The organism is Klebsiella aerogenes (assembly GCA_029027985.1).
Lineage (GTDB): Bacteria > Pseudomonadota > Gammaproteobacteria > Enterobacterales > Enterobacteriaceae > Klebsiella > Klebsiella aerogenes_A.
The window spans coordinates 230,685-287,256 of the sequence record CP119076.1 but is presented as its reverse complement, the minus strand read 5'-3'; the positions used below and the strand labels follow the sequence as shown (position 1 = coordinate 287,256).

55 protein-coding genes and 1 riboswitch (2 of these 56 only partly in view) are annotated in these 56,572 nt (G+C 57.6%); of the genes, 34 read left to right on the top strand and 21 right to left on the bottom strand.

All coding sequences use genetic code 11. From position 1 onward, the window contains the following. Positions 1 to 157: the start of a DUF2500 domain-containing protein gene (locus PYR66_01320; GenBank protein WEF28405.1), read on the bottom strand. It extends 203 nt beyond the left edge of the window; only the first 157 of its 360 coding nucleotides appear in the window; the start codon lies at positions 155 to 157; its stop codon lies beyond the left edge, outside the window. Positions 158 to 298: 141 nt separating this feature from the next. Here PYR66_01320 and PYR66_01315 point away from each other — a divergent pair, with 141 nt between their 5' ends. Together PYR66_01315 and zntA are read left to right on the top strand one after the other, a co-directional pair. Next, entirely contained in the window at positions 299 to 925 is a 627-nt protein-coding gene (locus PYR66_01315) for a lysoplasmalogenase (GenBank protein WEF28404.1), read from the top strand. Positions 926 to 1,003: 78 nt separating this feature from the next. Next, entirely contained in the window at positions 1,004 to 3,211 is a 2,208-nt protein-coding gene (gene zntA / locus PYR66_01310; protein WEF28403.1) for a Zn(II)/Cd(II)/Pb(II) translocating P-type ATPase ZntA, read from the top strand. Between the two features lie 511 nt (positions 3,212 to 3,722). Here zntA and tusA read toward each other — a convergent pair. After that, complete coding sequence (tusA, locus tag PYR66_01305) at positions 3,723 to 3,968, bottom strand: sulfurtransferase TusA (protein ID WEF28402.1); 246 nt, start codon at positions 3,966 to 3,968, stop codon at positions 3,723 to 3,725. Positions 3,969 to 4,174: 206 nt separating this feature from the next. On the opposite strand from tusA, the gene PYR66_01300 reads away from it, so the two are divergent. From PYR66_01300 to acpT, 19 genes are all read left to right on the top strand, one after another. Next, positions 4,175 to 4,840, top strand: a complete 666-nt coding sequence (locus tag PYR66_01300; GenBank protein ID WEF28401.1) for a 7-cyano-7-deazaguanine/7-aminomethyl-7-deazaguanine transporter — start codon at positions 4,175 to 4,177, stop codon at positions 4,838 to 4,840. 73 nt (positions 4,841 to 4,913) lie between these two features. Further along, on the top strand, positions 4,914 to 5,471 hold the full coding sequence (locus tag PYR66_01295; protein ID WEF28400.1) for a DcrB family lipoprotein: 558 nt from the start codon (positions 4,914 to 4,916) through the stop codon (positions 5,469 to 5,471). Positions 5,472 to 5,840: 369 nt separating this feature from the next. Then, complete coding sequence (locus PYR66_01290) at positions 5,841 to 6,563, top strand: beta-ketoacyl synthase chain length factor (GenBank protein WEF28399.1); 723 nt, start codon at positions 5,841 to 5,843, stop codon at positions 6,561 to 6,563. Continuing rightward, entirely contained in the window at positions 6,560 to 7,375 is an 816-nt protein-coding gene (locus tag PYR66_01285; protein ID WEF28398.1) for a lysophospholipid acyltransferase family protein, read from the top strand. The genes PYR66_01290 and PYR66_01285 overlap by 4 nt, the downstream gene beginning before the upstream one ends. Continuing rightward, complete coding sequence (locus PYR66_01280) at positions 7,356 to 7,613, top strand: phosphopantetheine-binding protein (GenBank protein WEF30335.1); 258 nt, start codon at positions 7,356 to 7,358, stop codon at positions 7,611 to 7,613. Before PYR66_01285 ends, PYR66_01280 begins: the two co-directional genes overlap by 20 nt. An 11-nt stretch (positions 7,614 to 7,624) precedes the next feature. Then, positions 7,625 to 7,876, top strand: a complete 252-nt coding sequence (locus PYR66_01275; GenBank protein WEF28397.1) for an acyl carrier protein — start codon at positions 7,625 to 7,627, stop codon at positions 7,874 to 7,876. 6 nt (positions 7,877 to 7,882) lie between these two features. Continuing rightward, positions 7,883 to 8,464 carry a hypothetical protein gene (locus PYR66_01270; GenBank protein ID WEF28396.1) on the top strand — a complete coding sequence of 194 codons (582 nt, stop codon included), beginning with the start codon at positions 7,883 to 7,885 and terminating at the stop codon, positions 8,462 to 8,464. Next, on the top strand, positions 8,461 to 9,810 hold the full coding sequence (locus PYR66_01265; protein WEF28395.1) for an AMP-binding protein: 1,350 nt from the start codon (positions 8,461 to 8,463) through the stop codon (positions 9,808 to 9,810). The genes PYR66_01270 and PYR66_01265 overlap by 4 nt, the downstream gene beginning before the upstream one ends. Further along, complete coding sequence (locus PYR66_01260) at positions 9,797 to 10,150, top strand: hydroxymyristoyl-ACP dehydratase (GenBank protein WEF28394.1); 354 nt, start codon at positions 9,797 to 9,799, stop codon at positions 10,148 to 10,150. The genes PYR66_01265 and PYR66_01260 overlap by 14 nt, the downstream gene beginning before the upstream one ends. After that, entirely contained in the window at positions 10,141 to 11,832 is a 1,692-nt protein-coding gene (locus tag PYR66_01255) for a glycosyltransferase (protein WEF28393.1), read from the top strand. The genes PYR66_01260 and PYR66_01255 overlap by 10 nt, the downstream gene beginning before the upstream one ends. A 3-nt stretch (positions 11,833 to 11,835) precedes the next feature. Beyond that, positions 11,836 to 12,258, top strand: a complete 423-nt coding sequence (locus PYR66_01250; protein ID WEF28392.1) for a thioesterase family protein — start codon at positions 11,836 to 11,838, stop codon at positions 12,256 to 12,258. Then, a complete protein-coding gene (locus PYR66_01245; GenBank protein WEF28391.1) occupies positions 12,255 to 12,860 on the top strand; it encodes an outer membrane lipoprotein carrier protein LolA in 606 nt (201 codons plus the stop codon). The genes PYR66_01250 and PYR66_01245 overlap by 4 nt, the downstream gene beginning before the upstream one ends. Then, positions 12,829 to 15,147, top strand: coding sequence for an MMPL family transporter (locus PYR66_01240; GenBank protein ID WEF28390.1), 2,319 nt, complete (start codon positions 12,829 to 12,831; stop codon positions 15,145 to 15,147). Before PYR66_01245 ends, PYR66_01240 begins: the two co-directional genes overlap by 32 nt. After that, on the top strand, positions 15,144 to 15,794 hold the full coding sequence (locus tag PYR66_01235) for a DUF3261 domain-containing protein (protein WEF28389.1): 651 nt from the start codon (positions 15,144 to 15,146) through the stop codon (positions 15,792 to 15,794). Before PYR66_01240 ends, PYR66_01235 begins: the two co-directional genes overlap by 4 nt. Position 15,795: 1 nt before the next feature. Further along, entirely contained in the window at positions 15,796 to 16,962 is a 1,167-nt protein-coding gene (locus PYR66_01230; protein WEF28388.1) for a beta-ketoacyl-[acyl-carrier-protein] synthase family protein, read from the top strand. Then, a complete protein-coding gene (locus PYR66_01225) occupies positions 16,962 to 17,438 on the top strand; it encodes a 3-hydroxy-fatty acyl-ACP dehydratase (GenBank protein WEF28387.1) in 477 nt (158 codons plus the stop codon). The genes PYR66_01230 and PYR66_01225 overlap by 1 nt, the downstream gene beginning before the upstream one ends. Continuing rightward, the gene (locus PYR66_01220; GenBank protein ID WEF28386.1) at positions 17,435 to 18,166 is read left to right on the top strand and encodes a 3-ketoacyl-ACP reductase FabG2; all 732 of its coding nucleotides are present in this window, start codon (positions 17,435 to 17,437) and stop codon (positions 18,164 to 18,166) included. Before PYR66_01225 ends, PYR66_01220 begins: the two co-directional genes overlap by 4 nt. Beyond that, a complete protein-coding gene (locus tag PYR66_01215; GenBank protein WEF28385.1) occupies positions 18,163 to 19,392 on the top strand; it encodes a beta-ketoacyl-ACP synthase in 1,230 nt (409 codons plus the stop codon). Before PYR66_01220 ends, PYR66_01215 begins: the two co-directional genes overlap by 4 nt. Before the next feature lies 1 nt (position 19,393). Beyond that, positions 19,394 to 19,981, top strand: coding sequence for a 4'-phosphopantetheinyl transferase AcpT (gene acpT / locus PYR66_01210; protein ID WEF28384.1), 588 nt, complete (start codon positions 19,394 to 19,396; stop codon positions 19,979 to 19,981). On the opposite strand, the gene arnF is transcribed toward acpT, so the two are convergent. From arnF to PYR66_01165, 9 genes are all read right to left on the bottom strand, one after another. Next, complete coding sequence (gene arnF / locus PYR66_01205; GenBank protein WEF28383.1) at positions 19,965 to 20,348, bottom strand: 4-amino-4-deoxy-L-arabinose-phosphoundecaprenol flippase subunit ArnF; 384 nt, start codon at positions 20,346 to 20,348, stop codon at positions 19,965 to 19,967. The two genes, acpT and arnF, sit on opposite strands and share 17 nt — an antisense overlap. Further along, complete coding sequence (gene arnE / locus PYR66_01200; GenBank protein ID WEF28382.1) at positions 20,348 to 20,686, bottom strand: 4-amino-4-deoxy-L-arabinose-phosphoundecaprenol flippase subunit ArnE; 339 nt, start codon at positions 20,684 to 20,686, stop codon at positions 20,348 to 20,350. The genes arnF and arnE overlap by 1 nt, the downstream gene beginning before the upstream one ends. Continuing rightward, on the bottom strand, positions 20,683 to 22,338 hold the full coding sequence (gene arnT, locus PYR66_01195; GenBank protein ID WEF28381.1) for a lipid IV(A) 4-amino-4-deoxy-L-arabinosyltransferase: 1,656 nt from the start codon (positions 22,336 to 22,338) through the stop codon (positions 20,683 to 20,685). Before arnT ends, arnE begins: the two co-directional genes overlap by 4 nt. Beyond that, on the bottom strand, positions 22,335 to 23,237 hold the full coding sequence (gene arnD, locus PYR66_01190) for a 4-deoxy-4-formamido-L-arabinose-phosphoundecaprenol deformylase (GenBank protein WEF28380.1): 903 nt from the start codon (positions 23,235 to 23,237) through the stop codon (positions 22,335 to 22,337). Before arnD ends, arnT begins: the two co-directional genes overlap by 4 nt. Further along, on the bottom strand, positions 23,234 to 25,219 hold the full coding sequence (gene arnA, locus PYR66_01185) for a bifunctional UDP-4-amino-4-deoxy-L-arabinose formyltransferase/UDP-glucuronic acid oxidase ArnA (protein WEF28379.1): 1,986 nt from the start codon (positions 25,217 to 25,219) through the stop codon (positions 23,234 to 23,236). The genes arnD and arnA overlap by 4 nt, the downstream gene beginning before the upstream one ends. Next, positions 25,216 to 26,199: an undecaprenyl-phosphate 4-deoxy-4-formamido-L-arabinose transferase gene (arnC, locus tag PYR66_01180; GenBank protein WEF28378.1), complete on the bottom strand. Its 984-nt coding sequence runs from the start codon at positions 26,197 to 26,199 to the stop codon at positions 25,216 to 25,218. Before arnC ends, arnA begins: the two co-directional genes overlap by 4 nt. 1 nt (position 26,200) lies before the next feature. Beyond that, positions 26,201 to 27,340, bottom strand: a complete 1,140-nt coding sequence (gene arnB / locus PYR66_01175; GenBank protein ID WEF28377.1) for a UDP-4-amino-4-deoxy-L-arabinose aminotransferase — start codon at positions 27,338 to 27,340, stop codon at positions 26,201 to 26,203. Positions 27,341 to 27,842: 502 nt separating this feature from the next. After that, positions 27,843 to 28,202 (bottom strand): type II toxin-antitoxin system HicB family antitoxin, encoded by a 360-nt coding sequence (locus PYR66_01170; GenBank protein ID WEF28376.1) that lies wholly within the window; start codon positions 28,200 to 28,202, stop codon positions 27,843 to 27,845. Next, positions 28,199 to 28,474: a type II toxin-antitoxin system HicA family toxin gene (locus PYR66_01165; GenBank protein ID WEF28375.1), complete on the bottom strand. Its 276-nt coding sequence runs from the start codon at positions 28,472 to 28,474 to the stop codon at positions 28,199 to 28,201. The genes PYR66_01170 and PYR66_01165 overlap by 4 nt, the downstream gene beginning before the upstream one ends. Before the next feature lie 158 nt (positions 28,475 to 28,632). Next, positions 28,633 to 28,816, top strand: a riboswitch (M-box (ykoK) riboswitch). A 56-nt stretch (positions 28,817 to 28,872) separates the two neighbouring features. Here PYR66_01165 and PYR66_01160 point away from each other — a divergent pair. Further along, entirely contained in the window at positions 28,873 to 29,886 is a 1,014-nt protein-coding gene (locus PYR66_01160; protein ID WEF28374.1) for a magnesium transporter, read from the top strand. 39 nt (positions 29,887 to 29,925) lie between these two features. On the opposite strand, the gene PYR66_01155 is transcribed toward PYR66_01160, so the two are convergent. Next, positions 29,926 to 31,119 (bottom strand): NAD(P)/FAD-dependent oxidoreductase, encoded by a 1,194-nt coding sequence (locus PYR66_01155; protein ID WEF28373.1) that lies wholly within the window; start codon positions 31,117 to 31,119, stop codon positions 29,926 to 29,928. Positions 31,120 to 31,349: 230 nt separating this feature from the next. Here PYR66_01155 and pitA point away from each other — a divergent pair, with 230 nt between their 5' ends. Continuing rightward, positions 31,350 to 32,846 carry an inorganic phosphate transporter PitA gene (pitA, locus tag PYR66_01150; protein ID WEF28372.1) on the top strand — a complete coding sequence of 499 codons (1,497 nt, stop codon included), beginning with the start codon at positions 31,350 to 31,352 and terminating at the stop codon, positions 32,844 to 32,846. Between the two features lie 65 nt (positions 32,847 to 32,911). On the opposite strand, the gene uspB is transcribed toward pitA, so the two are convergent. Then, positions 32,912 to 33,247, bottom strand: coding sequence for a universal stress protein UspB (gene uspB / locus PYR66_01145; GenBank protein ID WEF28371.1), 336 nt, complete (start codon positions 33,245 to 33,247; stop codon positions 32,912 to 32,914). A 407-nt stretch (positions 33,248 to 33,654) separates the two neighbouring features. Here uspB and uspA point away from each other — a divergent pair, with 407 nt between their 5' ends. After that, entirely contained in the window at positions 33,655 to 34,092 is a 438-nt protein-coding gene (uspA, locus tag PYR66_01140) for a universal stress protein UspA (protein ID WEF28370.1), read from the top strand. Positions 34,093 to 34,372: 280 nt separating this feature from the next. Beyond that, complete coding sequence (gene dtpB / locus PYR66_01135; GenBank protein ID WEF30550.1) at positions 34,373 to 35,821, top strand: dipeptide/tripeptide permease DtpB; 1,449 nt, start codon at positions 34,373 to 34,375, stop codon at positions 35,819 to 35,821. 104 nt (positions 35,822 to 35,925) lie between these two features. Here the strand turns inward: dtpB and rsmJ are convergent, their stop codons facing one another. The 4 genes from rsmJ to PYR66_01115 all read right to left on the bottom strand — a co-directional run bounded on the left by rsmJ (position 35,926) and on the right by PYR66_01115 (position 40,376). Beyond that, positions 35,926 to 36,678: a 16S rRNA (guanine(1516)-N(2))-methyltransferase RsmJ gene (gene rsmJ, locus PYR66_01130; protein ID WEF28369.1), complete on the bottom strand. Its 753-nt coding sequence runs from the start codon at positions 36,676 to 36,678 to the stop codon at positions 35,926 to 35,928. Between the two features lie 7 nt (positions 36,679 to 36,685). Beyond that, positions 36,686 to 38,728, bottom strand: coding sequence for an oligopeptidase A (gene prlC, locus PYR66_01125; GenBank protein ID WEF28368.1), 2,043 nt, complete (start codon positions 38,726 to 38,728; stop codon positions 36,686 to 36,688). A 181-nt stretch (positions 38,729 to 38,909) separates the two neighbouring features. Next, complete coding sequence (locus PYR66_01120; protein WEF28367.1) at positions 38,910 to 40,181, bottom strand: phosphatase PAP2 family protein; 1,272 nt, start codon at positions 40,179 to 40,181, stop codon at positions 38,910 to 38,912. 66 nt (positions 40,182 to 40,247) lie between these two features. Further along, complete coding sequence (locus PYR66_01115; GenBank protein WEF28366.1) at positions 40,248 to 40,376, bottom strand: hypothetical protein; 129 nt, start codon at positions 40,374 to 40,376, stop codon at positions 40,248 to 40,250. Between PYR66_01115 and PYR66_01110 the strand changes: the two genes are divergently transcribed. Both PYR66_01110 and gorA read left to right on the top strand, forming a co-directional pair. Next, the gene (locus PYR66_01110) at positions 40,375 to 41,217 is read left to right on the top strand and encodes a 23S rRNA (adenine(2030)-N(6))-methyltransferase RlmJ (GenBank protein WEF28365.1); all 843 of its coding nucleotides are present in this window, start codon (positions 40,375 to 40,377) and stop codon (positions 41,215 to 41,217) included. The genes PYR66_01115 and PYR66_01110 overlap by 2 nt on opposite strands. A gap of 72 nt (positions 41,218 to 41,289) precedes the next feature. Beyond that, positions 41,290 to 42,642, top strand: a complete 1,353-nt coding sequence (gorA, locus tag PYR66_01105; GenBank protein ID WEF28364.1) for a glutathione-disulfide reductase — start codon at positions 41,290 to 41,292, stop codon at positions 42,640 to 42,642. 32 nt (positions 42,643 to 42,674) lie between these two features. Here gorA and PYR66_01100 read toward each other — a convergent pair whose 3' ends face one another. After that, positions 42,675 to 43,769, bottom strand: coding sequence for a serine hydrolase (locus PYR66_01100; protein ID WEF30549.1), 1,095 nt, complete (start codon positions 43,767 to 43,769; stop codon positions 42,675 to 42,677). Positions 43,770 to 44,122: 353 nt separating this feature from the next. Between PYR66_01100 and PYR66_01095 the strand changes: the two genes are divergently transcribed. From PYR66_01095 to PYR66_01085, 3 genes are all read left to right on the top strand, one after another. Next, a complete protein-coding gene (locus tag PYR66_01095; GenBank protein ID WEF28363.1) occupies positions 44,123 to 45,271 on the top strand; it encodes an iron-containing alcohol dehydrogenase in 1,149 nt (382 codons plus the stop codon). 275 nt (positions 45,272 to 45,546) lie between these two features. Further along, a complete protein-coding gene (locus PYR66_01090) occupies positions 45,547 to 47,205 on the top strand; it encodes an alpha,alpha-trehalase (GenBank protein WEF28362.1) in 1,659 nt (552 codons plus the stop codon). 35 nt (positions 47,206 to 47,240) lie between these two features. Then, entirely contained in the window at positions 47,241 to 47,768 is a 528-nt protein-coding gene (locus PYR66_01085; protein WEF28361.1) for a GNAT family protein, read from the top strand. A 198-nt stretch (positions 47,769 to 47,966) separates the two neighbouring features. Here the strand turns inward: PYR66_01085 and PYR66_01080 are convergent, their stop codons facing one another. Further along, positions 47,967 to 48,725, bottom strand: coding sequence for an SDR family oxidoreductase (locus tag PYR66_01080; protein ID WEF28360.1), 759 nt, complete (start codon positions 48,723 to 48,725; stop codon positions 47,967 to 47,969). A 118-nt stretch (positions 48,726 to 48,843) separates the two neighbouring features. On the opposite strand from PYR66_01080, the gene PYR66_01075 reads away from it, so the two are divergent. The 4 genes from PYR66_01075 to PYR66_01060 all read left to right on the top strand — a co-directional run bounded on the left by PYR66_01075 (position 48,844) and on the right by PYR66_01060 (position 53,576). After that, the gene (locus PYR66_01075; protein WEF28359.1) at positions 48,844 to 49,743 is read left to right on the top strand and encodes a LysR family transcriptional regulator; all 900 of its coding nucleotides are present in this window, start codon (positions 48,844 to 48,846) and stop codon (positions 49,741 to 49,743) included. A 106-nt stretch (positions 49,744 to 49,849) separates the two neighbouring features. Beyond that, positions 49,850 to 50,881 (top strand): inner membrane protein YhjD, encoded by a 1,032-nt coding sequence (yhjD, locus tag PYR66_01070; protein ID WEF28358.1) that lies wholly within the window; start codon positions 49,850 to 49,852, stop codon positions 50,879 to 50,881. A gap of 271 nt (positions 50,882 to 51,152) precedes the next feature. Then, on the top strand, positions 51,153 to 52,475 hold the full coding sequence (locus tag PYR66_01065) for an MFS transporter (GenBank protein ID WEF28357.1): 1,323 nt from the start codon (positions 51,153 to 51,155) through the stop codon (positions 52,473 to 52,475). 171 nt (positions 52,476 to 52,646) lie between these two features. Beyond that, a complete protein-coding gene (locus tag PYR66_01060; GenBank protein WEF28356.1) occupies positions 52,647 to 53,576 on the top strand; it encodes a sugar kinase in 930 nt (309 codons plus the stop codon). Positions 53,577 to 53,723: 147 nt separating this feature from the next. On the opposite strand, the gene PYR66_01055 is transcribed toward PYR66_01060, so the two are convergent. Further along, positions 53,724 to 55,223 (bottom strand): pitrilysin family protein, encoded by a 1,500-nt coding sequence (locus tag PYR66_01055; protein ID WEF28355.1) that lies wholly within the window; start codon positions 55,221 to 55,223, stop codon positions 53,724 to 53,726. Between the two features lie 220 nt (positions 55,224 to 55,443). Further along, positions 55,444 to 56,572 carry the 3' portion of a dicarboxylate/amino acid:cation symporter gene (locus tag PYR66_01050; protein ID WEF28354.1) on the bottom strand. 158 nt of this gene lie beyond the right edge of the window, so only the last 1,129 of its 1,287 coding nucleotides appear in the window; its start codon lies beyond the right edge, outside the window — the gene reads right to left on this strand; the stop codon is at positions 55,444 to 55,446.

Here is a 56,572-nt window from a genome sequence, read left to right as displayed (position 1 = left end):
TCACCTTTTCCCGCTTATTACTTACCACCACCCGCTTTTGCATCAACGGCGCGGCGGCGTTATCCATTTTCTCACGGCGCTGCTGCACGTAGCGAAACGACGCAGCCACCACAATCACCGCGACAACCAGCACAAAAAACAGCGGAACTTTACTCATTAGCGTACCCATAAGAATGATCAGGAATAAGGATAACGCGCCTCGATTAACGTTGTCATCTTCTATGGCAAACCACTACACTGAGATCCAATACCGTAAGCGCAAGCGCTTACCTAATGACAACAGATACAGGGACTTACTATGCTTTGGTCGTTTATTGCTGTCTGTTTCTCCGCATGGCTCTACGTCGATGCGTCCTACCGTGGGCCAGCCTGGCAGCGCTGGGTCTTTAAACCCGTCACCCTGCTTCTGTTGCTGCTATTAGCCTGGCAGGCGCCGATGTTCAACGCCATTAGCTACCTGGTGTTGGCTGGCCTGTGCGCCTCGCTGCTCGGCGATGCACTGACTCTACTGCCGCGCCAGCGGGTTATGTACGCTGTCGGGGCCTTTTTCCTCTCTCATCTGCTCTATACCATCTGGTTCGCCAGTCAGATGACGCTGTCGTTCTTCTGGCCTCTGCCGCTGGTATTGTTGGTACTCGGCGCGCTGCTGCTGGCGATTATCTGGACGCGCCTTGAAGAGATGCGCATGCCGGTATTGACCTTTATTGGCATGACGCTGGTCATGGTATGGCTGGCGGGCGAACTGTGGTTCGTGCGGCCGACTGACACCGCGCTTTCCGGCTTCCTCGGCGCCGCCTCGCTGCTGCTGGGCAACGGCGTTTGGCTGATCAGTCACTATCGTCGTCGTTTCCGCGCCGATAACGCGATTTCCGCCGCCTTCTATTTTGCCGGACACTTCCTGATCGTTCGCGCTCTGTATCTGTAATTTATCGCTTGACTCTGGAGTCGACTCCAGAGTGTATCCTTCGGGCAATGAGAAAATTATCATTACCCGGAGGGTGCCATGTCGACACCAGAATCTCAGGACAAAAAAGTCCCTCAATTCTCGTCATTCAAATTATCACCGGCAACAGAACCTGCTGAAAGCTGCTGCACCGACCACGCCTGCGCCGGGGAAACCGCCGCCGCTGACCAGCCGCTCAGCGGCGCCCGCTACAGCTGGCAGGTGGATGGCATGGACTGCGCAGCCTGCGCCCGTAAAGTAGAAACCGCGGTTCGCCAAATCGACGGCGTCAGCCAGGTTCAGGTGCTATTTGCCACCGAAAAATTGCTGGTCAACGCCGAAAGCGATATCCGTTCGCAGGTTGAAAACGCCGTGCGCGCCGCCGGTTATACGCTGCGCGATGCCAACGCGCCGCAAGAAGAAAAACCGCAGGGATCCTGGCTGCGAGAAAACCTGGCGTTAATCAGCCTGGTGGTGATGATGGCGCTAAGCTGGGGGCTGGAGCAGTTCAACCACCCGTTCGGCAAACTGGCTTTTGTCGCCACCACCCTGGTCGGCCTGTGGCCAGTTGCCCGTCAGTCGCTGCGGTTGATTAAAAGCGGCAGCTGGTTCGCAATTGAAACACTGATGAGCGTCGCCGCTATTGGCGCACTGTTTATCGGCGCCACCGCCGAAGCCGCGATGGTACTGCTATTGTTCCTGATCGGCGAACGGCTTGAAGGCTGGGCCGCCAGCCGCGCGCGTCAGGGTGTGAGCGCATTGATGGCGTTGAAACCCGATACCGCCATTCGCCTGCGCAATGGCGAGCGTGAAACCGTCGCCCAGCGCGATCTGCGTCCCGGCGATGTGATTGAAGTCGCCGCCGGTGGGCGTCTGCCAGCCGACGGCGAACTGTTATCGCCATTCGCCAGCTTTGACGAAAGCGCGCTAACCGGCGAATCCGTGCCGGTGGAACGTAATGCCGGCGAGCGCGTGGCGGCAGGCGCCACCAGCGTCGATCGCCTGGTGCAGCTTACCGTGATCTCCGAACCGGGCGATAGCGCCATTGACCGTATCCTCAAGCTGATTGAAGAAGCCGAAGAGCGCCGGGCGCCGATTGAACGCTTCATCGATCGCTTCAGCCGGATCTACACCCCGGCGATTATGGTGGTGGCCCTACTGGTCGCCGTCGTACCGCCGTTGTTTTTCGCCAGCGCCTGGCTGCCGTGGATCTATAAAGGCTTAACGCTGCTGCTGATCGGCTGTCCGTGCGCGCTGGTTATCTCCACACCGGCGGCGATTACTTCCGGTCTGGCGGTCGCCGCACGGCGCGGGGCGCTGATTAAAGGCGGTGCGGCGCTGGAACAGCTGGGACAGGTGCGCCAGGTGGCGTTCGATAAAACCGGTACTTTGACCATCGGCCAACCCCAGGTCACCCGTGTGATTCCCACAGCGGAAGTGGACGACAACGCGCTGCTGGCGCTGGCGGCGGCAGTCGAGCAAGGTTCCAGCCACCCGCTGGCGCAGGCTATCGTCCGCGAAGCGCAACAGCGTAAGCTAAGCATTCCCGTCGCTCATGGCCAGCGGGCGCTGGCGGGTTCCGGTATCGAAGCCGAGGTGAACGGTAGCCGTATCTTAATCTGCGCGGCCAGCAAAGCCGCCCCGGCAGAACATGATGCGCAGATCCAGCAACTGGAGAGCGCCGGACAAACGGTGGTGCTGGTGATGCGCGATGATGCGCTGCTCGGCATCCTGGCGCTGCGCGATACCCTGCGTGACGATGCGCGTCAGGCGGTGGATGAGCTGCATCAGTTGGGCGTACAGGGCGTGATCCTCACCGGGGATAATCCGCGCGCCGCGGCGGCTATCGCCAACGAACTGGGGCTGGAGTTCCGCGCCGGACTGCTACCGGCGGACAAAGTCAAAGCGGTGATGACGCTCAACAGCGCGGCGCCGCTGGCAATGGTCGGCGACGGCATTAACGATGCCCCAGCGATGAAAGCGGCCACTATCGGTATCGCCATGGGCAGCGGCACCGACGTGGCGCTGGAAACCGCCGATGCCGCGCTAACCCATAACCGTTTGACCGGTCTGGCGCAGATGATTTCGTTGGCGCGCGCCACCCATGCCAATATCCGCCAGAATATCGCCATCGCATTGGGATTGAAGGGTATTTTCCTCGTCACCACCCTACTCGGCCTGACCGGCCTGTGGCTGGCGGTGCTGGCGGATACCGGGGCGACGGTGCTGGTCACCGCTAACGCGCTGCGGTTATTGCGTAAAAAGTGATGACGGTAAATACGGGTTTCCCTGCTCGCGCTGCGCTTAGCAGGGCTACGGTTCGATGCTGGTGGGTTGCCCACATCCGGGGATTCCCCTGCTCGCGCTACGCTTAGCAGGGCTACGGTTCGATGCTGGTGGGTTGCCCACATCCGGGGATTCCCCTGCTCGCGCTACGCTTAGCAGGGCTACGGTTCGATGCTGGTGGGTTGCCCACATCCGGGGATTTCCCTGCTCGCGCTACGCTTAGCAGGGCTACGGTTCGATGCTGGCGGGTTGCCCACATCCGGGGATGTTCCCTGCTCGCGCTACGCTTAGCAGGGCTACGGTTCGATGCTGGCGGGTTGCCCACATCCGGGGATGTTCCCTGCTCGCGCTACGCTTAGCAGGGCTACAGTTCGATGCTGGCGGGTTGCCCACATCCGGGGATTTCCCTGCTCGCGCTACGCTTAGCAGGGCTACGGTTCAGTGCTGTTGGGTAGCCCGGATAAGGCGCCACGCGCCGCCATCCGGGACTGGCTCAGTGGCTTTTACGGATCAGGTAGCGGTACGGCAGGGTTTCGGTTTCCTGCGCCACCAACTCATGCTCCATAAAGAGGCAGAAACCGGGAATATCACGGGTGGTGGCCGGATCGTCGGCAATAATCAGCAGGGTCTCGCCTACCGGCATCGTACGTACGGTTTTACGCACCATCATGACCGGCTCCGGGCAGCGGAGCCCCAGGGCATCCAGGGTGTGGTCAGGACTGGAGAAAAGTTCGCTCATTTTTATCTCACTTCAACAAAACGGCCCTAGTTTACCCCCAGTTCGCCAGTACGCAAGCCAGGTTAACGTTTGCGCGAAAAACAACCATTGCATTACGCCCGCAACGCAGTATCATGCAGCCGTTTTTAATTGGGTTCCCTCACCCCAACGTTCCGCTCCCGATTCCTTCAGTAGGTGAAGTATGACGGGCATAAAAAGGTCAAAATATGAATTCTTTTACTACCGTACAGCGCAAGAAAGCGCTCGTCTGGCTTTCGCTATTTCATCTGCTGGTGATCACTTCCAGTAATTACCTGGTCCAACTACCGATCTCCATTTTTGGTTTTCATACCACCTGGGGCGCGTTCAGTTTTCCGTTTATCTTCCTCGCAACCGATCTGACGGTCCGCGTTTTCGGCGCTTCGCTGGCGCGACGCATCATCTTCGCCGTGATGATCCCGGCACTGGTGATCTCCTATGGCATTTCGGCGCTGTTTTACATGGGCGAGTGGCAGGGCTTTGCCGCGCTGGGCACTTTTAATCTGTTCGTCGCCCGTATCGCCGCCGCCAGCTTTATGGCCTATGCATTGGGGCAAATCCTCGACGTCCACGTCTTCAACCGCCTGCGTCAGAATCGCCGCTGGTGGCTGGCGCCGACGGCCTCAACCCTGTTCGGCAACGTCAGCGACACGCTGGCCTTCTTCTTTATCGCCTTCTGGCGCAGCCCGGATCCGTTTATGGCCGCCCACTGGGGTGAAATCGCCATCGTCGACTACAGCTTTAAAGTGCTTATCAGCATCGTTTTCTTCTTGCCAATGTATGGCGTACTGTTGAATATGCTATTGAAAAGACTGGCGGATAAATCTGATTTGTCGGCATTGCAGCCAGGTTAAAGGTACTCGCTAACGGTTGTGATAAGATAACCGGATGAGCCGTTAATGGCCGTTTATCGAAAGGAAGATGTCAATGCGCAATGTGGTTAAATATGTCGGTATTGGCCTGCTGGTTATGGGGCTTGCGGCCTGTGATAACAGCGATTCAAAAGCGCCGACCGTCGGCTCGGCAGCGGAGAGCAATACCAGCGGCCAGGCTATCAGCCTGCTGGATGGCAAGCTGAGCTTCACTCTGCCTGCGGGCATGGCCGACCAGAGCGGTAAGCTGGGCACTCAGGCCAACAATATGCACGTTTATTCCGACGCCACCGGCCAGAAAGCGGTCATCGTGATCGTCGGCGACAACACCAACGAAGATCTGGCGGTGCTGTCCAAACGTCTGGAAGATCAGCAGCGCAGCCGCGACCCGCAGCTGCAGGTCGTCACCAACAAATCCGTCGAGATTAAGGGCCACACGCTGCAGCAGCTGGACAGCATCATCTCCGCCAAGGGCCAGACCGCATGGTCTTCTGTGCTGCTCGGCAAGGTAGATGACAAACTGCTGACCCTGCAGGTGACCCTGCCGGCTGACAACCAGCAACAGGCGCAGACCGAAGCGGAAAGCATCATCAATACCCTGGTCATTAATTAATTTTATTGCCCTGACGCCGCGGCCTCCGGTTCAACGACCGGGGGCCGTTTTTTTAACCGCCGCCCCAACAATGATTACCACGTCCATTCGACAAATGCAGTCACTGGCGCAACGTCAATAGATTCAGGAAAGATCCCACTCTGCGTGAGGAGATTAGCGCAATAAATTGCACTTAGCGCTGAAAATGCCGAAAATACAGGATTATCTCATCGCCATGTTTTCAGCGCTGCGGATATGCTTGGCGTCCCCCTTAGCTGGCGAGGCCGATTTCCGGTTGCAAAGCCCCCAATGAGCGGCTTCGTGACGTTTATCGCCGGGTTCTATAACGCCGCGATCATCGAAACACTGGCTTACCGCGGACGCGAGTAGATGAATTTTACCCTGAACATAATCGACTGGCAGGCCAGAGCTCCCGGACTCAGTGAAGCCGAACAGTGGCGGCAATGGTCACGGCATTCGCACACCTTCGATCCAGCGGCGCCAATAGCCAAACTCAGCGAATTGCCAATGATGACCGCCCGCCGCCTCAGCTCCGGCAGCAAGCTGGCCGTCGAATGTGGGCTGGCGATGCTCCGTCGCCATGAAATCGATGCCATTCTCTATACCAGCCGCCATGGTGAACTGGAACGCAACTACCGGATCCTGCATGCGCTGGCAACGGATCAGGCGGTCTCGCCAACCGATTTTGCCTTATCCGTGCATAACTCTGCGGTGGGCAATCTGACGATCGCCGCGAAAAAGCCCATCGTGTCATCCTCCCTTTCTGCCGGGCGCGATACCTTCCAGCAGGGGCTGTTCGAGGTGATGGGGCTACTGCAGGCCGGTTACCAACGCGTTTTGATGGTCGATTTCGATGGCTTCCTGCCCGAGTTTTACCACCCTCAGTTGCCGCCCGCCATGCCAACCTGGCCCTACGCGGCGGCGTGGGTGATTGAGTCCGGTAATGAATGGCACTGCGAAGCCCGGCGCCATGAAACTGGCGCAGAGCCCCCCCTGCCGCAGAGTTTGTTGTTTTTACAGCACTATTTGCAGAACGCCCGCACCTTCACGCTACCCGGCGAGCGCATGCAGTGGCGCTGGAGCCGCGCATGAAGCCGCTTTTCCGTCGCGTAAACCGACTCTGGCGAGCGGCCATGACCGGGTGCTGTTTCGCGCTGTTTGGCATGGGCGGACTGCTGCTTTCCGTCGTCTGGTTTAATTTGCTGCTGGTGGCGGTACGTGATAAAACCCGTCGCCGTCGCCTGGCGCGGCGCAGTATTTCAGCCAGTTTCCGCTGTTTTCTCACCGTGGTGAAAAGCGTCGGCGTACTCGATTACCGCATTGACGGGGGTGATATTTTGCGTCAGGAGCACGGTTGTCTGATTGTCGCCAATCATCCCAGCCTCATCGACTACGTGATGCTGGCCTCGGTGATGCCAGAGGTCGATTGCCTGGTAAAAAGCTCGTTGCTGAAAAACCCGTTTGTCAGCGGAGTGATCCGCGCCGCGGACTACCTGATTAACGATCAAGCGGATGTCCTGCTCCCGGCCAGTCGGCAACGTTTGCAGCAGGGCGATAGCCTTTTGATTTTCCCGGAAGGCACACGCACGGTTCCGGGAGAAAAAATGCAGCTACAGCGCGGCGCCGCCAATATCGCTGTGCGCTGCGGCAGCGATTTGCGCATCGTGGTGATCCGTTGTACCGAGCATATGCTGGGTAAACAGAGCAAATGGTACGATGCGCCGCCCACTAAGCCGCGATTTACCGTGACGGTCGGCGAGCGGCTGCGCATCGACCAATTTTACGATGCAACCAGACAAGAACCGGCACTGGCCGCAAGGCAGTTAAACCGGCATATTTTGCTTAAATTACAATCAGGCACTACACCTGAAACAGGAATTAATGATGGAAGCGCTCTATCTTGAAATTAAAAATCTGATTATCAGCACATTGAATCTGGACGAGTTGTCCGCTGACGATATTGAAACCGAAGCCGCGCTGTTTGGTGATGGCCTGGGTCTGGACTCTATTGACGCTCTGGAACTGGGTCTGGCGGTAAAAAACCAGTACGGCGTGGTGCTGTCGGCTGAGAGCGAGGAGATGCGCCAGCATTTCTTCTCCGTCGCCACGCTGGCATCATTTATTCAAGCGCAGCGTGCCTGAGGAGAGCCGTTATGACCGAACAAAAAGCCATTTACGAAGAAGTCTCCACGCTGCTGATAACGGTATTTGAAATCGATCCGCAGGACATTAAGCCCGAGGCTCGCCTGTACGAAGACCTTGAGCTGGACAGCATCGACGCCATCGACATGATCGTCCATCTGCAAAAGAAAATCGGCAAGAAAATCAAGCCGGAAGAGTTTAAGGCCGTCCGCACCGTACAGGATGTGGTCGATGCGTTAGCACGCCTGCTCACAGCAGAATAATTCACCGTGTCGGGCACCCGCTCACTGCCAGTGGTTCCGCTGCTGACAGGCCTGTTACTGCTGGCCTGGCCGTTTTTAATCTGGTTTGGTCTGGCGCATAACCGCCTGCCATGGCTGCTGCCGCTCATGGCGCTACTGCTGTTTTTACGTTTTCGCCAGACCCGGCGGCAGACTGGACCGCTCAGCGCCGTTACCCAGGTCGTGGCCGCGGCGGGCATCGCGCTGTGCATTGCCAGCTACCTGCTCAACACGCATCAGCTACTGCTGTTTTATCCCGTGGTGGTGAACGGCGTGATGCTGGCGGTGTTTGGCGGCTCGCTATGGTCAACCATGCCGATAGTCGAGCGTCTGGCGCGGCTGCGTGAGCCGGTTCTCCCGGACGCCGCCGTACGCTATACCCGGCGCGTCACCCAAATCTGGTGCGTTTTTTTCATCATCAATGGCGGCATGGCGCTCTTTACCGCGCTGTATGGCGATATGCCCCTGTGGACCGCCTGGAACGGCATGATTTCCTATCTGCTGATAGGCGCGCTGATGGCCGGTGAGTGGGTAGTACGACAACGGGTGATAAAACGAGATAAACCATGAAGCAACGCCTTACGCTGGACCAGTGGCTCAGCGCCCCGCGTCCGGCGCAAACGCCGATCGCATGGCAGGACGCGCACACCTGGACGCTCGCGCATCTACGCCACGATGTCGCCCACCTGCTCGCACACCTGCAACAGCAGCCAGCAGAGCGCTGGGCGCTGTGCTTTGAAAATAGCTATCTGTTTCTCGTCGCACTGCTGGCAACACTGCACGCGGGTAAAACACCGGTGCTCCCCGGCCACTGCCGCGTATCGCTATTACACGAGCAACGCACGCTGTTCGATGGCGTACTGAGCGATACGGCGCTGGACTGGCGCGGGCCGCTGCAGGTTGTCCGCTCCACGATGGCGGCCGCGAGCGGCGACATGGCTTTCCCGGCAATCGACGATGGCGCCTGCATCGAACTGTTTACTTCCGGTTCGACCGGCCAGCCGAAGCGGGTCATCAAACCGCTCGTGGTTCTCGACCGTGAAGCGGCGCTGCTGGCAACGCACTACGCTGACCGCCTGCCAGGCTGTCAGGTCGTGGCCTCCGTGGCGCCGCAGCATTTGTACGGCCTGACGTTCCGCTTATTTCTGCCGATGGCTCTCGGTTTACCGTTCCACGCGCTAACGATTGAGTACGCCGAACAGTTGACGGCCCTAAGCTGCGAGCGTCGCTATCTGTTTATCAGCAGCCCGGCCTTTCTCAAACGTCTCGATCGGCGGCTCGTCCCCCCGCCGGTCGCCATGATTCTGTCAGCGGGCGGCGCCTTACTCTGGCAAGATGCCAGGCAGACCGCCAGCTGGTTCAACGTCTGGCCGGATGAAATCTACGGCAGCACCGAAACCGGGGTGCTCGCCTGCCGTTACCGCCAGCAGGATAATACGCCCTGGCAGCCTTTTCCTGACGTTCATTTCCAACCAGAAGGTGACGCTTTTCGCGTCTTTTCACCGCTGTTTACGGATAATGACGGCCTGTTACTCAACGATATTTTGCATTTTTCTGCCAACGGTCAGTTTCATCTTCACGGGCGCCGGGATCGGGTCGTCAAAATTGAAGAAAAACGTATTTCACTCAATGAAGTGGAACAGCGCCTGTTGGCGCTGGAGGGCATCCTCGATGCCGCCGCCATTCCCATCACCCGCGGCAGCCGCCAAAGCGTCGGCGCATTGCTGGTGCTGGATAACGACGCCCGCCAGCGCTGGGGGAAAAGCCAGGAATTGAGATGGCGGAAAACGCTGCGCGCCTGGCTGGAGCCGGTCGCGATCCCCCGTTACTGGCGGGTCATTGACGCGATCCCCGTCAACAGTATGAATAAGCGTGTCTATGCGCAATTACAGGAGTTATTTCATGAAGCCCCATGAAATTGAGCGCCGTCAGCCGCAAGCCGATCGGGTTGAAATCGTTTTATCTCTCGACCCGGCGTTATTCTGGTTTCGCGGCCATTTTGCCGTGCAACCGCTGTTGCCCGGCGTCGCACAGGTGGATTGGGCGATGCATTACGCTGCCGAGCTGCTCGCTCCCGGCTGGCGTTTTCACCACATTCAGAATGTGAAATTCCAATCGCCGCTCTTACCGGGCGCGATCGTCACGCTCACCCTGCACTGGCAGGAAACCCGCCAGACCCTGACCTTTAGCTACCAGCGTCACGACGGTGAAACCCGCCAAACCGCCAGCAGCGGGAAGATTCGTTTATGTCGTTAGCGTTTTCTCCCTGCATCCTGATCCCCTGCTACAACCATGGCGCGATGATGCCGCAGGTACTGGCGCGTCTGCAGCCGTTTGGTCTGCCCTGCATCGTGGTGGATGACGGCAGCGATACCCGCACACAGCAGGAACTGGCGCGACTGGCGGCGGAAACCGCCAACCTGACCTTAATCCGTTTAGCGGAAAACGCGGGCAAAGGCGCCGCCGTGATTCGCGGATTACGGGCCGCAGCGGAGGCCGGGTTTAGCCACGCGGTGCAGGTCGATGCCGATGGCCAACACGCCATCGAAGATATCCCGCAGCTGCTGGCGCTGGCGCAGGCGCATCCTGAGTCGCTGATCTCCGGGCGGCCGATATACGATGACTCCATCCCGCGTTCGCGCCTGTACGGGCGCTGGATAACCCACGTTTGGGTGTGGATTGAAACGCTGTCGCTACAGTTAAAAGACAGCATGTGCGGCTTTCGCGTCTACCCGGTTGCGCCAACACTACAGTTGGCGCAGCGCGTCACGCTCGGTCAACGCATGGATTTTGATACCGAAGTGATGGTGCGCCTCTACTGGCAGGGCCATACCAGTTACTTTGTGCCAACCCGCGTGACCTACCCGGTGGATGGTTTGTCTCATTTCGATGCTGTCAAAGATAATTGCCGCATCTCGCTGATGCACACCCGTCTGTTTCTCGGCATGCTGCCGCGCATTCCCTCGCTGCTGCTTCGGCGCGCCTCGCCGCACTGGGCCCGCCAGCAGGAAGTCAAAGGATTATGGGGAATGCGCCTGATGCTGCTGGTATGGCGCTTGTTGGGACGCAAGGCATTCTCGCTGTTGCTCTATCCGGTGGTTGGCGTCTACTGGCTGACGGCCGCCACGGCCAGGCGCGCTTCACAACGCTGGATAACCCGCGTGCGTGAACAGCTCGCCGCGCGCCGGATGCCGGTACCGCCAACGCTCACCAGCTACCGGCACTTTCTGCGCTTCGCCGAGGCGATGCTGGATAAAATCGCCAGCTGGCGCGGCGAGATGCAGTTTGGCCGCGATGTGGTCTTTGCCGCAGGTGCCGAAGAGACGTTGAATATCCACGAGCCGCGGGGGAAACTGCTGCTGGCTTCACATCTCGGCGATGTCGAAGCCTGCCGCGCGCTGGCGCAGTTGCAAGGCAGCAAAATCATCAATGCGTTGGTCTTCAGCGAGAACGCCCAACGCTTTAAACAAATTATGGCGGAGATGGCGCCTCAGGCTGGGCTCAACCTGATGCCGGTGACCGACATCGGCCCGGAAACCGCGATCCTGCTCCAGGAGAAACTGGATCGCGGGGAGTGGATCGCCATTGTCGGCGACCGCATTGCGGTGAACCCGCAGCGCGGCGGCGAATGGCGCGTCTGCTGGAGCCGTTTTATGGGGCAAGCCGCCCCCTTCCCTCAGGGGCCGTTTATCCTTGCCGCAATTTTACGCTGCCCGGTGAATTTGATTTTCGCTCTGCGCCAGCAGGGTAAACTGCATATCTACTGCGAGTCGTTTGCCGACCCGCTGTTGTTGCCGCGCGCCGACCGCCAGCAGGCGTTACAGCACGCTATCGACCGCTACGCCGAACGGCTGGAGCATTACGCGCTACAGTCGCCGCTCGACTGGTTTAACTTTTTCGATTTCTGGCATTTGCCAGATGCCAAAGACAAGGAGTAAAGGGTGCTGAACGATCCCCGTTTTACGGCTGAAGTAGAGCTGACCATTCCCTTTCATGACATCGATATGATGGGCGTCGTGTGGCACGGCAACTATTTTCGCTACTTCGAGATTGCCCGTGAGGCGCTACTTAACCAGTTCAACTACGGCTATCGGCAAATGAAAGCCTCAGGATATCTGTGGCCAGTGGTCGATACCCGCGTCAAGTACCGCGGCGTTATCACCTTCGAGCAGCGTATTCGCGTGCGCGCGCGAATAGAAGAGTTCGAAAATCGTCTGCGTATTGGCTACGACATTTTTGATGCCGATAGCGGCAAGCGCACCACCAGCGGTTATACCATCCAGGTCGCGGTGGAAGAGAACAGCCGCGAGATGTGCTTCGTCAGCCCGGATATCCTGTTTGAGCGCATGGGGATCACGCCATGAGATTACTGCTGCTGTTGGGGCTGTTTATCAGTCCATGGGTCAGCGCCCTGACGCTCGATTCCCTGCAACAACGATTTACCGAGCAACCGGTGGTTCGCGCCCACTTCGATCAAATCCGCACCATTAAGGATCTGCCGCAGCCGCTGCGATCGCAGGGGCAGATGTTGATCGCGCGCGACCAGGGTTTGTTGTGGGATCAAACGTCCCCATTCCCAATGCGACTGCTGTTGGATGACAAGCGGATGGTGCAGGCGATTAACGGCCAGCCGCCGCAAATCATCACCGCCGAGAACAACCCGCAGATGTTCCAGTTTAACCACCTGCTGCGCGCGCTGTTCCAGGCGGATCGACAGGTGCTGGAAGCAAACTTCCGCGTGGAATTTGCCGATAAAGGCGCAGGCCAGTGGACGCTGCGCCTGACGCCCATCACCACGCCGCTGGATAAAATCTTCGCCAGTATTGATTTGGCCGGGAAGACGTATCTGGAGCACATTCAGCTCAACGATAAACAGGGCGATCGCACCGATATCACGCTCTCTCAACACCAACTGACGCCCGCGCGACTGACCGATGACGAACGCCAACGCTTTGCCGCCCAGTAAACGTCCTGCGCTGTTATGGGGAGTCGTCTGCCTGATCCTGCTGGGCGCGCTGATGACGCTGCTGCCTCAGGCCAGAATCAACAGCAGCGTGCTGGCGATGCTACCCAAGCAGACGCTCGGCGCGATCCCGCCCAACCTGAACGACGGTTTTATGCAGCGACTCGACCGCCAATTGGTCTGGCTGGTCAGCCCGGGTAAGCAGGCCGACCCGCAGGTGGCCCGCGACTGGCTGGAACTGCTGCAAAAATCACACGCGCTGGCTGAAGTGAAAGGGCCGATGGACGCCGACAGCCAGCAGGCATGGGGCGACTTTTTCTGGCAACATCGCAATGGTCTGCTCGATCCGGACACCCGCGCGCGCCTGCAAAACGACGGCGAGGCGCAGGCGCAATGGATCCTCTCGCAGCTCTATTCGGCTTTTTCCGGCGTCAGCGGTAAAGAGCTGCGCAACGATCCACTGATGCTAATGCGCGGTTCGCAGTTGGCGATGGCGAAAAGCGGCCAGCGTATGCAGCTGCAGGACGGCTGGCTGGTAGCCAAAGACGCGCAGGGCAACCTCTGGTATCTGTTGCATGGCGAACTGGCGGGATCGTCGTTCGATATGCAGCAGACGCACCGCCTGGTCACCACGCTCGGCAAGCTTGAGGAGCAACTCAAAGCGCGCTACCCGCAGGCGCAGCTGCTGTCGCGCGGCACCGTATTCTATAGCGATTACGCCAGCCAGCAGGCGAAGCACGATATCTCAACGCTCGGCGCAGCAACCCTGTTCGGCGTGATCCTGTTGATCCTGGCGGTATTTCGCTCCCTGCGTCCGCTGCTGCTGTGCTTGATCTCCATCGGCGCTGGCGCGCTGGCGGGCACCGTCGTGACGCTGCTGACGTTTGGCGAGCTGCATCTGATGACCCTGGTGATGAGCATGAGCATCATCGGGATTTCGGCCGACTATACGCTCTATTACCTGACCGAACGGATGGTGCATGGCGCGGAATCGTCAGCATGGCAAAGCCTCGCCAAAGTGCGTAATGCGCTGCTGCTGGCGTTGCTGACCACAGTGGCGGCGTATCTGATTATGATGCTGGCCCCCTTCCCCGCGATTCGCCAGATGGCGCTATTCGCGGCGGTCGGCCTAAGCGCTTCGTGCCTGACGGTGATTTTCTGGCATCCGTGGCTGTGTCGCGGGCTGCCCGTACGCCCGGTGCCAGCCATGGCGCTGATGCTGCGCTGGCTCGCCGCCTGGCGGCGCAATAAAAAGCTGTCCATTGGCCTCCCCATTGCGCTGGCGCTGTTCTCGTTGGTGGGACTGGCGACGCTACGGGTAGATGATGACATTGCGCAGCTGCAGGCGCTGCCGCAGGACATTCTGGCCCAGGAGAAAGCGATCACCGCCCTCACCGGACAAAGCGTCGATCAGAAATGGTTTGTGGTTTACGGCCAATCCGCCCAACAGACGCTGCAGCGCCTCGAAGCGTTTACGCCCGCGCTGGATCGGGCAAAAACCGACGGCATGCTCAGCGGATATCGCGCCATTCCTCTGAATTCGCTCGCCCGGCAGCAGCAAGACCTTACCCTGCTGCAACGCGCCGCGCCCGTGGTTAGCCGGGCGCTGAAGCGCGCGGGGATAGCAACGATCAATCCCGATCTCAAGCCGATGCCGGTGACGGTCGAGAACTGGCTTGCCAGCCCGGCCAGCGAAGGCTGGCGGCTGCTGTGGCTGACGCTGGCCGATGGCGAAAGCGGCGTACTGGTTCCGGTCGCTGGGGTAAAAAACAGCGCCGCGCTGCAGGCACTGAGCGAACAGCACATCGGCGTTGCCTGGGTGGATCGTAAAAGCACCTTTGATGAACTGTTCGCCCTTTATCGCAACCTGTTAACCGGCCTGCTGTTGGTAGCGCTGGCCGTCATCGCCTGCGGCGCTATGATCCGTCTTGGCTGGCGTAAAGGGGCCATCAGCCTGCTGCCGTCGGTATTGTCGCTGGGCTGCGGGCTGACGGCGCTGGCGCTCAGCGGGCACACGGTCAACCTGTTCTCCTTGCTGGCGCTGGTGCTGGTGCTGGGGATCGGCATTAACTACACGCTGTTTTTCAGTAACCCGCACGGCACTCCGCTGACATCGCTACTGGCCATTACGCTGGCGATGATGACCACCCTGCTGACGCTCGGCATGCTGGTCTTTAGCGCCACCCAGGCCATCAGCAGCTTCGGCATTGTGCTGGTGAGCGGTATTTTCGCTGCCTTCCTGCTTTCACCGCTGGCGATGCCCGCGAAAAAAGAGAACAAGAGACGATGATAAGACGGACATGTCATATGTTGAGAGACCTTTTGCCGGATGGCGGCTTCGCCTTATTTGGCCTATGCAAGCGCAGTCGCTCTCCGGCACTGGCCCTGATCGCCGCTTTGTTTCTGGCGGGCTGCAGCCACTCACAGCCCGCGCCGGAAGGCCGTCCGCAGGCGTGGCTGGAGCCGGGTACGCGTGTCACGCTGCCGCCGCCGGGCATCTCGCCGGCCATCAGCTCGCAGCAGTTGCTGACCGGCCGCTTCAACGGCCACACCCAATCGCTGCTGGTGATGCTCAATGCCGATGATAAAAAACTCACCCTCGCAGGATTGTCTTCCGTCGGTATCCGTTTGTTCCTTGTGACCTATGATGAAAAAGGGCTGCACGCGGAACAATCGATTGTGGTTCCACAGCTGCCGCCAGCCAGCCAGGTGCTGGCCGATGTGATGCTCAGCCACTGGCCGATTGACGCCTGGCAACCTCGGTTACCCCAAGGCTGGACGCTGATCGACCACGGCGACCGACGCGAACTACGCAACGCGCACGGTAAACTGGTGACAGAAATCACCTATATGAATCGGAAAGATAAGCGCGAGCCCATCAGCATCGAACAGCATGTTTTTAAATACCACATCACCATTCAATATCTGGGTGACTGAGATGATCTACATTTCTGCGGTCGGCATGATTAACGCCCTGGGCAACGATAACGATGACATCGCGGCCAATCTGGTTCGTGGCATCGCGCCCGGCATGCGCACGCGCGCAGGCTGGCTGCAGGGGCACCCGCAGGCGGTGCTCGCTGGCGTCGATGGCGACTTGCCGGTCATTCCTGAGGCATTTAGCCAACATCGTTCACGCAATAATCAGCTACTGCTGGCGGCGCTCGAACAAATCCAGCCACAGGTTGATAGCGCCATCGCCCGGTATGGGCCGGATCGGGTTGCCGTGGTGCTTGGCACCAGCACTTCAGGTCTGGATGAGGGCGATGCGCACGTGACGCTGACGCTTAACGGCCAGCCAAGCCTGGCCTGGCGCTATCCGCAGCAGGAGTTGGGCGATCCGTCGCGCTTTCTTAGCCACTGGCTGGAATTGGATGGCCCGGCATTTACGCTCTCGACCGCCTGCTCTTCCAGCGCCAGAGCGATCATCAGCGGGCGGCGGCTCATTGACGCCGGGCTGGCGGATGCGGTGATTGTCGGCGGCGCGGACACCCTTAGCCGGATGCCAATCAACGGCTTCCACAGTCTGGAATCTCTTTCACCCACGCGCTGCCAGCCGTTTAGCCGCGACCGTAGCGGTATTACCATCGGCGAAGGGGCGGCGCTGATGCTGCTGACCCGCGAACCGCAGCCCATCGCACTGCTGGGCATCGGCGAATCCAGCGATGCCCACCATATTTCCGCCCCGCATCCGCAGGGTGAAGGGGCGATTCGCGCCATTCAGCAGGCGCTGGATGACGCGGGCCTCGCGCCAGAACAAGTGGGCTACATTAATCTACACGGCACCGCCACGCCGCTGAACGACCAGATAGAGTCCTGCGTCGTCAATGCGCTGTTTGGCGAGCATGTTCCGTGCAGCTCCACCAAACACCTGACCGGACACACGCTGGGCGCGGCAGGGATCACCGAAGCCGCCATCAGTATGCTGATCCTGCAACGAAACCTGCCGCTGCCGGCGCAGGATTTCAGCCAGTCGCCGCGTGATGAAACGCTGCCGCCATGCGGCATCATTGCATCCCCCCAGCCGCTAATGCGCCCGGTTATTCTGTCTAACTCTTTTGCCTTTGGCGGCAATAACGCCAGCATCCTGATCGGGAGAATGTGATGAGCCACTATTTATCACCTGCAGACTATCTGCCGCACGACACGCCGATGCTGCTGCTGGAGGAGGTCGCCTGCGTCACCGCCGATACCGCCGCCTGCCGCGTTACGGTCTCGGCCAATAGCGTTCTGGCGCCGTTTCTCGATGCTGATGGCCATCTGCCCGGCTGGTTCGCCCTTGAACTCATCGCGCAAACTATCGGCGTCTGGTCCGGCTGGCATCGGCGCCAGCAGGGGCATACGTCCAGCGTATTAGGCATGGTGCTTGGCGCACGTGAATTAGTCTGCGCGGCGGGGAGTCTGCCGGGCGGAAAAACGCTGTCCATCAACGTGAAGCTGCTGATGCAGGACGAGCGTTTCGGCAGCTTCGAAGGCGTCATTATGGTAGACGATGAGGTGCTGGCGAGCGGGCGGGTTAACACCTTCCAGCCCACCGCAGACGAGCTCACCACCCTATTTCAACAAGGAGCGTCAGAATGAGTCGTTCAGTTTTAGTTACCGGCGCCAGCAAAGGCATTGGTCGCGCTATCGCCCGCCAGTTGGCGGCGGACGGCTTTGTCGTCGGCGTCCACTATCATCGCGATGCCTCGGGCGCGCAACAGACGCTGGACGCGATACTTTCCGCTGGCGGCGCAGGCCGACTGCTCAGCTTTGACGTCGCTCATCGCGAACAGTGCCGTGAAGCGCTGGAACAGGATCTTGCCGACCACGGCGCGTGGTACGGGATCGTCAGCAACGCCGGAATCGCCCGTGATGCAGCCTTTCCGGCGCTCAGCGATAACGACTGGGATGCGGTGATCCACACCAACCTCGACAGTTTCTATAACGTCATTCACCCGTGCATCATGCCGATGATTAGCGCGCGCCAGGGCGGACGTATTATCACACTGTCTTCGGTTTCCGGGGTGATGGGCAACCGTGGGCAGGTTAACTACAGCGCCGCTAAGGCGGGGATTATCGGCGCCACCAAAGCGCTGGCGATTGAACTCGCCAAACGCAAAATTACCGTTAACTGCATCGCCCCTGGGCTTATCGACACGGGCATGATCGAAATGGAAGATATCGCGCTGAAAGAGGCGATGTCGATGATCCCGATGAAACGCATGGGACAGACGGATGAAGTAGCCGGGCTGGCCAGCTATTTGATGTCGGATATCGCAGGCTACGTCACCCGGCAGGTGATTTCCATCAATGGAGGGATGCTATGACACGTCGCGTGGTCATTACCGGGATGGGCGGCGTCACCGCCTTTGGGGAAAACTGGCAGGATATCTCCACCCGGCTGCGGGAATATAAAAATGCCGTGCGCAAAATGCCGGAATGGCTGGTTTATGACGGGCTGCAAACGCTGCTGGGCGCGCCGATCGACCACTTCACCCTGCCCGAGCACTATACCCGCAAGCGCATTCGCGCGATGGGGCGCGTGTCGCGGCTGTCCACCCGCGCCACCGAGTTAGCGCTGGAACAGGCGGGGCTCATTGGCGATGCCGTGCTGACCAACGGCGAAACCGGTATTGCCTACGGCTCATCGACCGGCAGCACCGACTCGGTGAGCGAATTCGCCACCATGTTGACGGAAAAGCACACCAACAATATCACCGGTACCACCTATGTACAGATGATGCCGCACACCACCGCCGTCAATACCGGGTTGTTTTTCGGCTTGCGCGGCCGCGTTATCCCGACCTCCAGCGCCTGTACTTCCGGCAGTCAGGCGATCGGTTACGCCTGGGAAGCCATTCGCCACGGTTACCAAACGATCATGATCGCTGGCGGCGCGGAAGAGCTATGCCCATCGGAAGCGGCGGTATTTGATACCCTGTTCGCCACCAGCCAGCGCAATGACGAGCCGACAACGACCCCTTCCCCGTTCGATGAGCAACGCGATGGTCTGGTGATTGGCGAAGGCGCGGGCACCCTGATCCTGGAAGAGCTGGAGCACGCCAAAGCGCGCGGCGCGACCATCTACGGCGAAATCGTCGGCTTCGCCACCAACTGCGATGCGGCGCATATTACCCAACCGCAGCGTGAAACCATGCAAATCTGCATGGAACAATCGTTGAAGATAGCGGGCTTAAGCGCCCGGGATATCGGCTATATTTCCGCCCACGGCACGGCAACCGACCGCGGCGATATCGCCGAGAGCCAAGCGACGGCGGCGATTTATGGCGACAGCGTGCCAATCTCCTCGCTGAAAAGCTACTTCGGCCATACCCTTGGCGCCTGCGGGGCGCTGGAGGCATGGATGAGCCTGCAGATGATGCGCGAGGGCTGGTTTGCGCCAACGCTGAACCTGCATAAACCCGATACCAACTGCGGCGCGCTGGATTACATCATGGGTGACGCTCGTAGGGTGGATTGTGAATTCCTGCAGAGCAACAACTTTGCCTTCGGCGGCATTAACACCTCAATCATCATTCAGCGTTGGTCCTGAAATGTATCAGCTTATCCTTGGTAAGATCTCAACGCTTAGCACCCTGCCGCTGCCGCCGGAACGGATGGCTCAGGCGCCTGACGGCCCGCGGCGAATGAGCTGGCTCGCCGGGCGCGCCTTGCTGGCGCATGCGGTTTCGCCGCTGGCGAATATTCACTACGGCGCACAGGGAAAACCGGCTTTTCCCCTCGATAGCGGGTGGTGGTTTAACCTTAGCCACAGCGGCGACGATATCGCGCTATTGCTGAGCGATGAAGGCGAGGTTGGCTGCGATATCGAAGTGATTCGTCCGCGTGAGGGCTGGAAGCGGTTAGCTAACGCACTGTTTAGCGTCGGCGAGCATCAAGAGCTGGAGCAGGAAGCGCCGGAGCGGCAGTTAGCCGCCTTCTGGCGTATCTGGACGCGCAAAGAGGCGTTGGTGAAGCAACGTGGCGGCAGCGCCTGGCAGATAGCCTCGGTCGACAGCACCTTTCGCGGCGCGCTGTCGTTAAGCCAGATTCAGTTCGAGGGGTTGAGTATTGCGGTCTGTACGCCGACGCCGTTCTCGCTGACGGCAGCGCACATTCAACGCTTCAGGGGCGCGGTTTAACCGGCCAGAAGATAGTGAGCACGCCAGCGATAATAATCAGTACCCCCAGCAGCGATTGCCAGTAAAACGGCTCATGCCAGCCGGGCAGCCAGATGGCCGCAGCCCACACCAGAATATAGCTCAGGCTCAACAGCGCATAGGCTTTTGCCAACGGCAGGCGGTGCAATGCGAAGTACCAGCAGACCATCGACAGCAGATAGCCGAGCAGCCCAAACGCCAGGCTGAAGGTGCCAGGGCGGAAATGCAGCAGGTGATTGAGGAAGGTAAGAATATCGGTTAGCGGCGGCAGTTCAACCATCGCGCTGCGTAGCAGCAGCTGCGCGCCGCTGACCAGCCCGACGCTGAATAACGCCCAGATCAAGCCCATCAGACGCTACTCCCCAATACGGCAATGCCGACGACAATCAGCCCGACGCCAACCCAGTGGCGGCGCGCCACCGGTTCACGCCAGATCCCCCACGCCGCCAGCGTCACCCAGACAAAGTTGAGGCTCAACATCGGGTAAGCGATACTGACCGGGATGGCCTGCAGTACGCCCAGCCACAGCAGCATGCCGCCGCCGAGCGATAACAAGGCTAATCCCAGCCAGACCAGGATGTGCTGCCCGCGCCGTCCGCTACGGGACGGGCGGGTCGCCTGCTTTTGGCACAGTTGGCCTGCGCAGCTAAGCAGGCTGGCGAGTACCAGAATGAACCAGACGCTCATTGCGGCAGATACTGAATAAACACCACGCGGCCCAGCACGTAGGAGCTATCCGGTTTCGGTAATGCAAGTTCATTCATCGTTTCGCCCTTATCCATCAGCAGCACCAGCGAGACCGGCCCCTGCTGGCGATGCGTCGCTAACCAGTCAGCAAACGCTTTGGTCGCCACAAATTTGTCCTGCGCGTCCGGCCAGTCGAGACCATATTTCAGCTCGCCCTGTTTTTCATACAGGATGATATCGTCGCGTTTTAGCTCCCAGGCCAGTCCTGCGCCGATACCGACGTTGTTGGTCAGTACGTAGCGGCTTGGCGCCAGGGATTCGCTAACGATATCCACCAGGAACTGCGGCTGTTTGCTGTCGATAACCCGATCCGGGATAGCGAAGCCAACCAGCAGCGCCAGCCCCAGCGGACAGATGGCGGCCAGAGTCCAGCGACGACCGTTGTCTTTCATCGCCAGCCACCCCATCAGCGCCCATACGGCAAAGGCAATCGCCGCCAGCAGACATTTATACAGCTCGATCTGCGTCCACACCGGCTGGCGCATAAAGCCCCACGGCGACACCACCAGCACGGCGACCAGGCCAATCAGACCGAAGCCGAAGTTGATCATACCGTTGATCCGCAGCGCTTTCGCCCCCGCCTTCGCCGCATCCAGCGCATAGCGGGCCATCAGGATCGACAGCGGCATAAAGCACGGCAGAATGTAGGTCGGTAGTTTGCCTTTCGCAATACTGAAGAACAAGAACGGCATCGCCACCCAGCCCAACAGATACAGCGCGCCGCGAGCATCATCGCGTTCGCTCCAGCCGCGCTTCAGCGCGCCCGGCAGCAAGGCCAACCACGGCAGGCTGCCAGCGATCAGGAACGGAATGTAGTACCAGAACGGCGCTTTATGCTGCGCGTCTTTTTCGGCAAAGCGTTGAATATGCTCGACCCAGAAGAAGTAGCGCCAGAAATCAGGCTCGCGCTTCGCGATAGCCAGCCCCCACGGCAGCACCACCAGCGTACACACCACCACCGCCAGCCAACCGTAAGTCAGGACTTCACGCCAGCGTTTACGCGCAATGACCCACGGCAGGACGCCGACCACCGGCACCGCCAGCGCGAGGAAGCCCTTGGTCATCACCCCCATACCGCAGGCGACACCCAGCAGTACGTAACCGAGAATTTTCCCGCCGTGGCTCTGCGCCTGGCTGGCGCCCCAGAAGCTGCACATCGCCAGCGCCAGCCACATGGTAATCATCGGATCCAACACCGCATAAGTGCCGATACCATACACCAGCAGCGCGGTCAGGAAGATAATGGGAGACAGTACCGCCACCCGCTTATCGCGGAAAATACGCCACGCTAACCACGCCACCAGCAGCGCGCTGACGGTGATAGCGAAGACCGAGCCGAAACGCACGCCAAAGTTATTATGGCCAAACAGCCACTGGCCGATACTGTTAATCCAGTAACCGGCAATTGGCTTTTCAAAGTAACGCAGCCCCAGAAGATGCGGCACCACCCAGTCGCCGGAAGCCAGCATCTCGCGGCTGATCTCCGCATAACGGGTTTCATCGGGCTGCCAGAGCAAACGGAAATTCAGCGGCAGTAAGTAATACAGTGCAAAGAGCACAACCAGAGAGACGCCATAACGAATGCTTTTCATACACCCGAGCCCAGTAATTGTTCACGTCCAAGCCAACCTTCCCGGCCAGCCAATTCACCACGGACCACTTTGCCTGACGGCAGCTCGCTAAAGTCAGCGGGCAACAGCTGGCTCAGTGGGCAAAATTGAATTTCCTCTTCCGCCGCCATGGTCAGCAGCTCATCGAACTGGTCAGCATAGGCAATCCCTTCCACTTCGGCGTGGATGGTATAAACCGGCGTGCCCTTGTCGCGATGGATGCAGTCCAGTAGATAGCGGTTAAAACCCGCGATATCCACGGCACTACCGACAACTTCATCCCATGTGGGAAGCGTCACCGGGATCTGTACGGTGCCGAGGGTTCCGCTGCCAAGCTGCGGCAGGAAAGGCCGCGTGCCGCGGCAGTCGCTATTGTAGAGGAAATCGAAAGATTCTTTGGCTTTGACCACCCGTTGGTCAGCACGCCAGCCAGCAACAGCTGAACAAGTAACCGGGTGGCCGATAATCCGCTCCAGTTCGAGCAGACCGCGCTCGACTTCAAGCGTCAGACGTTCCTGAGGCCAGACTCCGCTCCACGCCTGCCAGCTATAGTGGTCCCAGGCATGCAGACCCACCTCGTGGTTCTGCGCGGCGGCGCGGATAACATCTTCATTACCCGCCCCTATCCTGCGTCCCGGCCACGCGGTGCCAGCCAGCAGAATATCCCAGCCATACAGCGATGCCGCGTTAGAACGCAGCATCTTCCACAGAAACTTCGGTTTTACCAGGCGCCATAAATGGCGCCCCATATTGTCCGGCCCGACGCTGAAAAAGAAGCTTGCCTGAATCCCGTGCTGGCCCAACAGGTCCAGCAGACGCGGAACACCGTCCCGCGTACCGCGAAAGGTATCGACATCTATGCGTAAGCCGACTTGTTTCATGAGTTTTTATCGTCCGTTAACTCAACAGTGCGCAGGAAGAAATCGAGGGTATGCTCGACGGTCTCTTCCATCTCCACGGTCGGTTCCCAGTTCAGGCAGCGTTTAGCGTTGCGAATGCTCGGCTTACGATGCTCAACGTCCTGGTAGCCTTTGCCGTAGTAATCGCTGCTTTCCACTTCACGGAAGCCAGCGAACGGCGGGAAGCGATCGCGCAACGGATGGCGCTCGAAGCAGGCGAGCAGCATTTCAGCCAGCTCTTTGATGCTCGCTTCGTTTTCCGGGTTACCGATGTTGATGATCTGCCCGTCGCAGCGGCCGTCTTTGTTCTCAATGATGCGGAACAGCGCTTCGATACCATCGCTGATATCGGTGAAGCAACGCTTCTGCTTGCCGCCTTCAATCAGCTTGATCGGCGAACCTTCCACCAGGTTGAGGATCAGCTGGGTGATAGCGCGGGAGCTACCGATACGCGCAGCGTTGAGGTTATCCAGGCGTGGCCCCATCCAGTTGAACGGACGGAACAGGGTGAATTTCAGGTCGTACTTATCACCGTAGGCCCAAATCACGCGATCCAGCAGCTGTTTGGACACCGAGTAGATCCAACGCTGTTTGTTGATCGGCCCGACCACCAGGTTGGAGGTATCTTCATCGAAGTTTTTGTCGGTGCACATGCCGTATACTTCAGAAGTCGACGGGAAGATGATGCGCTTATTGTATTTCACGCAGTCGCGGATGATCTTCAGGTTCTCTTCGAAGTCCAGCTCGAACACGCGCAGCGGGTTACGGGTGTATTCGATCGGCGTCGCGATCGCCACCAGCGGCAGCACCACATCACATTTCTTAATGTGGTATTCAATCCACTCGGAGTGAATACTGATATCGCCTTCAACGAAGTGGAAACGCGGGTTGTCGAGGAAACGGCTGATGGCGTCAGAGCCGATATCCAGGCCGTAAATCTCATAGTTGTCGTCCTGCAGCAGACGCTCGGTCAGGTGGTTGCCGATAAAGCCGTTCACACCGAGGATCAACACACGGGTACGGCGCTTAATCGCCACCACCGGTTTGCTGCTCAGTACCGCGCTGGTCACCAGGCCCAGCGCTTGCGCCAGTTGGGTGCCCTGCATGTAAACGCCGCGTTCAGTCTGGCCGGTCACGATTTCCAGCGCGCCCTGCTGACAGGCCACCACGAGCGGTGCCACGGAGATAACGGTACCCGGTTTCGCCGCTGGCAGGTCAGTGCGCACGCGGGATTTCCAGACGATGAATTTGTTGGCACCGGCATAGCCGAACGCGCCTGGCCATGGATCAGACACCGCACGCACCAGGTTATGCAGCGTTTGCGCCGGTTGGTCCCAGTCGAGACGTCCATCTTCCGGCGTGCGACGGCCTACATAGGTTGCCTGGCTGTGATCCTGCGCGCGCTCCTGCGTCTTACCTTCACGGATTGCCGGCAGCGCCTGGCCCAGCAGCTCAGAAGCGGCGGCGCACAGCTTGCGGTGCAGCGCCAGCGCCGCGTCATCCGGGCCGATCGCCACGGTGTGTTGAGCGACGATATCGCCCGCGTCCGCGCGGTTAACCATGCGGTGCAGGGTAACGCCGGTTTCACTTTCGCCGTTAACCAGCACCCAGTTCAGCGGCGCGCGGCCGCGGTATTTCGGCAGCAGAGAGCCATGCAGGTTGAAAGCCCCTTTCGGCGCGATGTTCAGGATCTCATCGCACAGCAGGTTACGGTAGTAGAACGAGAACAGCACGTCCGGCTTCATCTCGCGAATACGTTCAATCCACAGCGGATGGTTAACATCCTCCGGCGCCCATACCGGGATACCTTGCTCAGCAGCAATACGCGCCACGGAACCAAAGAAATGGTTTTCGCCAGGATTATCCGGATGGGTAAAAATAGCGGTGATTTCATAACCGGCATCCAGCAGTGACTGAATACCTGCGCAACCCATATCGTGATAAGCGAAGACTACTGCTTTCATGAACGATCTTCCTCTTGAGATGCCGTTTCCGGCTGGCGAACAACACGTTGAATAAAGTAACGGGGGCGGGCCCGGACATCGTTATAGATGCGGCCGATATACTCCCCGAGCAGACCCATACCGACAAACTGGGCGCCGATGAACATAAACAGGATGGCGAAGAGCATAAACACCCCATCTCCCGCCCACTGCGGACCGAAGGCCAGACGCAGCACCACCAGCAGCAGACCGAAGGCGAAGCCCAGCAGGGCTATCACGCTGCCGAAAATACTCAGCAAACGCAGCGGCGTTGTGGTCAGGCAGGTCACCAGGTCATACATCAGGTTAATCAGGCGCATGAAGCTGTATTTGGAGTCGCCGAATTCACGTTCGGCGTGCATCACCGGGATCTCTACCGCGCGGCGGGCGAAGGTATTCGCCAAAATCGGGATAAAGGTGCTGCGCTCATGGCAGTTGAGCATGGCGTCGATAATGTGGCGGCGATAGGCGCGCAGCATGCAGCCGTAGTCGCCCATCGCTTTACCGGTGGTGCGTTGAATCAGACGGTTGATCATCTTCGACGCGGATTTGCGGAAGATGCTGTCCTGACGGTTCTGACGCACGGTGCCGACGACGTCGTAGCCTTCATCCGCTTTCTCCACCAGACGCGGGATCTCTTCCGGCGGGTTTTGCAAGTCGGCGTCAAGGGTAATGATCAGATCGCCGGTGACATGGCTGAAGCCCGCCATAATCGCCGAGTGCTGGCCGTAGTTACGGTTCAGCAGCACCGCCACGACGTGGCTGCCTTCGGCTTCGGCGGCGTCGGTCAGCATGCGCGCGGAATCATCGCTGCTGCCGTCGTCGATCAGCAGAATTTCATATTGGCGTCCCAGCGTCGCGCAAGCAGCATCGGTGCGGCGCAGCAGCTCCGGCAGGCTATCCTGTTCGTTATAAACCGGGATAACCACCGAGACTTTTTTTACGGGAGGGTAAGTAAGCATATCAACGTCCTGACAACTGATGCAGCGCGGTAATGACGCGGGTGACATCGTCGTCGGTCATATCCGGGAACAGCGGGATGGAACAAATGCGCGCGCTGTTCCATTCCGTATTCGGTAATGAAACGTCAGGGAAGCGCTCGCGGTAATACTTTTGCGTGTGGGCCGCACGGAAGTGCAAACCGGTGCCGATGCCCATGGCTTTCAGTTTTTCCATCAGGGCATCACGGCTGATGCCGCAGGCAGCTTCATCAACGCGGATGATAAACAGGTGCCAGGCATGCTGGTGATCCCATGACGGTATGGTCAGCGGCTTAAAGGGGGTATCCGCCAGCTCACGCAGATAGCGCTGAGCGATTTCACCGCGGCGCTGATTGGCGTGCGCCAGCTTATCCAACTGCACCAACGCCAGCGCGGCGTTGATATCGGCCAGATTGTATTTAAAGCCTGGGGTGATGACCTCCGCCTGCGGCGCGCGGCCATGGGTCTGGCGGTCATAGGCATCAACCCCAAGGCCGTGGAATTTGAGACTGCGGATACGGGAAGCCAGTTCGTCGTCATCGGTCACGATCAGACCGCCTTCAGCGCAGGTCATGTTTTTGATCGCGTGGAACGAGAAGATAGCGGTCCCGCACCAGCCGACGTGACGGCCTTTATAGTGAGTCCCCGCAGCATGCGCGGCATCTTCGATAACCGGGATGCCGTGGCGCTCACCAACGGCGCGAATCGCGTCGATGTCCGCAGGCGCGCCCGCGTAGTGCACAGGAATAATCGCTTTGGTACGCGAGGTAACCGCCGCTTCTACCGCCTCAGGGGTAATCATCAGATTATCGTGGTCGACGTCGATCATGACCGGCGTCGCGCCCAGCAGGCAGATCATATTCAGCGTGGAGACCCAGGTTTGTGAAGGGGTAATGACTTCGTCGCCAGGGCCAATGCCCATCGCCATCAGCGTGACGTGCATACCGCCGGTCGCGGAACTGACGGCAATAGCGTGACGGTTGCCAGTAAGCTGGCAAAATGCTTCTTCAAGCGCCTGATTTTTCGGGCCTGTGGTAATCCATCCCGATTGCAAAACTTCACGCAGCGCAGCCAGCTCTGCGTCGCCCATCGACGGGCGCGAAAACGGCAGAAATTCGCTCATTTTTTTCCTGTTCTATTTAATAACCCGCTGCCAGAGGGGGTCGGTAGAAAGAAATATCCTGCGCCAGCGGACTTAAACAAAATGAAAATGAAGTCGGTTCACCGCCACATTTCATTCCAGGGTATCTCGACGGTTATAAATCTAGTCGCACTTGCTTAGGATAATATTAAGAAATTAATATTTTTCACACGAATAGTAATATCTCATTGTGAATCATAAGGATAGTGTTTTTATGTTAGGAAAAAATCGTAAAAAAGCCCCTGCTTCATCGTGAAAACAGGGGCATAACGGGTGAAAGTAAACGAATCATCAACCAGACCGCAATAAATATTTATTTACGTTTTCATCGAGAGATAAAAACTAGCGGTAGATCACAGAATTATTTCCAATTCATTACAAATTTACAGGAAAGTTCTTAGTTAATTCATTAGCAGAGCAATTAATGACGCCGTTATTATCCGCGCCATCATCACAAACAAATATTGATGAGTAGGCCGCGACTTTAAGCCTGCTTCAGGCGTTCACTCAGCGCCTCAAGAATCCAGGTATTGACCGAAACTTGTTCCTCCGCTGCCGCAGAACTCAAACGTTCGCCAAAAGACTCTGGGTAGCGCAGCGTAAACGTTTTTATTTTTTCCGGATGGACGTAAGGGTCAATCCCCGCCTGCTGGCAATCCGCGAGATATTCCTGCAAAGAGATCTCTCCTTCCTGTAGCAGCCCCTGAATACTGTCGGAGACGAAATCGCAATAACCCGATAATCCCAGGAATTTACCGCGAAAGGCATTAAGTTCAGGCACATAGTTAATAACGGCAGGCTGGCCAGCGATCTCCATTGAGTTTGGCGTTTTAGGTTTGATCATGGTTTTACCCCTATAGTGATTAACCAATCGCGCACGCTCTCCACAGCGCCTTTATCAGTATCCGGTGAAGGATGAGGCCTGTGAAAGCTGGCAATACTGTGGTTCAACAAAAATTTGCAGCGTGAGCCGCGCCCCTCTTTGATTTCTCCGCCTAACGCTTTAATCAGCGACTCGATGTCGGCCCATTTAATCCCCTGCGGCACGGGGGTTTTGAACAATTGCTCCAGCGTGTTGCGCTGCTTTTTGCGTAAAGATAAAACCTGCCGCTCCATCGCATTGCCCTATGACTTCATCCATTGAAGTCAATATTATGCTAGCAAAAAATGAAGTCAACCACTTGCGCGGTAAACGTGGTTTATCAACGGTTGATAAACCACATAAATTATACGCTTTGTGAATTATCCCTGTTCGCCAATAATGGCGCCTCATTTAACGATCTCGTTATGGCGAGGCTCCTGCATAAATACAAGTTACCGCCCTGTTGGTATCGAGAGAGACCACTCAGGGAAATACAGGCATCCATCGAATCAAGGTGTTGCCAAGGTAACTTCTGCTGACGTTCGCGTCAGACAGATACGTTATGCAGTGCTAAAACCAGGACGTAGGGATCTGCCTGCGCTAACCCTGTCTTGTTCGCCCCTATGAGTGATTTTTTATAGGGATTTTAATCATGTCTTCAATTCAACTCTGCGCCGCGCATCAGGCGACTTCTGGTTTCGACGGCGATGCGATCGCCCAGTACATGCGTACCGATTTTATTACGCTCCAGGAACATCTCAGCGTCCACGAGGCGCGGGAGCTCTTTATCTCGCAGCTTGCCAGCGACGATATCCCCGGTCAGGTGTTTGTTGTCGCGGGTAAAAAGCTGCGCGGTAGCTTGTCGGTCAAGAAGTTGTTACAGGAGAGCGATATCGGTCAATCGATCCGCTACCTGATGGACAGCTGCCTGTTCCGCGTCAAACCTGGCGATGAACGCCCGCAGGTCATCACCGAGCTCAGCGAACGCGGCCTCGATCTGGTGCCGGTGGTCGACAAAGGCGAACTGGTCGGCTGCTTAATGGAAAAAGAGATCGCCCATCTGCTGGAAGATGACGTCACCGAAGACGCGCAGCGACAGGGCGCGACGCTACCGCTGGAAAAACCATATCTTGAGATAAGCCCCTGGACGCTATGGAAGAAGCGTTCGGTATGGCTGCTGCTGCTGTTCGTTGCCGAAGCCTATACCAGCAGCGTGCTGCAGCATTTCGAAGCCGCGCTGGAATCGGCCATCGCCCTCGCCTTCTTTATTCCGCTGCTGATCGGTACCGGCGGCAACAGCGGGACGCAAATTACCTCAACGCTGGTGCGTTCGATGGCGCTGGGAGAAGTACGCCTGCGTGACCTGGGGCGGGTAATTCGCAAAGAGGTCTCCACCTCGTTTCTGATAGCCCTGACGTTGGGCCTGGCGGGCTGCCTGCGCGCCTGGATGATGGGTATCAGCATGGAAATCACGCTGATTGTCAGCCTGACGCTGGTGTGTATTACTCTGTGGAGCGCGGTGGTTTCTTCGGTTATTCCGATGCTACTTAAGCGAGTCGGCATCGACCCTGCCGTCGTCTCTGCGCCGTTTATCGCTACGCTGATTGACGGCACCGGGCTGATTATCTATTTCAAAATCGCCCAGTATTTCCTCGGCTTAAACTGATCAAAAGCGCCCGGACGCTTTGATGCCCGGGCGCGTTGATTAAGCCTCGGCCAGCGCCTGCGCGCAGGCTGCTGCGGAGGCCCATGCCCACTGGAAATTATAGCCGCCGAGCCAGCCGGTCACGTCCATCACTTCACCGATAAAATAGAGCCCTGACGCCTTGCGCGCTTCCATGGTGCGCGAAGAGAGTTCATGGGTATCCACGCCGCCGAGGGTCACTTCCGCCGTACGGTAACCTTCGGTACCGTTCGGCTGTACGCGCCAGGCGGTCAGCGTCTCGACTAACGCCTGCTGGTCGCGAACATTCAACTGCTTGAGCGTCACGTCCGGGATTTGCCCAAGCTGCTGTAAACACTCAACCAGCCGCTTCGGCAGCTGCATCGCCAGAGTATTTTTCAGGCTTTGGTTCGGATGGGCGGCACGCTGTTCATCAAGGAATTCCTCAAGATTGCAGTCCGGCAGCAGATTAACGGCGACGAACTCGCCGGGCTGCCAGTAGCTGGAAATCTGCAGCACTGCCGGGCCGGAAAGCCCACGGTGGGTAAACAGCAGATTCTCGCGGAATACCGTGCCATTCTCAGCGCAAATGGTTGATGGCACCGAAACGCCGGAGAGCACCTGCAGTTGTTCGAGCAGCGGTTTATGCAGGGTAAACGGCACCAGACCGGCGCGGGTCGGCAGCACCTTCAGGCCGAATTGCTCGGCCACTTTATAGCCAAACGGCGATGCGCCGAGTCCCGGCATCGACAGACCGCCGGAGGCGATCACCAACTTCTTCGCCGCCAGCGTTTCGCCGTTAACCTGCAACGTATAGCCTTGTTCATCACGCTCGACGCTAAGGATTTCGCTACGTAAGCGGATCTGTACACCGCCTTTTTCACACTCGGACAGCAGCAAATTAACGATTTGCTCCGCCGAATCATCGCAAAACAACTGGCCGAGGGTCTTCTCATGCCAGGCGATGCCATATTTGCCGACCAGCTCGATAAAGTCCCACTGGGTGTAGCGCGCCAGCGCAGATTTGCAAAAATGCGGGTTTTGACTGAGATATGCCGCGGGTTCGACATACATGTTAGTAAAGTTGCAGCGGCCGCCGCCGGACATCAGGATTTTGCGCCCCGGCTTTTTGCCGTTATCGAGCAGCAGTACGCGGCAGCCCAACTGGCCCGCCTGCGCTGCACAAAACATTCCCGCCGCTCCGGCGCCGATCACAATGGCATCAAACCTTTCCACTCAACTTTCCTCATTCCCCAATTGTCGGGAATTGTAAATATTTCACTCTGGTCGCACCAGCACGAAAAAAATAGCGCTCTGTTACGTCTTTGAAAGATATGGGATTAATCCTAAGCGGGTAGAACCCAAACAGGAAGAAAATCAAAAAAAGTCTATATTTCACTTTGCCCGCGCCGCTAAAGTCACTGATAATGCGCCGCGTTCATGTCCTCAAAATGGCGTAACGTCCTATGCTACATTTATTTGCCGGTCTGGATTTACATACCGGACTATTATTATTGCTTGCTTTAGCTTTTGTACTGTTTTACGAAGCGATTAACGGTTTCCATGATACCGCAAACGCTGTTGCAACGGTGATCTACACTCGCGCAATGCGGTCGCAACTTGCTGTCGCGATGGCGGCGCTCTTCAACTTTTTCGGCGTTCTGCTGGGCGGTCTCAGCGTAGCCTATGCCATCGTGCATATGCTGCCAACGGACCTGCTGCTTAACATGGGTTCCGCACATGGCCTCGCTATGGTGTTCTCTATGTTGCTGGCAGCGATCATCTGGAACCTCGGAACCTGGTATTTCGGCCTTCCGGCTTCCAGTTCTCACACTCTGATTGGCGCCATCATCGGTATTGGTTTAACCAATGCGCTGATGACCGGCACTTCAGTGGTTGACGCGCTGAACATCCCGAAAGTCATCGGCATTTTTGCTTCGCTTATCGTCTCGCCGATCGTCGGCCTGGTGATTGCGGGCGGGCTGATTTTCATTCTGCGTCGTTACTGGAGCGGTACCAAAAAACGCGCGCGCATCCACCTGACCCCTGCGGAACGTGAAAAGAAAGATGGCAAGAAAAAGCCGCCGTTCTGGACCCGTATCGCATTGATTCTGTCCGCTATCGGCGTGTCGTTCTCTCACGGCGCGAACGATGGGCAGAAAGGCATTGGTCTGGTCATGTTGGTGCTGATTGGCGTCGCGCCAGCAGGCTTCGTGGTCAACATGAACGCTTCCGGCTACGAGATCACCCGTACCCGCGATGCGGTCAACAATGTGGAAACCTTCTTCCAACAGCGCCCTGAGCTGCTGAAGAAAGCCACTGGCGTTGACCAACTGGTTCCGTCTCCGGATACCGGCGTGGCGGCGAATGGCGAGTTCCACTGTCATCCGGCGAACACCATCAACGCGCTTAACCGCGTGAAGACGATGCTGACCGGGACCGAAAGCTACGATGCATTGTCAGTGGATCAACGTAGCCAGCTGCGTCGTATTATGCTCTGCATCTCCGATACCACCGACAAAGTGGCGAAGCTGCCGGAAGTCAACTCTGACGACCAGCGTCTGCTGAAGAAACTGAAAACCGACATGCTGAGCACCATCGAATACGCGCCAATCTGGATCATTATGGCGGTCGCGCTGGCGCTGGGTATTGGTACCATGATCGGCTGGCGCCGCGTGGCAACCACCATCGGCGAGAAGATTGGTAAGAAGGGTATGACCTACGCACAAGGTATGTCCGCCCAGATGACCGCTGCGGTTTCTATCGGCCTGGCAAGCTACACCGGGATGCCGGTTTCCACCACCCACGTGCTCTCCTCCTCGGTAGCGGGGACGATGCTCGTTGATGGCGGCGGCCTGCAGAAGAAAACCGTCACCAGCATCCTGATGGCATGGGTACTGACCCTGCCGGCAGCCATTGTGCTCTCAGGCGTGCTGTACTGGCTGGCTCTCAAGCTTATCTAAGCCATAGCAATGCTAAAAATGGGTCAGGAAACTGGCCCATTTTTTTGCATTTTAGTTCAGTGCGCTTAATGCCAAATCAGCAGCGCAACCAGACTTACCACCACCAGACCACAAAGCGCGCTGGTCAGAATAAATTGCCGCCGAACCCGCTCACAGCGACGAATAAACTCGTCGTCATGGTGATCGCGATACCGTTGGGCATAGATATACCAGACCAACCGCATTTGTTTACTGGGCTGCCCATGCGACGTGAAAAAACCGCCGCCATCGACATATTGATAGAGCAAGGGATCGCAGCCACGTAGCACAACCAATAATGCACGCAACGATGAGAAATAGCGTGCCATATTCACCACACAAACGATACACAGGGCCCAAAACAGCGCAATAGTGCTGATCATACCTCCTCCCCGGCGACCCATCCTCGGAGACCCCTCCGGGACTACCGCTCCCCAATATCATCCAACCAACCGTACAGTAAAAGAGTGCGATACCGGTCACGTTTATTTATCTGACCGGCTCATTAAATAGTGTAGGAGATCAGTTAATTTTTTTACCACAAGGTTAACCGTTATCAATACGTCAGACGGTATAATTTGTTTAACTCTTTGGTGAACCAGGTGCATTGACGGAGTGCGGGGGCGCTTATATCTTGAAGTATGACGGGTATATAGGTTAGAAATTATCTTCTACAATTAAGTCCTTAAAGACTTAGCCCCCGCGAATCTAGCACGCAGGACGCGGGCGAATCGGCAGCACAGGCTGTCTGGTCCAACGGTCATCGACAACTTATGGAAGGAGTAACACTATGGCTTACAAACACATTCTTATCGCAGTAGACCTATCACCGGAAAGCAAAGTGCTGGTAGAGAAAGCCGTTTCTATGGCCCGCCCCTACAATGCGAAAGTTTCCCTGATTCACGTGGATGTGAATTACTCCGATCTCTACACCGGTCTTATCGATGTCAATCTGGGCGACATGCAGAAACGCATCTCTGAAGAGACGCACCACGCGCTGAGCGAACTCTCCAGCAACGCTGGCTATCCGATTACCGAAACCCTGAGCGGCAGCGGCGATCTCGGTCAGGTTCTGGTCGACGCGATCAAAAAATATGATATGGATCTGGTGGTCTGCGGTCACCATCAGGACTTCTGGAGCAAACTGATGTCCTCAGCACGCCAGCTTATCAACACCGTTCACGTTGATATGCTGATTGTGCCGCTGCGCGACGAAGAAGACGAATAATCCGCGTTTCATCGCCAGCCAACGCCCGCGCCTGCGGGCGTTTTTGTTTTTGTGCTTTATCCCAAGCCAGATCCCAGGATATCAATCCAGATAATTAATATCAGTTAGTGTGATCAACCATTTATTCGAAATAACATCTATATAATAATCTATACATTCAGCCAATGACCGCATCATAACGGTTCATCAGACTTTTTCAGCGCGTTTTGGCAGACGCGTTCATACTTTTCGGGATAGCACTAAAAGGCGAAGGAATATGAAAACAACTGCACCCACAGGTTTGCTGCAGCAACCTCGTCCGTTTTTCATGATTTTTTTTGTAGAGTTATGGGAGCGTTTTGGTTATTACGGCGTCCAGGGCATCCTGGCGGTCTTCTTTGTTAAACAGCTTGGCTTCTCTCAGGAGCAGGCATTTATCACCTTCGGCGCCTTTGCAGCGCTGGTCTACGGCCTGATTTCCATCGGCGGCTACGTCGGCGACCATCTGCTGGGTACCAAACGCACGCTGGTGCTTGGCGCCATCGTGCTGGCTCTCGGCTATTTCATGACCGGGTTATCGCTACTCAAGCCAAACCTGATCTTCATCGCGCTCGGTACTATCGCCGTCGGCAACGGGCTTTTTAAAGCTAATCCCGCGAGTCTGCTGTCAAAATGCTATCCGCCGGGGGACGCCCGTCTCGACGGCGCCTTCACTCTGTTTTATATGTCGATTAACATCGGTTCGCTGCTGTCGCTATCGCTGGCGCCGATCATCGCCGATAAATTCGGCTACGCGGTGACCTACAACCTGTGCGGCGCCGGAATTATCGTTGCGCTGCTGGTCTACTTCGCCTGTCGCGGCATGGTGAAAGATATCGGCTCAGCGCCGGATCATCGGCCGCTGAGCTGGCGCAATCTGCTGTCCGTACTGGTCGGTACGGTGGCAATGATTTTCCTCTGTGCCTGGCTGATGCATAACGTCAAAATCGCCAACCTGGTGTTGATTGTGCTTTCCATCGTGGTAACGATTTTCTTCTTCCGCGAGGCCTTCCGCCTCGATAAAACTGGCCGCAACAAGATGTTCGTCGCCTTCATTCTGATGCTCGAAGCGGTGGTGTTTTATGTGCTTTACGCCCAGATGCCAACCTCGCTGAACTTCTTCGCCATCAATAACGTACACCACACTATTCTCGGCATCACCATTAACCCGGTGAGCTTCCAGGCGCTGAACCCGTTCTGGGTCGTTGTCGCCAGCCCCGTGTTGGCGGCTATCTACACCCGTCTCGGCAACAAAGGTAAAGACCTGACCATGCCGATGAAATTTACCCTCGGCATGTTCCTCTGCGCACTGGGCTTTCTGACCGCCGCCGCGGCGGGGATGTGGTTTGCCGACCCGCAGGGGCTAACTTCGCCGTGGTTTATCGTGCTGGTATATCTGTTCCAGAGCCTGGGCGAACTGCTGATTAGCGCCCTCGGGCTGGCGATGGTCGCCGCGCTGGTACCTCAGCGATTGATGGGCTTTATTCTGGGGATGTGGTTCCTGACTCAAGCCGCCGCGTTCCTGATGGGCGGCTATGTCGCGACCTTCACCGCGGTGCCAGAAAATATGACCGATCCGCTGCAAACGCTGCCTATCTATACCAATGTCTTTAGCAAAATTGGCCTCGTGACTCTGGCGGTAACGATAGCGATGGCCTTCATGGTGCCCTGGCTGAACCGGATGATTAATCCCCCGGCGAGCGCCAGGTAAGCATTAGCCGCCCCGGCTTGTGCTACGCTTATCCGGGCTACAATTTGGTAGCCCGGATAAGGCGCTTTGCGCCGTCATCCGGGAGCTATCACGTAAGCCTGAATTTATTCCGGCGTGCCCGGGTAAATATCGAAACGATGACCTTTGGTGACCACCGCATTCGGCGTGGCGACATCCGCCAGTGGCGGCGCATAGTCCGGACGCTTAACGACCACCCGTTTAGTTGCCAGCTGCCGCGCTGGCGCCAGCAGGCCATCGGCATCTAAATCCGGCCCCACCAGCGACTGAAACACCCGCATCTCTTTTTTCACTAACGCGCTTTTCTGCTTGTGCGGGAACATCGGATCCAGGTACACCACCTGCGGGCGCGGCGTAATATCGGTCAGCGCATTCAGGCTGGAAGCATGGATCAGCTGTAACCGCTCCTGCAGCCAACCGCCGATTTCCGCATCGGCGTAGCCGCGCGCCAGACCATCATCGAGCAGCGCGGCGACCACCGGGTTACGCTCCAGCATCCGTACACGGCAACCGACCGACGCCAGCACAAAAGCATCGCGACCCAGCCCCGCAGTCGCATCAACGACATCCGGCAGGTAATCACCTTTAATGCCCACCGCTTTGGCTACCGCTTCACCACGGCCGCCGCCAAACTTGCGGCGGTGGGCCATCGCCCCGCCGACGAAATCTACAAAGATCCCGCCAAGCTTGGGTTCGTCGCGCTTACGCAGCTCCAGATGCGCGGCCGTCAGCACCAGCGCCATCAGGTTATCGGCATCATGCTCCAGCCCCCAGCGGGCGGCCAGAACAGATAAGGCGCCGTCTCCGGCGCCTGTTTCATCGACTAAGCAAATCTTCACCGCAGACTTAACCCTTAATACCGTAATGCTCAAGCATTGCGTCCAACTGCGGCTCGCGCCCGCGGAAGCGTTTGAACAGCACCATCGGTTCTTCGGAACCGCCGCGGCTCAGGATATTGTCGAGGAAAGACTTGCCGGTTTCGCGGTTGAAAATCCCTTCTTCTTCGAAGCGTGAGAAGGCGTCCGCCGCCAGCACATCGGCCCACAGGTAGCTGTAGTAGCCCGCCGCATAGCCGCCGGCAAAGATGTGGCTGAAAGCATGCGGGAAGCGGCCCCAGGTTGGACCCGGCACCACCGCGACCTGTTTTTTAATCTCCGCCAGGGTTTCGAGGATTTTCGCCCCTTGCTCCGGCTGGTACTCGGCGTGCAGACGGAAATCGAACAGACCAAACTCCAACTGACGCAGGATAAACATCGCCGCCTGGTAGTTTTTCGCCGCCAGCATTTTCTCCAGCAGCGCCTGCGGTAACGGTTCGCCGGTCTCGTAGTGGCCGGAGATAAACGCCAGCGCTTCCGGCTCCCAACACCAGTTTTCCATAAACTGGCTTGGCAGCTCGACCGCATCCCAAGGCACCCCGCTGATACCGGACACCCCGGCGGTGTCGATACGGGTCAGCATATGATGCAGACCGTGACCAAACTCGTGGAACAGGGTGATCACTTCATCATGGGTGAATAGTGCTGGTTTACCGTTCACCGGACGGTTGAAGTTACAGGTCAGGTAAGCGACCGGTTTCTGCAGCGAACCGTCCAGTTTACGCATCTGGCCGACGCAATCGTCCATCCACGCCCCGCCGCGCTTATGTTCGCGGGCATACAGGTCGAGATAGAAGCTGCCGCGCAGTTCATTGTTTTCGTCATACAGCTCGAAGAAACGCACTTCCGGATGCCATACATCGATGTCGGTACGCTCTTTAGCGGTAATGCCGTAAATACGTTTAACGACTTCGAACAGGCCATTAACCGCTTTGTTTTCCGGGAAGTAAGGACGCAGTTGTTCGTCGCTGATGCTGTAGAGATGTTGTTTCTGTTTTTCGCTGTAGTAAGCGATATCCCACGGTTGCAGTTCGTCGACGCCGAACTCGGCTTTGGCGAAAGCGCGTAGCTGAGCCAGCTCTTTTTCGCCCTGCGGACGCGCGCGTTTCGCCAGGTCGGTCAGGAAGTCGAGCACCTGCTGCGGGTTCTCAGCCATTTTGGTGGCCAGTGATTTAAAGGCGTAACTTTCAAAGCCCAGCAGTTGCGCCAGCTCATGACGCAGCGCGAGGATTTCCGCCATTACCGGGCTGTTATCCCATTTACCGGCGTTCGGCCCCTGATCGGAGGCGCGGGTGGAATAAGCGCGATACATCTCTTCACGCAGCGTCTGGTTGTCGCAGTAGGTCATCACCGGCAGGTAGCTCGGGATATCCAGCGTCAACAGATACCCTTCTTGCTCTTTAGCCTGCGCCTGAGCTTGAGCGGCCGCCAGCGCGCTTTCCGGCATCCCGGCAAGATTGGCGACATCGGTCACCAGCTTGTTCCATCCCATAGTGGCGTCAAGCACGTTGTTGCTGTACAGGTTGCCAAGCTCGGAAAGGCGCGCGGCAATTTCACCGTAGCGTTTCTGCGCTTCCGGCGGCAGGCCAATACCGGATAATTCAAAATCGCGCAGCGCATTATCGACTGCTTTTTTCTGCGCGGTGTTCAGCGTGGCGTAGTTATCGCCATCGCGCAGGTCGCGGTATGCTTTGTACAGGCCTTCATGCTGGCCGACCCAGGTGCTGTACTCAGAGAGCAGCGGCAGCGTTTGTTCGTAGGCCTCACGCAGTTCCGGGCTGTTTTTCACCGAGTTCAGATGGCTAACGGGCGAGAAGATGCGTCCCAGCACATCGTCCACTTCCGCCAGCGGCTGGCAAAGATTGTCCCAGCTATACGGCGCGCCGTGCGCCACCGCGCTTTCCACTGCGGCCCGACAATCATCCAGCGCTTTAGTGACCGCAGGGACCACGTGCTCCGGTTTAATCGCAGAAAAAGGCGGCAATGAAAAAGGCGTCAATAATGGATTGGTCATATGCGCTGTCCTGTTGAAAAGGGTGAATGAAGCGCGCGTTCCGGCGCTTTTGCATGAGATCTAGAATGGGGGATAGTTGGGGGAATTTCAATGACAGGCGGTGCGCCGCGGCGGGTATTGCTGCGATAAGTCCGCCCGTTGGTTAAAAACCCCGCCAGTCTCAGAACCGACGGGGACGAGATTAATGCCTTTTTTGCGCCATCTCCCAGGCCGCCGGCAGATTCAGACGCTGCCAGAACTGCTGATCGGCGGTATTTCCCGAGAGCGGATAACCAGCCGGCAGCGCGGTGTTGACCATTAACGCCCGGCGCTGTGCGACGGACAACTGCGGCAAGGCGGCCTCCAACAGTACCTCCGCCCCCTCCGGCACCTGCAGATGCGTCTGTGCGCCCTTCTGCTGCGGCAGGTCATAGGTCATCGTAAAGCGATAGAAATCACGCATTGCCGGGTCACGATACGGATCGTCTTTACCGCTCGTCTTCGCACACTCGGCAAGCGACGTACCACACTCTTTCTCCAGCGCGGCGCGCAACTGGTCGCGAGCGTCGTTAAATAATACGCGGTACTTAGGATCGTTAAGATAATGGGCGACGTTGCGCTGCGCCACCATCCGCGAGCCCATCACGTCCAGCGGATAATGCACGCCCAGCACAATGCGCGAGTAGCCATAGCGAGCACCGCGAGTCACCAGCGCATCGAAGCGCTCGGGGATCATCTCCGCCATCAACAGCGCATCGGTATAGCCGGTATTGGTGTGGCCGCTGGGAAACGAGCCGCCATCGGCGGTGTACGGTTGGTTATCTTTCACCACCACATCATCCGGCACCAGGTGGATCGTGTTGCCCTGAATCAGGAACGGTCGTGGGTTGTTGAAATGCTTTTTCGCCGCCCCGGTACTGACTTCCGACGCTTTGATCAGCGCCGCCGCCTTGCCCAACTCGCCTTTGTCATAGGCGACGAGGAATGCTTTCCCCAACCGCGGCCCCAGCGCGTCGCTGAGGAAATAGAGATAGCTAATACCTTCGGCATCGGCCAGCGCCTGATGGCGCGTTGTCTGTACAGCGTCGCGGTTAATGGCGGTGACGGTATCAAGATTCTGCTGTACAACTATTGGTGGCAGCGTACTGAACGCGGAAAGTAGCGCAATGCCCGCCTGCTGATTAGCTTTAGTCTGGAAGTCGTAGCCGCTGGCCTTCAGCCAGGCTTTATCCGCCTGGGTTTTATTCTGCCTGCTGTGCGCAAGCTGGTCGCGGGTGAGCGTAGCGGCATCGCCTTTCAGCGCGCCGCGCAGTTGAGTCAGCGCCTGGCGCTCAAGATCGTCAAACGCCGGTTCGGAGGCCGCTGGCGTCACGGAATTGGCGATCGCCGCCGCCGTGTTGAGTGGAACCTCTCTGGCTAACACCGGTTGCGCCAGCAGCAGCGCCGTCGCCAGCAGCGTGAGTTGCATTTTCATTATTTTTCCTTTTATTCAAATAATTACCTTGCCTTCACCCGACGCTAGCGCGGCATTTTGACGCTTTTATGACAGCGTGATGTTTTGCAACGCTTTTGCGGTGATTGAAACAGCGCGGCGCGACAGCGGCAATCCAGGGCGAACTGCGGTAAACTGTCGGTTAACTTGTTTAACTCCCGGAATATCTGCATCCATGCTCAGTTATCGCCACAGCTTTCACGCAGGCAACCACGCCGACGTCCTTAAACACACCGTTCAGAGTCTGATCATTGAAGCGCTGAAAGAGAAAGAAAAACCGTTTCTCTACCTGGACACCCACGCTGGCGCGGGCCGCTATCAGCTGAGCGGCGAGCACGCCGAGCGCACCGGCGAGTATCTCGAAGGTATCGCCCGCATCTGGCAGCAGGACGATCTGCCAACAGAGCTTGAACCTTATATTTCGGTCGTCGAACATTTCAACCGCAGCGGCCAGCTGCGCTACTACCCGGGTTCACCGCTAATCGCCCGCCAGTTGCTGCGCGAGCAGGACAGTCTGCAGATGACCGAACTACACCCGAGCGACTTCCCATTGCTGCGCGCCGAGTTCCAGAAAGACAGCCGTGCGCGCGTAGATAAAGCTGATGGTTACCAGCAGTTGAAAGCCAAGCTGCCGCCGGTTTCTCGCCGCGGTCTGGTGCTGATCGACCCGCCATACGAAATTAAAACCGACTACCAGGCGGTGGTTACCGGGATCAACGAAGGCTACAAACGCTTCGCTACCGGCACCTACGCACTGTGGTATCCGGTGGTGCTGCGCGCACAAATCAAACGTATGATCAAAGAGTTAGAAGCCACCGGTATTCGCAAAATTCTGCAGATTGAGTTGGCGGTGCGTCCGGACAGCGACCAGCGCGGCATGACCGCCTCCGGAATGATCGTCATCAACCCGCCGTGGAAGCTGGAACAGCAGATGAACAACGTGCTGCCATGGCTGCACAGCAAACTGGTTCCGGCCGGTACCGGCCATGCCACCGTGAGTTGGATCGTACCGGAGTAATCGCAACCATCGGTGGAACCTTTTAAGCCTCGCGCTACAATCGCGGCAATCAACGATTAAGGACATATGGGCATGAGCAAACATTATGATTACCTCGCCATCGGCGGCGGCAGCGGCGGTATCGCCTCGATTAACCGTGCGGCAATGTACGGTCAAAAGTGCGCGCTGATTGAAGCCAAAGAGCTGGGCGGCACCTGCGTCAACGTCGGCTGCGTGCCGAAAAAAGTCATGTGGCATGCGGCGCAGATTCGCGAAGCAATTCATCTGTATGGCCCGGATTACGGTTTCGATACCACGATCAACCATTTCGACTGGAATAAGCTGGTTGCCAGCCGCAGCGCCTATATCGACCGCATTCATACCTCTTACGACAACGTGCTGGGTAAGAATAAGGTTGATGTTATCAAAGGCTTCGCCCGCTTTATCGATGCTCACACCGTTGAAGTCAACGGCGAAACCATTACCGCCGATCATATTCTGATCGCCACCGGCGGCCGCCCGAGCCACCCGAACATTCCGGGCGTCGAATACGGTATTGATTCCGACGGTTTCTTCGAACTGCCAGCGCTGCCGAAGCGCGTGGCCGTAGTCGGCGCAGGCTATATCGCCGTTGAGCTGGCTGGCGTGATTAACGGCCTCGGTGCCGAAACGCACCTGTTCGTACGTAAACACGCGCCGCTGCGTAGCTTCGATCCGCTGATTGTCGAGACGCTGGTTGAAGTGATGAATGCCGAAGGCCCGCAGCTGCACACCAATGCAATCCCGAAAGCAGTGGTCAAGAATGCCGACGGCAGCCTGACCCTGGCGCTGGAAGATGGCCGCAGCCAGACCGTAGATTGCCTGATTTGGGCGATTGGCCGCGAACCGGCGACCGATAACTTCAATCTGGCGGCAACCGGCGTGAAAACCAACGATAAAGGCTATATCGTCGTCGATAAATTCCAGAACACCAACGTACCGGGAATTTACGCCGTCGGCGATAACACCGGCGCCGTTGAGCTGACTCCTGTTGCAGTAGCCGCGGGCCGTCGCCTGTCCGAACGCCTGTTTAACAACAAGCCGGAAGAGCATCTGGACTACAGCAACATCCCGACCGTGGTCTTCAGCCACCCGCCGATCGGCACCGTGGGCTTAACCGAGCCGCAGGCGCGCGAGCAGTACGGCGACGATGCCGTGAAGGTATATAAATCTTCCTTCACCGCGATGTATACCGCGGTGACCTCTCACCGCCAGCCGTGCCGGATGAAACTGGTTTGCGTCGGCCCGGAAGAGAAGATTGTCGGTATCCACGGTATTGGCTTCGGTATGGATGAGATGCTGCAGGGCTTCGCGGTCGCGTTGAAGATGGGCGCCACCAAAAAAGATTTCGACAACACTGTCGCTATCCACCCAACCGCGGCGGAAGAGTTCGTCACCATGCGTTAATCCATGAAGCCCCGTCTCAGGACGGGGCTTTTTTATTGCTGCGGCGCCAAATTGCGCAGGATATGATGGCCGACGTAGTTGCTCCAGTTAAAGCTGTTTTGCAGCACCACCACCGCATTCTGATTCGCTTTATCAAAGCCGATATAGCTTGAATAGCCGCCGATATACCCCACCTGATAGGTTAATTGCTGCTTACCGAACGTGTCGGTCACCCAGGCGATATTCGCCGCTTCGATCTGTCGCGGATAATAATCAACACTAACGTCTTTGAATGCCTGATCCAGCGCCGCGTGGCCAGTAGGTTCGAAGTGGGCGCGGGCATACTCAATCAAGTCGCCGGCATCGCTATACAAACTCGCGGCGCCAACCATGTTATGACTGAACTGCCAGTCCGGCGTCAGCGCACCGCGAGGTTTAAACTTCGGCTGATCGCCAACATGTCCTAACGCACGCCGTGGATAAGCGCGCAGCGTCTGCGGCAGGAAACTGGTATTCCCCATCGCCAGCGGGCGAAAAATCATGCGCGAGGCCAGCGTATCTATCGATTCGCCGGTTTGGTATGTAAGGAGGTAGCCGAGGATCGCATAGCCCAGGTTAGAGTAGCTCGGTTCACGTTCCAGCGGCGCGTTGAAGGTACTCAGGTAACTGAGCACGCCGTCGGCATCAAGCTCGTGATAGAAGTTTTCACCGTTATTGAGATAGACCAGCAAGTGTTCCAGCGACAGTAGATTCATCGGCTGACGCGGCAGACCGGAAGTGTGAGTCACCAACTGTAACAAGGTGATCCTGCGGGCATCCTCGCTCAGGGCAGTTCCCGGCGGCAGCAGGGTTTGCAGCGTATCTTGCCAGTGCAAACGCCCTTCGTTGACCAGCATCGTCACCACTTCGGCGGTCACGCCTTTGCTCAACGATCCCAGGGCGAATAACGTTTGCGGGGTAATCGGGTAGCGCTGCTTATTGTCGGTCACGCCGTAGCAATGAAACTCAGCCGGGCCGTTATGGTGAATGATCGCCACCACCATGCCGCTGACCTGCTTCTCGCGCATGTAATGGGTCACAAAAGTGTCGACAGAAAGCCGCTGCCCATTTTGCCCCACCAGACTGGTTTCATTGCTGGGCGGGCTCATTTGCGACAACGTACCGGAGCAGCCTGAAACCAACAGTAATGCCAATAGCACAAGGCCTAACCGCCTGTTCAAACTTCACCTGCCTGCCGCGCGTTGTTTCGGGTGGGATAAAAAATAGACGCGGATAGTAGCGGCATTACTTCGGCATTGCAAAGCGAATACGCTCAAAAATAAATAAGGCCGTAGAAACGAATTTGACCAGTCAAAGGCTGGCCTCCAGTGAGGGACAAGAATGTCCCTCATTAATCCCCCGGAGCAGAGATAACGATGCGACCGGGGTGAACGCTCATGCAACTTGCAGGATAACGGGTATAGTGAATTGCAGAATGATTATCCACAACAGGTACCCCTACATGGTCACTTCCTTCAACATTTTGATGCCAGGAAATATTCGCTTTGGCCGCGGGCAAGCCCGCAGCGCGGCGCCGTGGCTGGCGCAATATAACACCCCGGTGCTGCTGGTTCACGGTGCAACCCCGAGCCGTGCGGAATTTTTACTTCACGAACTGAAAGCGCTTCATCTCACGGTCATCACCCTTGCTATCGCCCAGGAACCGACGTTGAGCGATATCGAACGCGGCATACAGCTGGCGCGTGAACATGGCGTCGGCGCGGTAGTGAGCCTCGGCGGCGGTGCGGCGATCGATGCCGGTAAAGCCATTGCCGCGCTGGTTCCTGCGACGGGACCGGTCATTGAGTATCTGGAAGTGGTCGGCACAGGGCGCCTACTGGAAACCCATCCGCTGCCGTTTGTCGCCATTCCGACAACCTCCGGCACTGGCGCGGAAGTGACCAAAAACGCGGTCATCAACGTGCCGCTGCAGCAGCGCAAGGTCAGCCTGCGCGACGATCGCATGCTGCCGCTGTTGGCGATTATCGACCCATCGTTAACCGACAACGCCCCGCGTGCGGTCACTCTCGGTTCCGGTCTGGATGCCTTAACCCAGGTGATCGAACCCTGGCTATGTACCCGCGCCACCCCCTTCACCGACGCCCTGTGCCGCGAGGCGATTCCACGCGGCATCGCGGCGTTAAAAACGCTGATGGAAAAAGAGTGCCCGGACAGCCGCGACGAGCTGGCATGGGTCAGCCTCTGCGGCGGGCTAGCGCTGGCCAACGCCGGGCTGGGCGTAGTCCATGGTCTGGCGGGGCCGCTTGGCGGATTAAGCGACGCTTCCCACGGCGCGCTCTGCGGCTGCCTGCTGCCCTTTGGCCTTGAGCTTAATGAATCACTGGCGACGCATCAGGCGCTCCGCCAGCGTTTCCTCGAAGTACGCCAGTGGATTGCCGCCGGCCTCGGCGTCTCGCCGGATGTCGCCTGGCAAAGCCTGCGCGAATGGAGCCAACGCGCGGGGCTTGGCAATTTACGCGACCTCGGCGTACCACGCGACGCGCTGGAACCTGCGGCGCTGGCCGCCAGCGCTTCATCCTCGATGAAAGCCAACCCGGTGGCGCTGGACTCGGAACAGCTGCTGGAGATGCTGGAAGCCGCCTGGGAGTAAGCGCCACGGCCTCTTATCCGCCTCTGATGGCGCAGGGCGGATAAGATTCTGTTGCATAATGAATGTTCCGAATTTCGTTTTCGCGCATTGATGAAAAAAATCAGAAAAGCGACGTTATTTCAATCTGCTACTCCCATTCCCTTCTCCTTCCCGCATTACAAAACGTGATCTGACGCACGGTTTATATTCCGCAGACCGAAGCGAGTGTCTACGCTTAATAGTGAGCCCGGGCACGCCCGGCCCCCAACTTACGCAATCCGGAGGCCTGTATCGCTATGTTCAACCAGAAACTACGTGACGTTGATGACGACGAGTTGAGGATCGAAAACGATCCGTGCTACGAAGCCGATCCGTATGAGTTAAAACTGGATGAAATGTTCGACGCCGAACCGGAGCCGGAAATCATTGAAGGGTTACCAGCGTCGGATGCCCTGACCCCCGCCGACCGCTATCTCGAACTGTTTACCCATGTGCAGAAATCGCGCATCTTTGTCGATAGTAAAACCTTCCCCGATTGCGCGCCGAAACACGATCCGCTGGATATTCTGATGCGCTACCGGCGGGTGAAACGCACGCCGGAGTTCGATCTGCGCCAGTTCGTTGCAGACAACTTCTGGATGCCGGATAACCGCGCCGATGATTACACCTCCGACCCGAAGCTGACGCTGAAAGAACACATCGACACGCTATGGCCGGTATTGACCCGCGAGCCGCAGGATCATATCCCATGGTCGTCACTGCTGGCGCTGCCGCAGTCGTATATCGTCCCCGGCGGGCGGTTTAGTGAGACCTACTATTGGGACTCCTACTTCACCATGCTGGGGCTGGCGGAAAGTGGCCGCGGCGATCTGCTGAAGTGTATGGCCGACAACTTCGCATGGATGATTGAAACCTATGGCCATATTCCCAACGGCAACCGCACCTACTATCTCAGCCGCTCTCAGCCGCCGGTGTTCGCCCTGATGGTTGAGTTGTTCGAAGAGGATGGCGTGCGCGGCGCGCGGCGTTATCTCGACCATCTTAAGCGGGAGCACGCCTTCTGGATGGACGGCGCGGAGTCGCTCATTCCCAATCAGGCCTATCGTCACGTCGTACGCATGCCCGACGGTTCACTCCTCAACCGCTACTGGGACGATCGTGATACGCCACGCGACGAATCCTGGCGGGAAGACGTGGAAACAGCGAAACATTCCGGCCGCCCGCCTAATGAGGTGTATCGCGACTTGCGCGCTGGCGCGGCCTCCGGGTGGGATTACTCCAGCCGCTGGCTGCGCGACATCACCCGGTTGGCGAGCATCCGCACTACCCAGTTTATCCCTATCGACCTCAACGCTTTTTTGTTCAAGCTGGAAAATACCATCGCCAATCTTTCCGGCCTGAAGGGCGATCGCGAGACCGAAACGGCATTCCGTCATAAAGCGAACGAGCGCCGGGCGGCGGTCACACGCTATCTGTGGGATGAAGAGTGCGGCTGTTTTCGCGATTATGACTGGCGCCGCGAGCAGCTGGCGCTATTCTCCGCCGCCAGCATCGTGACGCTGTACGTCGGTATGGCGACCCATACGCAGGCCGAACGGCTGGCGGATGCCGTGCGGGCGCGCCTGTTGACCCCCGGCGGTATTATGGCCACGGAATATGACAGCGGTGAGCAGTGGGATAAGCCCAACGGTTGGGCGCCGCTGCAGTGGATGGCGGTTCAGGGATTCAAAATGTACGGCCACGATCCGCTCGGCGATGAAATCGCCCAGAGCTGGCTGCAGACGGTGAACCATTTCTATCTCAAACACCATAAGTTGATTGAGAAATACCATATTGCCAGCAGCATCCCGCACGAAGGCGGCGGCGGCGAGTATCCTCTGCAGGACGGCTTTGGCTGGACCAACGGCGTGGTGCGGCGGCTTATCGGCCTGTACGGCGAGCCGCAATCATCATAAGAAACGACCCACCGGCATTTTACCGGAGCGACATCATGCCCGAACTGCTTACGCCGCGGCTGCGCTGCTCGCCGCTGCAGATTGACGACTGGTCCTTTTTTCTTAGCCTGCAACAGGACTCGCAGGTCATGCTCTATGTTGCAGATAACCGCTCAATCGCCGATATCCGCGAAGCGTTTGATTCCCGTCTGCCGGTCTGGTCGCCCAAAGCGGCGCACTGGCTGTGCCTGGTGGTTCGCGACCGTCAGACCCATACCCCGCTGGGTCTGACCGGTTATCGCCACCACGATGACGATATCGCTGAAGTGGGCTTTCTTTTCGCCCCCGAGGCCCAGGGACAAGGCTACGGTTACGAATCGCTGCACGCGCTGTGCGATTACGCCTTTTCCGTTGGCGGCATCCGCCGTCTGACCGCCAGCGTGACCGCCGGAAATCAGGCTTCTAAGCATCTATTACAAAAAGCCGGTTTCATTCAGGAAGGGGAACTGCGTGAATGCTACTGGCTGCATGGCCGATGGCATAATGACTGGTTGTTCGGCCTGATGCGCCACGATAACCGATAAGCCCTTGGCCATCCGGCGAATGGGGACAGTCCGACCTTTCCTCAATTAAAGGCACAGTGGGTAGGAATGTAGTATTTTTCCGCCAATGTAATCCCAGCGCTAACAATCAGCGATCGGCATGGCGGAAAAAAGTATTACCGAATAAGAGAACGCACAATATGAAACCGCCCTCCGCCATCATGCCGAAGGGCGGTAATATTATAAGAACATCCCGCCGGAGACCTCAACGCGCTGGGCATTCATCCAGCCGAGATCGTCACTCAGTAGCGCGGCAATGGCATCGCCGATGTCATCAGGCAGACCGACGCGTCCCAGCGCCGTCTGGGCGGCGATATGCTGGTTGAGCTGTGCATTATCTCGTACCACGCCGCCGCCGAAGTCGGTCTCAATCGCCCCAGGGGCAATGATGTTGACCGAAATCCCGCGTCCGCCAAGCTCTTTCGCCTGATAACGGGTTAATACTTCCATCGCGCCTTTCATCGCCGCATAGGCGGAATAGCCCGGCAGTGCAAAACGCGCCAACCCGCTGGACACATTCAGGATACGTCCGCCGTCTTGAATTAACGGCAGCAGGCGTTGGGTGAGGAAGAATGGCCCCTTAAACTGGATGTTCACCAGTTCATCAAACTGGGCTTCGCTGGTCTCGCTAAACGGCACATGCAAACCGATCCCGGCATTGTTCAATAAATAATCGAAGCTATCGCGCTGCCACGCATTCTGCAGGCAATGCGCCACCTGTTGCACAAAATCGGCAAAGCTTGCAGTATCGCCGACGTTCAGCGGTAATGCGGCGGCTTTTCTCCCTTTTTGCTCAATTTCGCGTACAACATCCAGCGCGGCCTGCTGGTTGCTGTGGTAGGTCAGAATAATATCGGTTCCCCTGGCCGCCAGCTTCAGCGCCGCGTTTTTCCCCAAACCACGGCTGCCGCCGGTCACTAAAGCGATACGTGATGTCATCAGAAACCCCTTCTTCGTTACGTGTGTCTGAAAAAAGAGCTTATTAGCAGACATCCTGACAATAAATGGTCTAAATTACGTTTTACTGTTTCATATCTAACAACAATAGGTCACAGGTATGGATAAAATTCACGCAATGCAGCTGTTTATCCGCGTCGCGGAACTGGAGAGTTTTTCCCGCGCCGCCGATACCCTCAGGCTGCCGAAAGGCAGCGTATCGCGGCAGATCCAGGCGTTGGAAAGCCACCTTGGCGCTCGCCTGCTTCACCGCACGACGCGCCGGGTACAGTTAACCCAGGACGGCATGGTCTACTACGAACGCGCCAAAGACCTGTTAAGCAATCTTGATGATCTGGACAGCATGTTCCAGAGCGATCCGTCGAGTATTAGCGGCCGCCTGCGCGTCGATATGCCGGTCAGCGTCGCCAAAAAACTGGTCATCCCGCAGCTTCCCGCCTTTTTACAGCAATATCCCGGCATTGAAGTCGAGCTCAGCAGCAGCGACCGGCTGGTTGATGTGGTGCGCGAAGGATTTGACTGCGTGATCCGCGTCGGTACGTTGAAAGACTCGGGGCTAATTGCCCGACCACTTGGCAAACTCACGCAGATTAACTGCGCCAGTCCGCACTATCTGGCGCGTTTTGGCTACCCGGAAACCCTCGACGATCTGGCGGATCATGCTCTGATCCACTACGCCAATAACCTCGGCGCGCGGCAACTGGGTTTTGAGGTGGTCAGCGACGGCGCCGTTCGCTGGGTGAAAACCGGCGGCGTACTCACCGTTAACAGCACTGAGACCTATCAGGCCGCCTGCCTGGCCGGGCTCGGCATTATTCAGGTGCCGCGTACCGGCGTACGCGACGCGCTGCGTACCGGCGAGCTGGTTGAGATCCTGCCGCAGTATCGCGCCGAACCCCTGCCGGTGTCGCTCATCTATCCCCATCGGCGCAATCTTTCCCGCCGCGTGCATCTGTTTATGGAGTGGTTGGGCGGCTTGATGAAAGGTTATGTCGATTGATCGGCACGCTGGTGAACGCCCGACAGATGGATAGCTACCTGCAAGATGCGCCGTTTAAGGTATACTTTTTGCTGAATCTCGCTGTAAAGAAAGGAAGAAATCACTTATGACGCCGGAAAACGACGATCGCCGCCCGCCACAGGAACCGGGCCAGCAGCCGGAGAAAAACAAAAACCCCCTTGCCGCTATCAATGACTCCGCCGTTGGGCAGAAAGCCAATCAGGCGCTAAAAAGCATGACCGGAACGGCGGCCAAAGTGCAGCGCAACCCGGTGATAGCGCACCTGCTGCGCGCCGCGGAACGCTTCAACGACAGACTTGGCAATCAGTTTGGCGCCGCTATTACCTATTTCTCGTTTTTGTCGATGATCCCCATTCTGATGGTCTCCTTCGCCGCCGCCGGTTTCGTGCTGGCCTGGCACCCCACGCTGTTGCAAGACATCTTCGATAAAATTCTGCTCAACGTCAGCGACCCGACGCTAGCGGCGACGTTAAAAAGCACCATCAATACCGCCGTGCAACAGCGTACTGCCGTTGGTCTCGTCGGCCTGCTGGTCGCGCTTTATTCCGGCATTAACTGGATGGGTAACCTGCGTGAAGCGATTCGCGCCCAGTCCCGCGATGTTTGGGAACGTACGCCGCAGGATCAGGAAAAAATCTGGGTAAAATACTTCCGCGATCTTATCTCGCTGATCGGCCTGCTGGTTGCGCTCGTGGTGACGCTATCCATCACCTCCGTCGCCGGATCCGCGCAGCAGATGATCATCTCCGCACTGTATCTTGATAATATCGAATGGCTGAAACCAGCCTGGCGGCTTATCGGTCTGGCCATCTCCATCTTCGCCAATTACCTGCTGTTTTTCTGGATCTTCTGGCGGTTACCGCGCCACCGTCCGCGCCGTAAAGCGCTATTCCGCGGCACGCTGATTGCGGCGATCGGCTTTGAGATAATCAAAATTGTGATGACCTGGACGCTCCCGGCGCTGGTGAAATCACCGTCCGGCGCCGCCTTCGGCTCGGTACTGGGGTTGATGGCCTTTTTCTATTTCTTCGCTCGCCTGACGCTGTTCTGCGCTGCGTGGATTGCCACCGCCGAGTACAAAGACGACAAGCGCATGCCGGGTAAAACCCACCGCTAAAAGCCCTCATCGGGCTGAATAGAGATGCAAAATTCAGCCCGATCTATGTTTTTAGCAGATAAATCCAACGTGTAACTTTTATTTAACCTAAAACTGGTTTTATTCTCTATTATTTTAATTATGTGAAGCATTTCATGGACGATATTTTCTCAGGGCGAAAATTATTCGCTTTTTGCCTGTTTTTTGCGCGACTCCGTGATTTGTTACAGATTGAAATGTCTCTTTTGCTGTGGCTATATGGCTTTTCGTTCGCTAAAAATAAGAAAGATCTATGCAAGCCACAGCCACTACCATCGACAACGCGCAAGACGCCACGCCGGTCAATTCGCGTAATAAGGTCGTCGTCGCCTCGCTCATCGGCACCGCCATTGAGTTCTTCGACTTCTATATTTACGCCACCGCCGCGGTTATCGTCTTCCCACATATCTTCTTTCCGCAGGGCGATGCCGCCGCCGCGACGCTACAGTCGCTGGCGACCTTCGCTATCGCCTTTGTCGCGCGGCCCATCGGTTCGGCGCTGTTCGGCCACTTCGGCGACCGTGTCGGCCGTAAGGTCACCCTCGTCGCTTCGTTGCTGACCATGGGGATCTCGACCGTGGTTATCGGCCTGCTGCCGAGCTATGAGAGCATTGGCATTCTGGCGCCGATGCTGCTGGCGCTGGCGCGCTTTGGTCAGGGCCTCGGCCTTGGCGGTGAATGGGGCGGCGCGGCGCTGCTGGCGACGGAAAATGCTCCGCCGCGCAAACGGGCACTGTACGGTTCTTTCCCGCAGCTGGGCGCGCCGATCGGCTTCTTCTTCGCCAACGGTACCTTCCTGCTGCTGTCGTGGCTGCTGAGCGACCAGCAGTTTATGGAATGGGGCTGGCGCGTACCGTTTATCTTCTCCGCCGTGCTGGTCATTATCGGTCTGTACGTTCGAGTTTCACTGCATGAAACGCCGGTGTTCGCCAAGGTGGCGGCAGCGAAAAAACAGGTCAAAATCCCGCTCGGCACCCTGCTGACCAAACACCTGCGCGTGACCGTGCTCGGCACCTTTATCATGCTGGCGACCTATACCCTGTTCTACATCATGACCGTTTACTCGATGACCTTCAGTACCGCCGCAGCGCCGATCGGTTTAGGGCTACCGCGTAACGAAGTGCTGTGGATGCTGATGATGGCGGTCATTGGTTTCGGCGTAATGGTGCCGGTGGCAGGCCTGCTGGCAGATGCCTTTGGCCGTCGTAAGAGCATGATTATCATCACCACGATGATTATCCTGTTTGCGCTGTTCGCCTTTAAACCGATGTTGGGTTCCGGCAATCCGCTGCTGGTCTTCGCTTTCCTGCTGCTCGGTCTGAGCCTGATGGGGCTGACGTTCGGCCCAATGGGCGCACTGCTGCCGGAGCTATTCCCGACGGAAGTTCGTTACACCGGCGCATCGTTCTCCTATAACGTCGCGTCGATCCTCGGCGCCTCGGTCGCGCCGTATATCGCCGCCTGGCTGCAGGGTAACTACGGTCTGGCCGCGGTTGGCACCTATCTGGCGGTCATGGCGGCGCTGACGCTGATCGCTCTACTGCTGACCCACGAAACCCGCCACCAGTCGCTGTAAGTTGCTGGCCCTGACGCTTGCGCCGTCAGGGCCATTTCCCCGCCAAATACGCTTTTCGTCACATTATGCGCGTCAGGTCAAAAAATAATGGAACGATGTTTTAATATTGTTGACCACTATGACAGCGCAGCGCAAACTAGTGCTAATTTCGATTCAATTCAGGTCAGCACTATGTCTAAGAAAATTGCCGTGATTGGCGAATGTATGATTGAACTGTCAGAGAAGAACGCGGCGGTAAATCGCGGCTTCGGCGGCGATACCTTAAACACTTCCGTGTATATCGCGCGCCAGACCAGCGCCGAGGCATTGAGCGTGCATTACGTCACCGCGCTGGGCACCGATACCTTCAGCCAGCAGATGCTGGAATCATGGCAGGGCGAGCAGGTAAAAACCGATCTGATCCAGCGTATGGCTGACCGCCTGCCTGGCCTGTACTACATTGAAACGGACGATACCGGCGAGCGCACGTTCTACTACTGGCGCAATGAGGCCGCCGCCAAATTCTGGCTCGAAAGCGAGAGTGCGGACGCTATCTGCGAAACGCTGGCGACCTTTGACTACCTCTACCTGAGCGGCATCAGCCTCGCCATTCTTAGCGCAGCCAGCCGCGAAAAACTGCTCACCCTGCTGCGTGAATGCCGCGCCAACGGGGGGAAAGTGATTTTCGATAACAACTACCGCCCGCGCCTGTGGGCCAGCAAAGAAGAGACCCGCCAGGTTTATCAGCAAATGCTGGAATGTACCGATATCGCCTTCCTGACTCTGGATGACGAAGACGCGCTGTGGGGGGAAGTACCGGTAGCGGAGGTTATCGCTCGCACCCATGCCGCGGGCGTGGAAGAAGTGGTCGTGAAGCGCGGCGCCGATTCCTGCCTGGTGGCGATTGCCGGCCAGCCACTGCTGGAGATACCTGCAGTGACGTTGCCGAAAGAGAACGTGATCGATACCACCGCGGCAGGTGATTCGTTCAGCGCCGGTTATCTGGCGGTGCGCCTGACCGGCGGCGACGCCGAAGCGGCCGCGAAGCGCGGGCACCTGACCGCCAGCACGGTGATTCAATATCGCGGCGCGATTATCCCACGCGAAGCCATGCCGGAGTAATACCCTGCGAGGGTGACAAGTGGCGCGGACCGCAGGTCAGGTAAGCGAAGCGCCACCTGACAAATAACGGCGCAACCGGGATTTTCCCTGCTCGCGCTGCGCTTAGCGCCACCCGGCGCAAAAACGACTCCACGCCCGCTGCCGATGTTACTGTGCAGGAGGAATATCCGACGCCTCACTATGCGCATCGACCGCCTCCGGCGCTGCGCTCACTGCCGCAGCGGGCGCTGGCACCATCAGTTTTTCCCACGTCGCTTTCAGATCCTTCATGTTGTACTCCGGCTCGCCCTTCGGCTGCTGCAACACCAGCGCCATATCCTGGGACAGCTGCTGGCGCAGATATTGGTTCAACATGTCGACCGTCAGTGAATTCAGGAACTCCTGACGCAGCTTCTGATACTGCTCCGGCGCGATATCCACCACCTGATTTTGCAGCGAACGCATGCGCTGGCTAATCAGGATATCGGTATCGGTTCGCGCATAGGTGGCGAACAGTTTTTGCAGCTCGAGGTTCTTCTGCGCAATCAGCGCATCAAACTCTTCCTGCGGCAGGCCGTTGTCACGCACTTTCGCCAGCTCGCGCGACACCGCGCCCAGGTTCGCATTCAGGCGCTCGCCCGGTGAGTCGATATTGATAGCGCACTGAGCGCGCTGGTACAGCACCCGGCAATCGAAGCCGAGGCCAATATCCTTAACGTTGCTTTTGCTCAGATTCTGCTGCACGTGCCAGAACAGCGCTTCACGCGCTAAATCATCGCGCCAGTAACGCTGCAGCGCGGCGGAATCGCGGATCGGCTGCCACGGAGAATCCCACATGATCGACAGCTTATCCTGACTCACGGCCTCGGTCATGATGCTAACCGGCGTAGCTGGCAGCGGAGAGAGCGTCGGCACGGCCACTGGCGTTTCGCGTTTGCCCTTCAGTTCGCCGAAGGTTTTGTTGATCTGCTCAGCGACGCTGCGGCTATCGACGTTACCGACGATAATCAGCGTCATCGCATCCGGGGTATACCACTTCTGGTAAAACTCTTTGAGCTGCTTAATATCGATCGGCTGCTTCATCGGCGCCGCCGGATCGTGGCCGAGCATCGTCGAGCCCTTCAGGCGATAGCGCCACCAGCCTTCCTGGGTATCCAACGGCCAGGTCGCCACCATATCACCGCCCTGCAGCGCATGGTTGATTGCCTTCTGGGTAATGTCCAACTTACCGTTGGCGTCCGCCAGCCAGCTCAGCGCCTCTTTCAGCAGATCGTTGCGGTTATTTGGCAGGCTCAGGTTAAACAGCGTGAAATCGTAAGAAACAATCGCCGGCGGCAGAGGACGCTTCGGGTCAATACTCTGCTGCCACAGCGAACGCGCCTGCATCGTCGGGAGGCTGCCGCTTTGGGTCAGCGCCAGGCGCGGAATGAAATGGCTGAAGCCGCTCTGCTGAGTGCTTTCACTCAGCGAGCCAATATTCACGGACAAGCGGACTTCGACGCGATCGCTAGGGCGCTGCGGCGTGGCCAGCACCTGCCACGAAAAACCGTTCGCCAACGTCCCTTGTTGCCAGGCCGGGTCCGGCTGGAGCGCTTCTGCCTGCACAGAACCGGCCGTCGCCATCATCAGCAAACCACCGGTTAAGAGTCGAATTTTTGTGCCCTGCATGTGAACCCCTGATGAACGTTCCTGGTTACATAGGCAACCCATCGCCGGGTTACCGAAAAAGGTGGTGAATCAAACACGTCGGTTAGACCACGCGGAGACGAAAATGTCACATGAAGATGTAAAATAATCATGAGATATCATCCCCCATCCAGAGGGATGATACCTAATTTTGCGCAGGAGCCCATAGTCCAGTAAGGATCTATGGGCATAACATGAGGATTTAAGAGGATAATTCTTGCGATTTGTTCACTGGGTCGCGGTTGTTCAACACATCATCAAGCTGTTTGGAATCAAGCTCTTTCACCCATTTCGCTACCACGATGGTCGCCACGCCGTTACCCACCAGGTTGGTCAGCGCGCGCGCTTCGGACATAAAGCGGTCGATACCCAAAATCAGCGCCAGGCCCGCTACCGGCAGATGTCCCACCGCAGAGATCGTCGCCGCCAGCACGATAAACCCACTACCGGTGACGCCCGCCGCCCCTTTCGAGGAGAGCAACAGGACAACCAGCAGGGTCACCTGATGGAAAATATCCATATGGCTGTTAGTGGCCTGGGCGATAAACACCGCCGCCATCGTCAGGTAGATGGAGGTACCATCCAGATTGAAGGAATAACCGGTCGGGATAACCAACCCCACCACCGATTTACGGCAGCCCAGCTTCTCCATTTTATCCAGCATTCGCGGCAGCGCGGATTCAGAGGACGAGGTACCGAGAACAATCAGCAGCTCTTCGCGAATATAGCGAATGAACTTGAAGATGCTAAAGCCAGTCGCCCGTGCGATAGAACCCAACACCAGCACGACGAACAGAATACAGGTGATATAGAAGCAGATAATCAACTGACCCAGTTGCACCAGGGTACCGACGCCGTATTTACCAATGGTAAAGGCCATCGCACCGAAAGCGCCGATCGGCGCCAGACGCATGATCATATTGATGATGCCGAAAATAACCTGCGAGAAGCTTTCGATAACGTTAAAAATCAGCTGGCCTTTGCTGCCCAGGCGATGCAGAGCAAAACCGAAGAGGACAGCAAACATCAGCACCTGCAGAATATTGCCGCTGGCGAACGCGCCGATCACGCTGCCCGGGATGATATCGAGTAAGAAGGCAACAACACCCTGATCTTTGGCCTGCTCAGCATAGACCGCCACCGCGTGCGCATCCAGCGTCGCCGGATCGACGTTCATGCCCGCGCCGGGTTGCACCACGTTAACAATGATAAGACCGATAATCAGCGCAATGGTACTCACCACTTCGAAATAGAGTAGCGCCACCGCACCGGTGCGACCGACGGCCTTCATGCTTTCCATCCCGGCAATACCTGTCACAACGGTACAGAAG

Excerpts from the sequence above, each read along its gene's own strand:
- PYR66_01085 (WEF28361.1), top strand. The coding sequence starts at position 47,241 with ATGCCCGAACTGCTTACGCCGCGGCTGCGCTGCTCGCCGCTGCAGATT.
- PYR66_01290 (WEF28399.1), top strand. The coding sequence starts at position 5,841 with ATGAATTTTACCCTGAACATAATCGACTGGCAGGCCAGAGCTCCCGGA.
- arnA (WEF28379.1), bottom strand. The coding sequence starts at position 25,219 with ATGAAAGCAGTAGTCTTCGCTTATCACGATATGGGTTGCGCAGGTATT.
- PYR66_01075 (WEF28359.1), top strand. The coding sequence starts at position 48,844 with ATGGATAAAATTCACGCAATGCAGCTGTTTATCCGCGTCGCGGAACTG.
- PYR66_01295 (WEF28400.1), top strand. The coding sequence starts at position 4,914 with ATGCGCAATGTGGTTAAATATGTCGGTATTGGCCTGCTGGTTATGGGG.
- PYR66_01170 (WEF28376.1), bottom strand. The coding sequence starts at position 28,202 with ATGATCAAACCTAAAACGCCAAACTCAATGGAGATCGCTGGCCAGCCT.
- PYR66_01110 (WEF28365.1), top strand. The coding sequence starts at position 40,375 with ATGCTCAGTTATCGCCACAGCTTTCACGCAGGCAACCACGCCGACGTC.
- PYR66_01235 (WEF28389.1), top strand. The coding sequence starts at position 15,144 with ATGATAAGACGGACATGTCATATGTTGAGAGACCTTTTGCCGGATGGC.
- acpT (WEF28384.1), top strand. The coding sequence starts at position 19,394 with ATGTATCAGCTTATCCTTGGTAAGATCTCAACGCTTAGCACCCTGCCG.
- PYR66_01100 (WEF30549.1), bottom strand. The coding sequence starts at position 43,769 with ATGAGCCCGCCCAGCAATGAAACCAGTCTGGTGGGGCAAAATGGGCAG.
- PYR66_01165 (WEF28375.1), bottom strand. The coding sequence starts at position 28,474 with ATGGAGCGGCAGGTTTTATCTTTACGCAAAAAGCAGCGCAACACGCTG.
- arnB (WEF28377.1), bottom strand. The coding sequence starts at position 27,340 with ATGAGCGAATTTCTGCCGTTTTCGCGCCCGTCGATGGGCGACGCAGAG.
- PYR66_01060 (WEF28356.1), top strand. The coding sequence starts at position 52,647 with ATGTCTAAGAAAATTGCCGTGATTGGCGAATGTATGATTGAACTGTCA.
- PYR66_01275 (WEF28397.1), top strand. The coding sequence starts at position 7,625 with ATGACCGAACAAAAAGCCATTTACGAAGAAGTCTCCACGCTGCTGATA.
- prlC (WEF28368.1), bottom strand. The coding sequence starts at position 38,728 with ATGACCAATCCATTATTGACGCCTTTTTCATTGCCGCCTTTTTCTGCG.
- PYR66_01265 (WEF28395.1), top strand. The coding sequence starts at position 8,461 with ATGAAGCAACGCCTTACGCTGGACCAGTGGCTCAGCGCCCCGCGTCCG.
- arnD (WEF28380.1), bottom strand. The coding sequence starts at position 23,237 with ATGAAACAAGTCGGCTTACGCATAGATGTCGATACCTTTCGCGGTACG.
- arnC (WEF28378.1), bottom strand. The coding sequence starts at position 26,199 with ATGCTTACTTACCCTCCCGTAAAAAAAGTCTCGGTGGTTATCCCGGTT.
- PYR66_01240 (WEF28390.1), top strand. The coding sequence starts at position 12,829 with ATGACGAACGCCAACGCTTTGCCGCCCAGTAAACGTCCTGCGCTGTTA.
- PYR66_01285 (WEF28398.1), top strand. The coding sequence starts at position 6,560 with ATGAAGCCGCTTTTCCGTCGCGTAAACCGACTCTGGCGAGCGGCCATG.
- PYR66_01215 (WEF28385.1), top strand. The coding sequence starts at position 18,163 with ATGACACGTCGCGTGGTCATTACCGGGATGGGCGGCGTCACCGCCTTT.
- PYR66_01230 (WEF28388.1), top strand. The coding sequence starts at position 15,796 with ATGATCTACATTTCTGCGGTCGGCATGATTAACGCCCTGGGCAACGAT.
- PYR66_01095 (WEF28363.1), top strand. The coding sequence starts at position 44,123 with ATGGTCACTTCCTTCAACATTTTGATGCCAGGAAATATTCGCTTTGGC.
- arnT (WEF28381.1), bottom strand. The coding sequence starts at position 22,338 with ATGAAAAGCATTCGTTATGGCGTCTCTCTGGTTGTGCTCTTTGCACTG.
- PYR66_01120 (WEF28367.1), bottom strand. The coding sequence starts at position 40,181 with ATGAAAATGCAACTCACGCTGCTGGCGACGGCGCTGCTGCTGGCGCAA.
- PYR66_01055 (WEF28355.1), bottom strand. The coding sequence starts at position 55,223 with ATGCAGGGCACAAAAATTCGACTCTTAACCGGTGGTTTGCTGATGATG.
- PYR66_01220 (WEF28386.1), top strand. The coding sequence starts at position 17,435 with ATGAGTCGTTCAGTTTTAGTTACCGGCGCCAGCAAAGGCATTGGTCGC.
- PYR66_01245 (WEF28391.1), top strand. The coding sequence starts at position 12,255 with ATGAGATTACTGCTGCTGTTGGGGCTGTTTATCAGTCCATGGGTCAGC.
- PYR66_01090 (WEF28362.1), top strand. The coding sequence starts at position 45,547 with ATGTTCAACCAGAAACTACGTGACGTTGATGACGACGAGTTGAGGATC.
- arnF (WEF28383.1), bottom strand. The coding sequence starts at position 20,348 with ATGGGCTTGATCTGGGCGTTATTCAGCGTCGGGCTGGTCAGCGGCGCG.
- PYR66_01080 (WEF28360.1), bottom strand. The coding sequence starts at position 48,725 with ATGACATCACGTATCGCTTTAGTGACCGGCGGCAGCCGTGGTTTGGGG.
- PYR66_01225 (WEF28387.1), top strand. The coding sequence starts at position 16,962 with ATGAGCCACTATTTATCACCTGCAGACTATCTGCCGCACGACACGCCG.
- pitA (WEF28372.1), top strand. The coding sequence starts at position 31,350 with ATGCTACATTTATTTGCCGGTCTGGATTTACATACCGGACTATTATTA.
- PYR66_01315 (WEF28404.1), top strand. The coding sequence starts at position 299 with ATGCTTTGGTCGTTTATTGCTGTCTGTTTCTCCGCATGGCTCTACGTC.
- zntA (WEF28403.1), top strand. The coding sequence starts at position 1,004 with ATGTCGACACCAGAATCTCAGGACAAAAAAGTCCCTCAATTCTCGTCA.
- PYR66_01065 (WEF28357.1), top strand. The coding sequence starts at position 51,153 with ATGCAAGCCACAGCCACTACCATCGACAACGCGCAAGACGCCACGCCG.
- tusA (WEF28402.1), bottom strand. The coding sequence starts at position 3,968 with ATGAGCGAACTTTTCTCCAGTCCTGACCACACCCTGGATGCCCTGGGG.
- arnE (WEF28382.1), bottom strand. The coding sequence starts at position 20,686 with ATGAGCGTCTGGTTCATTCTGGTACTCGCCAGCCTGCTTAGCTGCGCA.
- PYR66_01255 (WEF28393.1), top strand. The coding sequence starts at position 10,141 with ATGTCGTTAGCGTTTTCTCCCTGCATCCTGATCCCCTGCTACAACCAT.
- uspB (WEF28371.1), bottom strand. The coding sequence starts at position 33,247 with ATGATCAGCACTATTGCGCTGTTTTGGGCCCTGTGTATCGTTTGTGTG.
- PYR66_01280 (WEF30335.1), top strand. The coding sequence starts at position 7,356 with ATGGAAGCGCTCTATCTTGAAATTAAAAATCTGATTATCAGCACATTG.
- PYR66_01260 (WEF28394.1), top strand. The coding sequence starts at position 9,797 with ATGAAGCCCCATGAAATTGAGCGCCGTCAGCCGCAAGCCGATCGGGTT.
- PYR66_01160 (WEF28374.1), top strand. The coding sequence starts at position 28,873 with ATGTCTTCAATTCAACTCTGCGCCGCGCATCAGGCGACTTCTGGTTTC.
- yhjD (WEF28358.1), top strand. The coding sequence starts at position 49,850 with ATGACGCCGGAAAACGACGATCGCCGCCCGCCACAGGAACCGGGCCAG.
- PYR66_01300 (WEF28401.1), top strand. The coding sequence starts at position 4,175 with ATGAATTCTTTTACTACCGTACAGCGCAAGAAAGCGCTCGTCTGGCTT.
- uspA (WEF28370.1), top strand. The coding sequence starts at position 33,655 with ATGGCTTACAAACACATTCTTATCGCAGTAGACCTATCACCGGAAAGC.
- PYR66_01115 (WEF28366.1), bottom strand. The coding sequence starts at position 40,376 with ATGGATGCAGATATTCCGGGAGTTAAACAAGTTAACCGACAGTTTACC.
- gorA (WEF28364.1), top strand. The coding sequence starts at position 41,290 with ATGAGCAAACATTATGATTACCTCGCCATCGGCGGCGGCAGCGGCGGT.